This window comes from Mesorhizobium sp. WSM4829 (assembly GCF_055811475.1).
Map to the genome: position 1 here is coordinate 54,261 of NZ_JBVVQJ010000010.1, position 45,565 is coordinate 99,825.

Annotated in this window: 50 protein-coding genes (1 of these 50 running past the window's edge); 27 read left to right on the top strand and 23 right to left on the bottom strand. The window is 63.2% G+C overall.

The window, feature by feature from the left end:
• The 4 genes from fabF to gmk all read left to right on the top strand — a co-directional run.
• A protein-coding gene (fabF, locus tag AC0L17_RS12235; RefSeq protein WP_473516008.1) for a beta-ketoacyl-ACP synthase II crosses the window boundary here: on the top strand, positions 1-810 show its 3' portion. Its footprint begins 453 nt before the window's first position; only the last 810 of its 1,263 coding nucleotides appear in the window; its start codon lies beyond the left edge, outside the window; it ends in the stop codon at positions 808-810.
• A 103-nt stretch (positions 811-913) separates the two neighbouring features.
• Entirely contained in the window at positions 914-2,152 is a 1,239-nt protein-coding gene (mltG, locus tag AC0L17_RS12240) for an endolytic transglycosylase MltG (RefSeq protein ID WP_473516009.1), read from the top strand.
• Positions 2,153-2,331: 179 nt separating this feature from the next.
• Positions 2,332-3,222 (top strand): YicC/YloC family endoribonuclease, encoded by an 891-nt coding sequence (locus tag AC0L17_RS12245; RefSeq protein WP_128185605.1) that lies wholly within the window; start codon positions 2,332-2,334, stop codon positions 3,220-3,222.
• A 23-nt stretch (positions 3,223-3,245) separates the two neighbouring features.
• Positions 3,246-3,902, top strand: a complete 657-nt coding sequence (gmk, locus tag AC0L17_RS12250; protein WP_023800702.1) for a guanylate kinase — start codon at positions 3,246-3,248, stop codon at positions 3,900-3,902.
• Positions 3,903-3,914: 12 nt separating this feature from the next.
• On the opposite strand, the gene rsmA is transcribed toward gmk, so the two are convergent.
• The 7 genes from rsmA to AC0L17_RS12285 all read right to left on the bottom strand — a co-directional run bounded on the left by rsmA (position 3,915) and on the right by AC0L17_RS12285 (position 11,968).
• A complete protein-coding gene (rsmA, locus tag AC0L17_RS12255) occupies positions 3,915-4,754 on the bottom strand; it encodes a 16S rRNA (adenine(1518)-N(6)/adenine(1519)-N(6))-dimethyltransferase RsmA (RefSeq protein ID WP_473516010.1) in 840 nt (279 codons plus the stop codon).
• A 22-nt stretch (positions 4,755-4,776) separates the two neighbouring features.
• Positions 4,777-5,805: a 4-hydroxythreonine-4-phosphate dehydrogenase PdxA gene (gene pdxA / locus AC0L17_RS12260; protein ID WP_023800700.1), complete on the bottom strand. Its 1,029-nt coding sequence runs from the start codon at positions 5,803-5,805 to the stop codon at positions 4,777-4,779.
• Positions 5,802-6,734, bottom strand: coding sequence for a peptidylprolyl isomerase (locus AC0L17_RS12265; protein ID WP_287229949.1), 933 nt, complete (start codon positions 6,732-6,734; stop codon positions 5,802-5,804). Before AC0L17_RS12265 ends, pdxA begins: the two co-directional genes overlap by 4 nt.
• Positions 6,735-6,938: 204 nt before the next feature.
• On the bottom strand, positions 6,939-9,227 hold the full coding sequence (locus tag AC0L17_RS12270) for an LPS-assembly protein LptD (RefSeq protein WP_473516011.1): 2,289 nt from the start codon (positions 9,225-9,227) through the stop codon (positions 6,939-6,941).
• Positions 9,228-9,355: 128 nt separating this feature from the next.
• Entirely contained in the window at positions 9,356-10,438 is a 1,083-nt protein-coding gene (lptG, locus tag AC0L17_RS12275) for an LPS export ABC transporter permease LptG (RefSeq protein ID WP_473516012.1), read from the bottom strand.
• 16 nt (positions 10,439-10,454) lie between these two features.
• Positions 10,455-11,657: an LPS export ABC transporter permease LptF gene (gene lptF, locus AC0L17_RS12280; RefSeq protein ID WP_473516013.1), complete on the bottom strand. Its 1,203-nt coding sequence runs from the start codon at positions 11,655-11,657 to the stop codon at positions 10,455-10,457.
• Positions 11,654-11,968, bottom strand: a complete 315-nt coding sequence (locus AC0L17_RS12285; RefSeq protein WP_287073990.1) for a hypothetical protein — start codon at positions 11,966-11,968, stop codon at positions 11,654-11,656. The genes lptF and AC0L17_RS12285 overlap by 4 nt, the downstream gene beginning before the upstream one ends.
• A 247-nt stretch (positions 11,969-12,215) precedes the next feature.
• Here AC0L17_RS12285 and AC0L17_RS12290 point away from each other — a divergent pair, with 247 nt between their 5' ends.
• Together AC0L17_RS12290 and AC0L17_RS12295 are read left to right on the top strand one after the other, a co-directional pair.
• Positions 12,216-13,727: a leucyl aminopeptidase gene (locus tag AC0L17_RS12290; protein WP_473516014.1), complete on the top strand. Its 1,512-nt coding sequence runs from the start codon at positions 12,216-12,218 to the stop codon at positions 13,725-13,727.
• A 19-nt stretch (positions 13,728-13,746) separates the two neighbouring features.
• Complete coding sequence (locus tag AC0L17_RS12295) at positions 13,747-14,196, top strand: DNA polymerase III subunit chi (protein ID WP_473516015.1); 450 nt, start codon at positions 13,747-13,749, stop codon at positions 14,194-14,196.
• Positions 14,197-14,234: 38 nt separating this feature from the next.
• On the opposite strand, the gene AC0L17_RS12300 is transcribed toward AC0L17_RS12295, so the two are convergent.
• Both AC0L17_RS12300 and AC0L17_RS12305 read right to left on the bottom strand, forming a co-directional pair.
• Positions 14,235-14,957, bottom strand: coding sequence for a haloacid dehalogenase type II (locus AC0L17_RS12300; protein ID WP_473516016.1), 723 nt, complete (start codon positions 14,955-14,957; stop codon positions 14,235-14,237).
• A 149-nt stretch (positions 14,958-15,106) separates the two neighbouring features.
• Positions 15,107-15,595, bottom strand: a complete 489-nt coding sequence (locus AC0L17_RS12305) for a RidA family protein (RefSeq protein ID WP_473516017.1) — start codon at positions 15,593-15,595, stop codon at positions 15,107-15,109.
• Between the two features lie 190 nt (positions 15,596-15,785).
• On the opposite strand from AC0L17_RS12305, the gene AC0L17_RS12310 reads away from it, so the two are divergent.
• The 10 genes from AC0L17_RS12310 to AC0L17_RS12355 all read left to right on the top strand — a co-directional run bounded on the left by AC0L17_RS12310 (position 15,786) and on the right by AC0L17_RS12355 (position 25,147).
• Complete coding sequence (locus AC0L17_RS12310; protein WP_473516018.1) at positions 15,786-16,466, top strand: TetR/AcrR family transcriptional regulator; 681 nt, start codon at positions 15,786-15,788, stop codon at positions 16,464-16,466.
• A 230-nt stretch (positions 16,467-16,696) separates the two neighbouring features.
• Positions 16,697-17,431, top strand: coding sequence for a FadR/GntR family transcriptional regulator (locus AC0L17_RS12315; RefSeq protein WP_473516019.1), 735 nt, complete (start codon positions 16,697-16,699; stop codon positions 17,429-17,431).
• Complete coding sequence (locus AC0L17_RS12320) at positions 17,428-18,603, top strand: PLP-dependent transferase (protein WP_473516020.1); 1,176 nt, start codon at positions 17,428-17,430, stop codon at positions 18,601-18,603. Before AC0L17_RS12315 ends, AC0L17_RS12320 begins: the two co-directional genes overlap by 4 nt.
• A gap of 27 nt (positions 18,604-18,630) precedes the next feature.
• Complete coding sequence (locus AC0L17_RS12325; protein ID WP_473516021.1) at positions 18,631-19,890, top strand: ABC transporter substrate-binding protein; 1,260 nt, start codon at positions 18,631-18,633, stop codon at positions 19,888-19,890.
• Between the two features lie 135 nt (positions 19,891-20,025).
• A complete protein-coding gene (locus tag AC0L17_RS12330; protein WP_473516022.1) occupies positions 20,026-20,961 on the top strand; it encodes a carbohydrate ABC transporter permease in 936 nt (311 codons plus the stop codon).
• 13 nt (positions 20,962-20,974) lie between these two features.
• The gene (locus AC0L17_RS12335; protein ID WP_023800682.1) at positions 20,975-21,808 is read left to right on the top strand and encodes a carbohydrate ABC transporter permease; all 834 of its coding nucleotides are present in this window, start codon (positions 20,975-20,977) and stop codon (positions 21,806-21,808) included.
• Positions 21,809-21,818: 10 nt separating this feature from the next.
• The gene (locus AC0L17_RS12340) at positions 21,819-22,919 is read left to right on the top strand and encodes an ABC transporter ATP-binding protein (protein WP_473516023.1); all 1,101 of its coding nucleotides are present in this window, start codon (positions 21,819-21,821) and stop codon (positions 22,917-22,919) included.
• 183 nt (positions 22,920-23,102) lie between these two features.
• Complete coding sequence (locus AC0L17_RS12345) at positions 23,103-23,714, top strand: hypothetical protein (RefSeq protein WP_473516024.1); 612 nt, start codon at positions 23,103-23,105, stop codon at positions 23,712-23,714.
• A gap of 3 nt (positions 23,715-23,717) precedes the next feature.
• Positions 23,718-24,563, top strand: a complete 846-nt coding sequence (locus tag AC0L17_RS12350) for a 23S rRNA (adenine(2030)-N(6))-methyltransferase RlmJ (RefSeq protein ID WP_473516025.1) — start codon at positions 23,718-23,720, stop codon at positions 24,561-24,563.
• A gap of 131 nt (positions 24,564-24,694) precedes the next feature.
• A complete protein-coding gene (locus AC0L17_RS12355) occupies positions 24,695-25,147 on the top strand; it encodes a hypothetical protein (protein ID WP_287241093.1) in 453 nt (150 codons plus the stop codon).
• On the opposite strand, the gene AC0L17_RS12360 is transcribed toward AC0L17_RS12355, so the two are convergent.
• On the bottom strand, positions 25,117-25,455 hold the full coding sequence (locus AC0L17_RS12360) for a transcriptional regulator (RefSeq protein WP_128247627.1): 339 nt from the start codon (positions 25,453-25,455) through the stop codon (positions 25,117-25,119). The genes AC0L17_RS12355 and AC0L17_RS12360 overlap by 31 nt on opposite strands.
• A 141-nt stretch (positions 25,456-25,596) precedes the next feature.
• Between AC0L17_RS12360 and AC0L17_RS12365 the strand changes: the two genes are divergently transcribed.
• Positions 25,597-25,728, top strand: coding sequence for a hypothetical protein (locus AC0L17_RS12365; RefSeq protein ID WP_473516026.1), 132 nt, complete (start codon positions 25,597-25,599; stop codon positions 25,726-25,728).
• A 149-nt stretch (positions 25,729-25,877) separates the two neighbouring features.
• On the opposite strand, the gene AC0L17_RS12370 is transcribed toward AC0L17_RS12365, so the two are convergent.
• Positions 25,878-26,417 carry a hypothetical protein gene (locus tag AC0L17_RS12370; RefSeq protein ID WP_473516027.1) on the bottom strand — a complete coding sequence of 180 codons (540 nt, stop codon included), beginning with the start codon at positions 26,415-26,417 and terminating at the stop codon, positions 25,878-25,880.
• Positions 26,418-26,876: 459 nt separating this feature from the next.
• On the opposite strand from AC0L17_RS12370, the gene AC0L17_RS12375 reads away from it, so the two are divergent.
• Positions 26,877-27,473: a glutathione S-transferase gene (locus tag AC0L17_RS12375; RefSeq protein WP_473516028.1), complete on the top strand. Its 597-nt coding sequence runs from the start codon at positions 26,877-26,879 to the stop codon at positions 27,471-27,473.
• Positions 27,474-27,547: 74 nt separating this feature from the next.
• Here AC0L17_RS12375 and AC0L17_RS12380 read toward each other — a convergent pair whose 3' ends face one another.
• A complete protein-coding gene (locus tag AC0L17_RS12380) occupies positions 27,548-28,198 on the bottom strand; it encodes an outer membrane protein (RefSeq protein ID WP_091590581.1) in 651 nt (216 codons plus the stop codon).
• Positions 28,199-28,606: 408 nt separating this feature from the next.
• Between AC0L17_RS12380 and AC0L17_RS12385 the strand changes: the two genes are divergently transcribed.
• The 5 genes from AC0L17_RS12385 (at position 28,607) to AC0L17_RS12405 (ending at position 32,910) form a co-directional block, all read left to right on the top strand.
• On the top strand, positions 28,607-29,383 hold the full coding sequence (locus AC0L17_RS12385; RefSeq protein WP_287241100.1) for an SDR family oxidoreductase: 777 nt from the start codon (positions 28,607-28,609) through the stop codon (positions 29,381-29,383).
• The gene (gene uvrC / locus AC0L17_RS12390; RefSeq protein WP_473516029.1) at positions 29,380-31,467 is read left to right on the top strand and encodes an excinuclease ABC subunit UvrC; all 2,088 of its coding nucleotides are present in this window, start codon (positions 29,380-29,382) and stop codon (positions 31,465-31,467) included. Before AC0L17_RS12385 ends, uvrC begins: the two co-directional genes overlap by 4 nt.
• A 97-nt stretch (positions 31,468-31,564) precedes the next feature.
• Positions 31,565-32,161, top strand: coding sequence for a CDP-diacylglycerol--glycerol-3-phosphate 3-phosphatidyltransferase (gene pgsA / locus AC0L17_RS12395; protein ID WP_027152639.1), 597 nt, complete (start codon positions 31,565-31,567; stop codon positions 32,159-32,161).
• Position 32,162: 1 nt separating this feature from the next.
• Positions 32,163-32,420: a molybdopterin converting factor subunit 1 gene (gene moaD, locus AC0L17_RS12400; RefSeq protein WP_023800670.1), complete on the top strand. Its 258-nt coding sequence runs from the start codon at positions 32,163-32,165 to the stop codon at positions 32,418-32,420.
• A 1-nt stretch (position 32,421) separates the two neighbouring features.
• Positions 32,422-32,910, top strand: coding sequence for a molybdenum cofactor biosynthesis protein MoaE (locus AC0L17_RS12405; RefSeq protein WP_473516099.1), 489 nt, complete (start codon positions 32,422-32,424; stop codon positions 32,908-32,910).
• Positions 32,911-32,991: 81 nt separating this feature from the next.
• Here the strand turns inward: AC0L17_RS12405 and AC0L17_RS12410 are convergent, their stop codons facing one another.
• Genes AC0L17_RS12410 through AC0L17_RS12425 form a run of 4 tightly spaced genes read right to left on the bottom strand, consistent with a single transcriptional unit; the run spans position 32,992 to position 35,559 of the window.
• The gene (locus AC0L17_RS12410; RefSeq protein WP_473516030.1) at positions 32,992-33,489 is read right to left on the bottom strand and encodes a DoxX family protein; all 498 of its coding nucleotides are present in this window, start codon (positions 33,487-33,489) and stop codon (positions 32,992-32,994) included.
• A gap of 2 nt (positions 33,490-33,491) precedes the next feature.
• On the bottom strand, positions 33,492-34,292 hold the full coding sequence (locus tag AC0L17_RS12415) for an HvfC/BufC N-terminal domain-containing protein (protein ID WP_473516031.1): 801 nt from the start codon (positions 34,290-34,292) through the stop codon (positions 33,492-33,494).
• Positions 34,279-35,208, bottom strand: coding sequence for an MNIO family bufferin maturase (bufB, locus tag AC0L17_RS12420; protein ID WP_473516032.1), 930 nt, complete (start codon positions 35,206-35,208; stop codon positions 34,279-34,281). The genes AC0L17_RS12415 and bufB overlap by 14 nt, the downstream gene beginning before the upstream one ends.
• A 27-nt stretch (positions 35,209-35,235) precedes the next feature.
• Positions 35,236-35,559 carry a BufA1 family periplasmic bufferin-type metallophore gene (locus tag AC0L17_RS12425; RefSeq protein ID WP_027152634.1) on the bottom strand — a complete coding sequence of 108 codons (324 nt, stop codon included), beginning with the start codon at positions 35,557-35,559 and terminating at the stop codon, positions 35,236-35,238.
• Positions 35,560-35,816: 257 nt separating this feature from the next.
• Here AC0L17_RS12425 and AC0L17_RS12430 point away from each other — a divergent pair, with 257 nt between their 5' ends.
• Positions 35,817-36,584, top strand: coding sequence for a YbaY family lipoprotein (locus tag AC0L17_RS12430; RefSeq protein WP_473516033.1), 768 nt, complete (start codon positions 35,817-35,819; stop codon positions 36,582-36,584).
• Between the two features lie 130 nt (positions 36,585-36,714).
• On the opposite strand, the gene ndk is transcribed toward AC0L17_RS12430, so the two are convergent.
• The 4 genes from ndk to AC0L17_RS12450 form a co-directional block, all read right to left on the bottom strand.
• Positions 36,715-37,137 carry a nucleoside-diphosphate kinase gene (gene ndk, locus AC0L17_RS12435; RefSeq protein ID WP_473516034.1) on the bottom strand — a complete coding sequence of 141 codons (423 nt, stop codon included), beginning with the start codon at positions 37,135-37,137 and terminating at the stop codon, positions 36,715-36,717.
• Between the two features lie 211 nt (positions 37,138-37,348).
• Complete coding sequence (locus tag AC0L17_RS12440; protein WP_473516035.1) at positions 37,349-37,645, bottom strand: DUF1905 domain-containing protein; 297 nt, start codon at positions 37,643-37,645, stop codon at positions 37,349-37,351.
• 133 nt (positions 37,646-37,778) lie between these two features.
• Positions 37,779-38,414, bottom strand: coding sequence for a 5,6-dimethylbenzimidazole synthase (bluB, locus tag AC0L17_RS12445; RefSeq protein ID WP_473516036.1), 636 nt, complete (start codon positions 38,412-38,414; stop codon positions 37,779-37,781).
• Between the two features lie 134 nt (positions 38,415-38,548).
• Positions 38,549-39,241 (bottom strand): glutathione S-transferase family protein, encoded by a 693-nt coding sequence (locus AC0L17_RS12450; protein WP_473516037.1) that lies wholly within the window; start codon positions 39,239-39,241, stop codon positions 38,549-38,551.
• A gap of 88 nt (positions 39,242-39,329) precedes the next feature.
• On the opposite strand from AC0L17_RS12450, the gene AC0L17_RS12455 reads away from it, so the two are divergent.
• Positions 39,330-39,842, top strand: coding sequence for a DinB family protein (locus AC0L17_RS12455; protein ID WP_473510064.1), 513 nt, complete (start codon positions 39,330-39,332; stop codon positions 39,840-39,842).
• 91 nt (positions 39,843-39,933) lie between these two features.
• On the opposite strand, the gene AC0L17_RS12460 is transcribed toward AC0L17_RS12455, so the two are convergent.
• The 3 genes from AC0L17_RS12460 to AC0L17_RS12470 all read right to left on the bottom strand — a co-directional run bounded on the left by AC0L17_RS12460 (position 39,934) and on the right by AC0L17_RS12470 (position 42,733).
• Positions 39,934-40,236 (bottom strand): DUF982 domain-containing protein, encoded by a 303-nt coding sequence (locus AC0L17_RS12460; RefSeq protein ID WP_091590606.1) that lies wholly within the window; start codon positions 40,234-40,236, stop codon positions 39,934-39,936.
• A gap of 159 nt (positions 40,237-40,395) precedes the next feature.
• Positions 40,396-42,477 (bottom strand): ATP-dependent helicase, encoded by a 2,082-nt coding sequence (locus tag AC0L17_RS12465; RefSeq protein WP_473516038.1) that lies wholly within the window; start codon positions 42,475-42,477, stop codon positions 40,396-40,398.
• Positions 42,478-42,562: 85 nt separating this feature from the next.
• A complete protein-coding gene (locus tag AC0L17_RS12470; RefSeq protein WP_077375704.1) occupies positions 42,563-42,733 on the bottom strand; it encodes a hypothetical protein in 171 nt (56 codons plus the stop codon).
• A gap of 149 nt (positions 42,734-42,882) precedes the next feature.
• Between AC0L17_RS12470 and AC0L17_RS12475 the strand changes: the two genes are divergently transcribed.
• Positions 42,883-43,068 carry a hypothetical protein gene (locus AC0L17_RS12475; RefSeq protein ID WP_473516039.1) on the top strand — a complete coding sequence of 62 codons (186 nt, stop codon included), beginning with the start codon at positions 42,883-42,885 and terminating at the stop codon, positions 43,066-43,068.
• A gap of 409 nt (positions 43,069-43,477) precedes the next feature.
• Positions 43,478-45,355, top strand: coding sequence for an ABC-F family ATP-binding cassette domain-containing protein (locus AC0L17_RS12480; RefSeq protein ID WP_473516040.1), 1,878 nt, complete (start codon positions 43,478-43,480; stop codon positions 45,353-45,355).
• The last annotated feature ends 210 nt before the right edge of the window (positions 45,356-45,565 follow it).

Below are 45,565 nucleotides of genomic sequence, written 5' to 3' on the forward strand. Positions count from 1 at the left end.
CAGGTTTCGATCCGGCATGGGCTGAAAGGCCCCAACCACGCCGTCGTCACCGCTTGCTCCACCGGTGCGCATGCCATCGGCGATGCCGCCCGGCTGATCATGTGGGGCGATGCCGACGTGATGGTCGCAGGCGGCACGGAAGCGCCGGTGACGCGGCTGTCGATCGCCGGCTTCGCCGCTTGCCGGGCGCTGTCGACCGACCGCAACGACGCTCCGGAAACGGCCTCGCGTCCCTATGACCGCGACCGCGACGGCTTCGTCATGGGCGAGGGCGCCGGCGTCGTCATTCTGGAGGAACTGGAACACGCCAAGGCGCGCGGCGCCAAGATCTATGCCGAGGTCACCGGTTACGGCTTGACCGGCGATGCCTATCACATCACCGCGCCGGCCGAAGATGGTGACGGCGCCTTCCGTTGCATGGTGGCGGCGCTGAACCGGGCCAAGCTGACGCCCGCAGACGTCGACTACATCAATGCGCACGGCACCTCGACCATGGCCGACACGATCGAGCTGGGCGCCGTCGAGCGGCTTGTCGGCAACGCCGCGTCGAAAATATCGATGTCGTCGACCAAGTCGTCGATAGGCCACCTTCTGGGGGCGGCGGGCGCCGCCGAGGCGATTTTTTCGATCCTCGCCATTCGCGACAACATCGCGCCGGCCACCATCAATCTCGACAACCCGGAGCGCGAATCGGCGATCGACCTGGTGCCGCACAAGCCGCGCGCCCGCCAAATCGATGTGGCGCTGTCCAATTCCTTCGGCTTCGGCGGCACCAACGCCTCGCTGGTCTTCCAGCGCTACAATGGCTGACCGGTCCGCCGACCGGCACGGTCTATGCGTGTCGTCAATTTTGCCATATTCGCCCCTACTGTGCCCAAGGGGATTCGTTGCAAAGATCAAACGGTAGGGCGCCATGAGCACAAATTCGGCGGACAACGGGCAATTCGGGCAACGGTCCGCACCGTCGGGCCCGATCGTGCCGAAAACGGCCAGCGAGGCATTGCGGCCTGAAGCCGGCACGCCGCCGCCCAAGCGCTCGCGCGCCTCGCGCAGCCAGTTCGTGGTGTTCATGAACTTCGTCATCTCCCTGGTGATGCTGATGGTTCTGGCGGCTGGCTTTGCCTTGTATTTCGGCAAGCAGGAATTCAACGAGCCCGGCCCTTCGGCCAATGCCGACACCTTCCTGGTCAAGCCGAACACCGGCGTCCAGGAGATTGCAGAGCAGCTCGAGCGGCGCGGACTGATCAGCGACGCGCGCATCTTCCGCCTTGGCGTGCGCGCTTTTGGCAATGATTCCGCCCTGAAGGCCGGCGAATACGAGATCAAGCCGCAGGCCTCGATGCGCGACATCATGGAGTTGCTGAAGAGCGGCAAGTCGGTGATGTATTCGGTGACCGTCCCCGAGGGGCTGACGGTCCAGCAGGCGCTGCAGCGCATCGCCGATCAGGCAGCGCTCGACGGCGATATGCCGGGGACCACTCCACCCGAGGGCAGCCTTGCTACCGACACGCTGCGTTTCACCCGCGGCGCGACACGCCAGCAGATGGTCGAAAAGCTTTTGGCGGACCAGAAGAAGCTTGTCGAGGAAGTCTGGCAGCGGCGCGCCCCCGATCTGCCTCTGGCCAGTGTCGAAGACTTCGTCACCCTGGCTTCGATCGTCGAGAAAGAGACGGGCAAGGGCGACGAACGCTCGCGGGTCGCGGCCGTCTTCCTCAACCGGTTGGCCAAGGGCATGCGGCTGCAGTCCGATCCGACCATTATCTACGGCCTGTTCGGCGGCAAGGGCAAACCCGCCGACCGCCCGATTTATCAGTCTGACATCAAGAAGCCGACGCCCTACAACACTTATCTGATCAACGGCTTGCCGCCGACGCCGATCGCCAATCCTGGCCGTGCGGCACTGGAAGCCGTCGCCAATCCGTCGAAGACCGACGACCTGTATTTCGTTGCCGACGGCACCGGCGGTCACGTCTTTGCCGCGACGCTGGCCGAGCACAACGAGAACGTCGCCCGCTACCGGGCGCTGCAGAAGGAACTGGCCGATGAAGCCGCCAAGGCCGGTGCTGCCAAGGCCGACGCCGCCAAGGTGGAAGGTCAGACCGACGCGCCGGTTGACGACGGCGATGGCGACGCCGGAGCGGCGGCGCAGTAGCGCCGGACGGTTGTGAAGTCGTCCCTCCGATTCGTCTGACGGCCGGGACGTGCTGATTTTGTCATCAGGAGCGCCCTGCGTCCGATTCGACGCGAACAGGCGCTCCGGATTTTGAAGCCGCGCACGATCTAGCCCGGAACCGCTTCCGGGATCATGCGCCAGGGGGACACAAGGGCATCATGAATTTGCAGAGCATGACCGGTTTTGCACGGGCCGTCGCCGAACATGACGGCACGTCGATCGCCTGGGAGGTCAAGTCGGTCAACGGCAAGAGCGTCGAGGTCAGGCTGCGGCTGCCGCAAGGCCTCGAGCGGCTTGAGCCGGCCGTCAGGCAGACGGTGCAGAAGCGCTTTGCGCGCGGCAATTTCCAGGCAACGCTGACCGTCGGCCGCGCAGCCGGCCAGCAGGCGCAGCCAGTGGTCAACGAGGCCTTCCTGAGAGATCTGGCGGGGCTGGCCAAGCGGCTGCAGGAGATGTTCGGCGCAGCGCCTGCGACAGCCGACGGGCTGCTTTCGCTGCGCGGCGTGCTCGACATCCCCGAAACCGTCGAAACCGAAGAGGCGCGGGCGGCGCTCGACAGCGCGATCCTCTCGGCGCTCGAAGTGGCGCTGGGCGGGCTGGAGCAGGCACGCCAGGGCGAGGGCACCGCCCTGCGCTCGCTGCTGTCCGGTCATATCGACGCTATCGAAGCGCTGACACTGCGCGCCGAGGCCGATCCGTCGCGCGAGCCGGCGGTGATCCGCGAACGGATTACCGAGCAGGTGCGGCTGCTGATGGATGCCTCCGCCAATCTCGACGCCAGCCGGTTGCATATGGAAGCGGCGTTCCTGGCCACCAAGGCCGACATCCGCGAGGAGATCGACCGGCTGAAGACACATGTGGCATCCGGCCGGGTGCTGCTGGCAGGCGGCGGCGCCATCGGCCGCAAGCTCGATTTTCTGGCGCAGGAATTCAACCGCGAATCGAATACGCTGTGTTCGAAGTCGAACGCCGCTGCGATCACCGCCATAGGGCTGGAGCTGAAGGCGGTCGTCGACCAGTTTCGCGAACAGGTCCAGAATCTGGAGTAACCCTGATGGTCGCCAAGGAGCCTATGGTTGCCAGGGATTTGGGTTCCCGCATTCGTCGGCGGGGTTTGATGCTAGTGCTGTCGTCGCCGTCCGGCGCCGGCAAGTCGACGATCGCGCGCAATCTTCTGGAGAGCGATTCCAGTCTCGAACTGTCGGTCTCCGTCACCACGCGGCCGCGCCGCGGCAGCGAGATCGAAGGCGTCCACTATCATTTCCGCACCATGCGTGAGTTCGAGCGGCTGCGCGATTCGGACGAACTGCTTGAATGGGCCGAAGTGCATGGCAATTGCTATGCCACGCCCCGTGAGCCGGCCGAACTGGCGCTGGCACAGGGCCGCGACATGTTGTTCGACATCGACTGGCAGGGCGCCCAGCAGCTCAAGGAGAAGATGCGCGCCGACATCGTCTCGATCTTCATCCTGCCGCCCTCGATGAAAGAGTTGAAGGCGCGGCTGAAGCGCCGCGCCGAGGACCAGGAATCGGTGATCGAGACGCGTCTGAAGAACGCTCGCAACGAGATCGAGCACTGGAAGGAATATGATTTCGTCATCATCAACGACGATCTCGACCGTGCCTTCGCCGAGGTACGCGGCATAGTCATCGCCGAGCGGCTCAGACGCGACCGCCGGCCCGGGCTGTTCGATTTCGTCTCGGGGCTGCTCGACGAGAAGACGGACTAGGGGCCGGCGCAATCACACCGCGTTGGTCAGTCGCACGAATTCCTCGACGCTCAAGGTTTCCGCCCGCCGCGTCGGATCGATGCCGGCGCGGGTGAGCAGGGCTTCGCCGCCGAGGCTCTTGACGCTCTGCCGCAGCATTTTGCGGCGCTGGCCGAAGGCCGCTTCGGTAACGCGGCCGAGCTTCTTGACTTCGGCGGGCAGCGGATTTGCCCGCGGCACCAGATGCACCACCGACGACACCACCTTGGGCGGCGGCGTGAAGGCTTGCGGCGGCACGTCGAAAGCGATTTTTGCCTCCGTCCGCCAGCCTGCCAGCACGCCCAGCCGGCCATAGGCATCGCTGCCGGGGCGGGCGACGATGCGCTCGGCCACCTCGCGCTGGAACATAAGCGTCATCGATGCGTAAAAGGGCGGCCACTCGGCGACGGTCAGCCAGCGTATCAAAAGTTCGGTGCCGATATTGTAGGGCAGGTTGGCGACGATCCTCACAGATCCATTGCCTCCATCTGCGCCTTCGGCAAGCGCTGCAAAATCCGTCTTCAACGCGTCGCCGGCAATGATTTCCAAACGGCCCGGATAGTGATCTGACACCTCCGCAAGCGCTGCCAGGCAGCGCTCGTCGCGCTCGATGGCGATGACCCGAGCCGCGCCGTGGGACAGCAGCGCCCGGGTCAGGCCACCTGGACCCGGACCGACCTCGATTACCGTGGCGTCGGTCAGGTCGCCGGCGGCACGCGCGACCTTGCCGGTAAGGTTGAGGTCGAGCAGGAAATTCTGGCCGAGCGCCTTTTTTGCCTGCAACCCATGGCGTTCGATCACCGCGCGTAACGGCGGCAGCCCGTCGATGCTCATGCGACCGCCCTCATGCAAAGCCTCATGCGGCGGCAGCCTTCGCCCCGATGTCGGCAAGCCTGCGGGCGAGCCTGAGCGCCGCGATCAGGCTGTCGGTCCGGGCTATGCCCTTGCCGGCGATATCGAAAGCGGTGCCGTGATCCGGTGAAGTGCGGATGAAGGGTAGGCCGAGCGTAACGTTGACCGCCTCGTCGAACGCCAGCGCCTTGGCCGGGATCAGCGCCTGATCGTGATACATGCACAGCGCCACATCGTAGCCGGCTCGGGCGCGGGCGTGGAACAGCGTATCGGCCGGCAGCGGCCCGAAAGCGTCGATGCCCTCCGCCCTCAGCCTTTCGATCGCCGGGCGGATGATGCGCTCGTCCTCGGCGCCCATCGCGCCGCCTTCACCGGCATGCGGATTGAGGCCGGCAACGGCAAGCCGCGGCTTGGCAATGCCGAAGCGGTATTCGAGGTCGGCGGCGGTGATGCGGGCGGTCGCGACGATCAATTCCGTCGTCAGCGCTTCCGGCACCTCGCGCAGCGCAATGTGGATGGTGACCGGAACCGTGCGCAACTCGGGACCGGCAAGCATCATCACCGGCATCGCTTGTGCGCCGGTGTGGAGCGTCGCCAGATGCGCCAGATACTCGGTGTGACCGGGAAAACGGAAGCCGGCGTCGTAGAGCGGCTTCTTGGCGATCGGGCACGTAACGACCGCCGCCGCGCGACCGCCAAGGCAGTCGTCAACAGCGCGGTCGATGGCCTCGATGATGCCGGCGGCGTTGGCCGGGTCCGGCCGGCCGGGGTCGTCGACGAAGCGGGCGGCAAGCGGCATGACGGGCAGGGCGCGCTCAAAGACGCGCTCCGCTTCGGCTGGCACTGTCTCCGTGATTGGCACATCGGCGCCGAGCAGGCGCGCCCGTGCGGCAATCAGCGCCGGATCGGCTATAAGGTAGAAGGGCGGCACACCTGCGCTGTCGCGCGCCTGCCAGGCGGCAATGGCGATTTCCGGCCCAACGCCGGATGGATCACCGGCGCTCAGCGCCAGCGCTGCCTCTGGCGGCTTCAGCGCTCGACGATGCGGGCTTTCTTCCGCAACTCCTCGACATATTTCGTGGAGAGTTCGTCGGCGTCCTTGCCACTCGAGCCCTCGCTCTGGAACACCATCTGGGCGGCCCTGTCGTCGGACACTTCGCGCGACGAGCAGATGCCGATGAACTCGACGCCGCGGTCTGTTTCGCGCGTGGGGGTGGCGCCGCCGACCTTGGTGGCCTTGATCTGGTCGGCCCAGTCCGGCGGCAATTGCGGCGCCAGTATCCGGCCGAGATCGCGAACAGTGACGTCGATCAGGCCCTTGGCGAATTCGCGCGAGGTGTTGCAGCCGTTGAAGCGGGCGCGCATCGCGTCGGCCTCGCGCTTGCGCTTGGACAGCGTCGCGCTGCGCTCGGCCGCCGGCACGACGAAAATGACCTGCTGCAGCATGTACTCCATGGCGGTCGGCTTGTTGCCGCCCTTGTCGAGCATGCGCCTGACTGCGTCCTGCTCGCTCACGGAGCCGCCGCTCTCTGAGCGATGGCGCGCGGTCAGCGCCTGGTTCCAGGCCATCTGGGAGCGGATGAACTCCTTGAAATGCTCCTTGCCGACGCCGGACTGCGCCATGACGCCATCGAGTTGCTTGAGCTGCATCTTGTTGGTCGTGGCAAAGCGCTGATAGGCGGCCTCGACCTGGGCGTCGCTGATGCGGATGCCGAGACGCTTGGCTTCGGCGACGCGCAGCGTCTGCTCGATCATTTCCTCGGCGGCATTGCCCTTCTTGCGCTGCAGGCGCAGGAAGGCAGCCCGATGCTGGATGTCGCCAGTGGTGATCGGTACGTTGTTGACGACGTATTTGATCTGGCTGGCGAAAGCCGGCGGCGTCATCATGGTGATCGAGGCTGAGGTCGCCGCCACCAGCAGCGCGAACCCTGCCGAAAAGAGGTATTTCCTCATCGAAAGCATCCCAATCCTATCTCGGTTGCGGCCCAATTTATCGCATTTTGAGGGAACTGGAACCCGTGCCTGCCCTATGCGGCGAAACGATGTCGTTAGCTGCGATGTGCGTCCACTTTGACGCACGACGTATGCTCAAGACACTTTGAATTTTTCGGGCTGGTGCGTTGGCCGGCCGCCCGTTCCGCCTGTCCGTTATTGGCCAGTGGTCTGCTACTGGACAGTGTTGAAGGAGCTTTGCGTCGAGCCGAAATCGCCGAGCGTGCGAAACGACAGATTGAAACCGATATTCTGCGACACTTCCTTGGTGCTCAGGTCGCGGGATTCCGAGAACGTCATCAAGTAGGTGAAGCAATCATCACTATAGGCAAAGCCGACCCCGTCCTTGACCAGGACGCTTTGCTCGAGATCGTAGGTGCCGGTACCGAAGACACGCCAGTTCTCGGCAAGTTGCGCCGAGGCGCCGAGCGTGACCTCGTGACGATCGGTCGTAAAACCATAGAGCGGCTGAGCCTGGATGAAGGCGTATTTGGCGCTGAACGAAATCGGCAGGCCGGAATAGGCTGCCTTCACCTCGGCGCGGCGAATCTCGAAGCTCTGCTCGTCGAAGCGGCCGCTGACCGAGCCGGAAAGCCCGCCGGGGCTGTTGAAGCCGACAAGGCCGACATAATCGGAGCTCGCGGTCTCCAGGCCCGAATCTTCGCCGACGTTGACCAGGTCCGGCGCGTCGAAGGAGTTCTGGCCGTCAAGCTGGTAGGATTGGCCGAATAGCGCGTTGGTGCTCCAGCCATTGTCATAGGCGCCGGAATAGCGCAGCCCGACATTGGCGCGCGTGCCGCCTTCCAAGCGGTCGTAGCCGGAGAACTTGTCGCGCTCGAACAATGTCGTGGCATCAAAGACGAAGCTCTGCGCGTCCTCGTTGGGAACGGCGAGGCCGCCGACATATTGCTCGTTCGGACGCACGAACACCTGCGCCATCGGCTCGAAGATGTGACTGGAACTGGTCGACGAGAACAGCACCGGCCAGCGCATTTCCAGCCCGGCGGTTGCCATGAAGCGGGCGAGCGACGATCGCGTATCGTCGTCGACGCCGAGGTTAGACGCCATCTGATTGATGGCATTGAGCGATCCCGAAGAGGCGTTGACATAGCCGGCATCGCCGCGCAGCGCCAAAAGGGGCGTCAGCAGCAGCCCGCCATCGGTGGTGAAGGTGCGCTTCCATTCCGCTTCGGCAGTGAGACGGCCCGATTGGCCCTCGATGCCGCGTACACTGGTGACGGACGCAGCGTTGTTCGGATCGGCAAGGGCCCTATCCAGCCTGTCGCGGCTGATAGCCTGCGCGTTGACATTGAGCGACAGCTGCCCGCCGCCCACCGCCATGTCGGGGATGTAGGCGTAGTCGAGCGAGGGCAGCACCCAGGGCTGTTTGCCGGCGCGCGCGGTCGGATCGTCAGGGAGTGCCTCTTCCTGGACCACAAAGCGCATGGCGCGCACGTCGAAATAGTTGCGGCCGTTGAGGCCGGTCAGGTAGATCGAGGAGCGATGCACGCTGTCGGCGAAGTCTTCAATGGCGTAGGTGCGTGAGAAGTTCTTGTCGGTCTGCAGCAGGACATCCCAGCCGAAGTCCCAGCGCGGATTGATAGCGAACTGGCCCTTGGTGCCCATCATGCCACGGAACTCGTTCGGGTCGCCGGCCGCACCCGAATCGACATTGCGCCCGTCGTCGTCGATGAACTCGTCGGGATCCTCTTGCCGGATGCCGGCGATCTTCAGACTGTACTGGCCGTTGTTGAAGCGCTGGCGCCACTCGGCTTCGCCGAGAAAGCCCTGCTTGGTATAGCCGCTGCCGGTGACGGTGAGGTCGTAGGTTGGTGAGAGCGCGAAATAATAGGGGACTTTGACGCCGAGGCCGAGGTCGCTCTTGTAAGCGATGCTGGGGATCAGGAAGCCGCTCTTGCGCTTGACGGTCGGGTCGGCAATCTCGAAGGCCGGCAGATAGGCGAGCGGAAAGCCGAAGAACTCGAAATTCGAATTCTCGAAGCGAACCGTCTTCTTTTCGCCGTTCCAGATGATCTTTCTGGCCTTGATGCGCCAGGTCGGCGCTTTGTCCGGCTTGTCCTCGCACGGCTCGCAGGCCGTGTAGACGCCGTTGTGGAACGTCGTCAGCACGCCGCCCATGCGTTCCGCGCTTTCGGCGGCGAAATAGGTCTTGTCGACGGTTTCGACACGCAGCGCGTTGACGAAGCCGTCGGCGAAATCGTCGGTGATGTCGACATGCTGCGAATAGATCTTGGTGCCGTCGCTGTTGATGACCTCGACATTGCCGCTGGCGACGAGCCGCTTGGTGTTGCGATTGTATTCCACCCGCTGGGCGACGAGGCGGTTGCCGCCATAATCGATCTGCACGCCGCCGACGGCCGTTACGGTCTGGTTGTCATTGTCATAGACCAGCGTATCTGCCGCCAGCAGCATTTGCGAACCGGTGGGAACGTCGGCTGCCATGCCGCTGATATCCTGGGCAAAAGCCGGGATACTCGGAACGACGCAAGCGAGCAGGCACGCCAAGGCGCTCGCCCCATAGAGGCGCGCCGAATCGGCATGCCTATGGATGCGCAAAACCGCCCCCCTCACTAGCCGTCTTCCTTGTACAGCAAGAAAGTCACCCCGAAGAACATAGCCACGACAACCGGAACCCATGCAGCGACGACTGTGGGTACGAATCCCGCCACGCCGAATGCCTTGACCAGCACTGTCACGACATAAAGCAGAAACCCGGCCAGGACGCCACCCAGAATCATCGTCGCGGATTGTCCCATCCTCGCAAATCGCATCGACACCGTTGCGGCGATCAAAGTCATGGCGACGAGAAGGAACGGCAGCGCTACCAGTGAATCAAATTGCATGGCAAAGGCATTTGCCTTGAGGCCGAAGGAGCGGGCGACCTCGATCTTCCCGGGCAGATCGTAGAAAGGGATGGTTTCCGGGCGCGCCAGCCGCTCTTGCACGAACTCGGGCTTGAGATCGGTCGGTATGCGGTCGGTTGCCACCGATTGGATGTTGCCGTCCCGGAACACCTTGACGTCCTGCAGTTCCCAGTAACCATCCCGCAAATAGGCGTGCGCCGCGTCCTTCCGTTCGACGATGTCGCCTTGCGGGTTGAGGACGAAGAAGGCGGCGTCGGCCATCTCCAGGCCTTGATTGAGGATGGCGCGCGCGCCGATGACAGTATCGCCGGAACTGGTTTTCTGCCGGATCCAGGGCTCGGCGTCAGCCGAGACGGTGTTCGACTTGCCGGAGCGGAGCTGGGTTTCGATTTTTTCGGACCAGGAAAACGCATACGCGGCGATCGGATTGATGACGCCGACCGACAACACCCCGAACAGCAGCGCCCCGATGCAGCACGGCAGCAGGAATTGCCATGCGGATACGCCGGCGGAACGCGCGATGACCAGTTCATACCTGCGATTAAGCGAGACCAGCGTCGCCATCGCCGAGAACAGGCCGACGAACGGCACCGTCTGCAGCATGATCATCGGCATTCGCAACCCTGAGATGGCAAACGCCGTGCCGTAGGTAAAACCCGGCAAGCCGGTCGTGCGGCCGGAAAGCTCGGTGAAGTCGATCAGGAACACAAGCGCCAGGAGGCCGATGAAGAACCAGATGGTGATCGTCACGTAGCGGAAGAAGAAGTATCTGCCCAGAGTCCAGCCCATTAGCGTGTCCAGCCCATTAGCCGGCCTCTTGGCCAGAAGCGCCGCGCCTGGCGAAGCGGAGCTTCAGGGCGCTCCAGCCGTCACCGAAGCGGCCGGCGAAATTCGTCATCCAGTCGGCCCAGGCGACCGGCAGCTCCATGGTCCGGTTGGAGACGATGAACCATGTCGCGACCGCGGACGCCACAATAGGAACGCCGTAGACCATATAGGCGTATTGCGGAATGTTGTCGGCCTTCCCAGCGGCAAAGAAACCGAGCCAGCGCACGAAAAGGGCAATCGCGATAGACGTGATCAGCGGATGAATGCGCGCCTCGCGATGGGAGCGCGCGTCTCCCGCGACCGCAAGCGCGATCAGCGCGAAAACGAGTGAATAGGACCATTCGGAGAAACGCTGGTGGACCTCGGCCAGATACTTGTTCGGCCTTTTCTGGAACATCTTGTCGTTCGGACTGGGATTGAGCAGGTACTGTGTCGTCCGGTCCTTCGGCAAGAGCAATACCTCCGATGAGGCCGACATGAAAGCCGACAGGTCGAAGGCATAGGAGGTGAACCGGATGACCGAAAGATCGCCGGCCAGCGTTTTGCGATGGATGACGCCGTCGTTCATCATCAGCACCCTCTCGTCGCCGCTTTCGATGATGGCGCCGCTCTTGGCGTAGTAGATGAGGTTGACGCCTTCTTCGCGTGAATCGGCGACAAAAATGCCGCCAAGGCGGTTGTCCGGAAGCCGCTCGCCGATCTGCAGGAACAGGCCGTCGTCGATCTTGTGGAAGGTGCCTTCCTGGATGATGAGCGACAGAAGATCGGCGCGCGACGACGCCACCAGCTCGCGGTTTTTCTGTCGTGCATAGGGGTCGACGCCGTTGTCGACGGCGAACGAAAAAACACTGGCCGCCAGCGCCAGGAGCATGATCGGCCGGACGATGGTCCAGCGCGAAGCGCCTGCGGCGTTCAAGACGGCAAGCTCAGAATCGGAATTCATCGCGCTCAGTGTCTGCGCGACCGCGACCACCAGGGCGAAGGGCACGACGACCGGGACGATCGACGGAATGATCAGCGCAGCGACCTCGAAGAAGGTCAGCGCCGACTGCCCGCTGTCGGTCACGAGATCGATGCGGGCGAGCACCTGCGTCGTCCACACGATCGCCAGCGTCCAGATGAGCGCTGCGAGGAAGACCGCCAACGCACGACGCATGATGTAGCGTTCAACGACCTTCATGAAGGCTTTTCTCGATTTTGCCGAACGGCATCATGCCTCCAGACAAGGTAGTCGCCCGGCGACGCCTGCACAACCGGTCCATTGGCGGTTCGATCTGGTTCCCGTCCCACATCGTTGTTTCCGGTGGCCGGAGTGTCGGCGGCATTGGATAAGAAAGGGCGAACATCAATGGTTAACAACAGGTTGCGGCAGTAAAGCGGGGCCGTGCCGCGACGAATCGCCATCGATTCCATCTGCCATATGGGATCGGATTCCGGCAAAGTCTTGCCAAATGCCGGAAAACGACCAAATGTCGCGCCGGTCACCGACATGGCCGCCGTGGCTGCGACAGGTACAGGCGTGAAAGCAGAAGTGACAGAATTGTGGAGTCAAACCGGCGAGGAATCGATTTTTTCACGGTGCGGTCGTGATCGGCGCCAGCGCAATCTCCCAGCAGATCGCCAGGCAGGGGCGATGATTGAAGTTGGGGGTGGTGCTTCCGGTCGGAAACAGCCAAATATCTAGTTTCGTCAAGGCACTCTCCCGAAAACCCAACGCCTTTCCCGAAAGCAGGACATGATGACTTCGAGACCTTCGATCGCCTTTGCCAGGTTCGCAGTGCCCAAAAAAGGCAGCGTCTTCATGCTGGCGGCCAACGATGCCGGTCTCGGCGACGCGGCAAAGGCTTGCGATCCGGCAAAGACCCTGGAGCGGGCGTTTCCGGTGGCCGACTTTTCCGGCAAGTTCGCCGGCCTGGTCGAAGTGCTGGCGCCGGAGGGCACATCGCTCGACCGGCTGGTGGCGGTCGGCGCCGGCAAGGTCTCGGCGCTCGACGACTATGCCTGGCTCAAGCTTGGCGGCACCATCGCTGCATCCTTGCGCAAGGCGACGGAGGTGGCGGTCATGCTCGATCTGCCGGGTGCTGACGCCGGCGGCAGGCAAGCGGCACAGCTTGCCGCGGGCATTCTTCTGCGCAGCTATGCTTTCGACAAGTACAAGACGAAAAAGGACAATGGCGACGGCCAGCGCGACGGCAACAAGGCCGAGCCCAAAAAGCCGGTTAAGGTGACCATCCACACCGCCGATCCGGCGGCGGCGAAAAAGGCCTTCGCCGACGAGGTGGCGGTGATCGACGGCGTGCTCCTGGCGCGCGATCTGGTCAACGAACCGGCCAATATACTGGGGCCGGTGGAATTCGCCGCCCGCGTCAACGAACTGGAGGCGCTCGGCGTCGCGGTCGAGATCCTGGTCGAGAAGGAGATGAAGAAGCTCGGCATGGGCGCGCTGCTCGGCGTCGCCCAAGGCTCGCCGCGTGGCGCGCGCCTGGCCGTCATGCGATGGAACGGCGGCAAGGCCAAGGACAGCCCGATTGCTTTCGTCGGCAAAGGCGTCACTTTCGACACCGGCGGCAATTCGATAAAGACGGCCTCCGGCATGGAGGACATGAAGGGCGACATGGGCGGCGCGGCCGCGGTGACCGGGCTGATGCACGCGCTGGCCGCGCGCAAGGCCAAGGCCAATGTCGTCGGCATCATCGGGCTGGTGGAAAATGCCGTCGACGGCCATGCGCAGCGCCCCGGCGACATCGTCACTTCGATGTCGGGCCAGACCATCGAGGTGCTCAACACCGACGCCGAAGGCCGCCTCGTTCTGGCCGATGCGCTGTGGTACTGCAGCGATCGCTTCCAGCCGAAATTCATGGTCAATCTGGCGACGCTGACCGGCGCCACCATGGTCGCGCTCGGCCAGCACTATGCCGGGCTGTTCTCCAACAATGACGAATTGGCGAACAGGCTGACGAGCGCCGGGCAGGCGACGCAGGAACGCGTGTGGCGGATGCCGCTCGGCACCGAATACGACAAGCTGATCGATTCGAAAAATGCCGACATGAAGAACATCGGCGGCCGCTATGGCGGCGCCATCATCGCGGCGCAGTTCCTGCAGCGCTTCGTCAGGGATACACCCTGGGCGCATCTCGACATCGCCGGCACCGCGATGGGCGCGCCGTCCAGCGAGATCAACCAGTCATGGGCCTCCGGCTTCGGCGTCAGGCTGCTCGACCGGCTGGTTCGCGACAACTACGAGGAGTGATGCCCTTCAAGGCGCGATCATGGCCGACGTCCTGTTCTACCACCTGACCGAATCGACTCTGGAGGATGCGTTGCCCGGCCTGCTCGAGCGCAGTGTCGATCGCGGTTGGCGCGCCGTGGTACAGACCGGCTCCGAAGAACGGCGCGACGCGCTGGACCAGCATCTTTGGACCTTCAGGGACGATTCCTTCCTGGCGCATGCGACGGACCGCGAATCCTATCTGGCCGAGCAGCCGATCCTTTTGACAACCGGCCATGACAATCCGAACGAGGCGCAGATACGCTTCCTGGTTGACGGCGCGGTGCCGCCGAAGCTTGCCGGTTACGAGCGCGCCGTGTTCCTGTTCGACGGCCACGATGCGGCCCAGGTCGAGGCGGCGCGCACGCACTGGAAGACGATGAAGGAAGCCGGCCACGCAGTCACCTACTGGCAGCAGACCTCAGACCGGCGCTGGGAACGCAAGGCGTAGTAAAGCCTGCCGCCTGGGCGATCCGCAACCTGGGGTTGCTACAACTGAAGTCGTTCAGCCAAGTCAATGAAGTCGCTGGCCACCAGGTCCCAGGCTTGATCAGGGTGCATATCCGTGGTCTGCGCTATCCCGTGCTCGGTCGGACGCGGGACAAAGGCTGTTCGCAATCCGCATGCCCGAGCCGCCGCAAGGTCGCCATTGTGGGCGGCCACAAGACAGATCTCATCCGGCTTCATTGCCAGCACGTCAGCGGTGCGAAGATAGGCTTCCGGCGCAGGCTTGTAGGCTTGCACGACTTCGGCGCCGAGGATCGCATCCCAGGGGATGCGACTGCGCTTCGCCATATTGAGCATGAGGGCGATGTTGCCGTTCGAGAGCGGCGCGATGATATAGCGGGCCCTGAGCCGTGCAAGGCCGGCCACCACGTCCGGCCATGGCTCCAATCGGTGCCATGCCAGGTTCAGTTCGTCCAACTCGGACGCTGGCACCGAAGCCGGGTCGATCCCGAATTCTGGCAATATGGCTTCCAGATTCTCCCGATGCAGCACGTCGAGCCGTGTAAAGGGCCGCCGGCCGCTGCGCACCTCCTCCATCGCTGGGGAGTAACGGCGGCGCCACGCATCCGCGAAAGCGGTAGGAATAGCGGATCCTGCTCCATGCCGCTTCAGGAACGGCTCAGCTTCGCGCGCCACGCCGCTGCGCCAATCGACGACAGTGCCGAACACGTCGAATACCAACGCACGTACGCCATCCAATGCCATCAACATTCGGCTCCTCGATCCGCACACTAAATGACCGCATTCGGGGGCGAGCGCCCCGAGGAAAATTTGCGACAGGCAAACCAGTGACCGGATGGACCGGGTGAACCTATCGCTAACCTCAGGATATGTGCGAAAGGCGAGCGGCACCACTATTCCAGAATGACGACGGCCTCCACCTCGAAGAGCATGGGGTCAATTGCAAGCTTGGGAACGGGAATCAGGGTCTGCGCCGGCAGCGCTTCACCGAACATTTTTTTGACGTTCTTGGTCAACACCTCAAGCTTGGACATATCGTGATCGACCACGAAGACGGTGAGCTTGGCGACCTGATCCGGCTTCGCACCGAGCGCATCGAGGGCGGTGCGCAAATTTGTGTAGGCCTGCTCAACCTGGACAGCGAAGTCGGGCGACAAGGCTCCCGTGCTGTCTTGCCCGCCCTGTCCGGAGATGTAGGCCACCCGGGCTCCGAGCGGCGTGATCACCGCCGTGCTGTAGCCATTCGGCGACGGGTCGTAGAGGTTTTGTGGATTGACGATGGTCAGCATGAGATCCTTCTCATTGGCTGTCGTGGCAGTGGGAACTCCGATGGTCATGATGATTAGCCCTTCGATAAGCAGATGCTTGATTGCGCGTGACATGATTTTCTCTTGGCTATGCGAGCAAGGTACTCTCGCGGCCGGCGTTATTGAACTTTAACCGTATCGCTCATACGATCACTCGTGCGACGTACGAGTCATCGTATGGTACGTCGTACGAGTCAATCGTTCAAGATCGACATTCGTTCGCGTTGCCAGTCAAAATCGACGCTCTGAACAGCGAGGAAGACGGATGGCTGCCAAACGCAGCGGCCGGAGCAAACGAGGGATAAATGAGCGGCTCCAGCCCTTGCAGGAGCCGCACAGTGAACCGCCGCTCTCTCGGGAACGTATCGTGGCGACCGCGGTGGAACTGCTTGACGCTCAAGGAGTCGACGGATTGACGATGCGTCGGCTGGCCGATCGCCTCGGCTCGGGCGTGATGAGCCTATATTGGCACGTCGACAACAAAGAGGATGTCTTTGATCTGGCGCTCGACTCGGTGCTTGAATATCGCGGACCGCCGCAAATAGCTCAAGACTGGCGCGGAGAAGTCGTTCATGTGCTCGAAGACTGGCGCGCCAGCATGCTGCGCCACCCTTGGTCGGCATCGCTGTTGCCGCGCCGGGCGCTCGGCCCGAACATCCTCGGTCGCTTGGAACTGCTGAGCAAGACCTTGTCCAGAGCCGGCGTTGCGGACGCAGATGTGAACGTTGCGATATGGTCGCTCTGGAACTATGTGATGGGCGCCACCATCACCCGGGCGAGCTTCGACCTCTCGGACGACGACAGGGCCGCTGCGCAGCAGCGCCTTACACGTCTCAGCGAACGTTATCCGACAATCGAACGCTCTCGTCTGCTGTTGGACAATGATTGGGACGGCGCTTTCAGGAATGGCCTCGGCCTCCTGCTCGATGGCCTCTCTCCAAAATGAGGCTGAACGGTAGCTTTGGCTGAAAGCGACTGTCGCAAAATCGCCGATTAAAGTCACAGTTTTGCAGCTGATTTTTGCAAGGTCGCAGAAGACGCGGCAACGTCCAGGGTTCCGCAATGGGTGTGAGCCGAAATGCATCCTCTGCATTGCCAAGGCCACTTGACGAAAGGCTGGTGGCGCGCAAAACTGATAGGATGTCAGACCAATTTTGGGCGTAGGTACCCATGCGAATGCGCGGCGAACTGCCCGGGGCACCTGCCACGCGTGTGGCAATCGCCACGCTCCCGCCGTTGGACCGCGGCAAACAAGTCATGGAAGCGCTGGCAGACTATGTCGAGCGCGCTTCGCTGAAGAGCGGTGACCGGCTTCCGACCGAACGCGAATTGATGGCCGCGCTTTCCGTGGGGCGTTCGACGATCCGCGAGGCGATGGGGCGTTTCGAAGCGCTCGGCGTCACCGAGACCCGCAAAGGCAGCGGCACCTATCTGCTCAAGCCGATATCCGCCGGCACGATCCATTTGCCGCTGTCGCTCAATACGGCTGAGCTGCGCGACGGTCTCTTGCACACCCTCGAGGTGCGCCGCGGCATCGAGGCCGAGGCAAGCATGGTTGCGGCACGGCGGCGGACAGTCGACGATCTGCGGACGATCGAGGAAAAACTCATCGAGATGGAGCGCGTCCATCTCGCCACCGGCACGTCGGGGCCGGAAGACCTGGCCTTTCACCTAGCGGTCTACGATGCCACGCACAACCCGCTTTTCCGGCAGCTCCTGGGGCAGATGCGCGAAGCGTTCGAGCGCTTCTGGGACCATCCTTTCGACCGGCAGGATTTCGCGCGGCGATCGTTCCCGTATCACCGTGAGCTGTTCGATGCCATCGTCGCCGGGGACGCGGAGCTGGCGCGCGGAAAAACGCTGAAGATCCTCGAGATTGTGGAAGAGGATATCGAGGAAATGTCGAAATGAATGGCCCGGATTTTTTCGACCAGGCCTCGCTGATCGCCGCCCATGACGAGGGCAACGCCTTCGATGCCGTCGTCCCGCCGATCGTGCAGACCTCGCTCTTCACCTTCTCGAATTATGACGAGATGCTCGAAACATACCGCGGCGAAAAAGTGCGGCCGACCTACACGCGCGGGCTGAACCCGACGGTGCGCATGTTCGAGGAAATGCTGGCGAAGCTGGAGGGCGCCGAGGACGCGATCGGTTTTGCAAGCGGCATGTCCGCCATCTCATCGGCAGTGCTGAGCTTCGTCGAACCGGGCGACCGCATTGTCGCAGTCAGGCATATCTACCCGGACGCGTTCAGACTGTTCGGCACGTTGCTCGCGCGCATGCGCATCGAGGTGACCTATGTCGACGGGCGCGACGAGGCGGCTGTCGCGAGCGCCCTGCCTGGCGCCAGGCTGTTCTATATGGAAAGCCCGACCAGCTGGGTCATGGAAACGCATGACATCGGCGCGCTCGCTGCGCTGGCAAGGTCCCGCGGCATCCCGACCATCATCGATAACAGCTGGGCCAGCCCGGTCTTTCAGCGGCCACTGTCGCTCGGCGTCGACGTTGTGGTCCACTCCGCATCCAAGTACCTGGGCGGCCACAGCGACGTGGTGGCCGGCGTGGTCGCGGGCTCGAAGGAATTGATTGGCCGCATCCGCGGCGAAGCCTATCCATATCTCGGCGGCAAGCTGTCGCCATTCGATGCCTGGCTCTTGATTCGCGGCTTGCGCACACTGCCGATTCGGATGCGCGCTCATCAGGCCTCCGGCCTCGAAATCGCACGGCGCCTGCGGGATCATCCAATCGTTGAGAGGGTCTGCCATCCAGGGTTGGCCAACCTGCTTCCCGCGGGGCTCACCGGCACGTCGGGCCTGTTCTCATTTGTCTTCCGCGACGGCATCGACATCCGCACCTTTGCCGACCGCCTCAAGCTGTTCAAGCTGGGCGTGTCGTGGGGCGGCCACGAAAGCCTCATTGTGCCCGGCGAGGTCGTGCTGCAGCAGAAGGCCCAACCCAATTCCGCGATGGCGTTCGGCGTCCATCCGCGGTCCGTGCGTCTCCATGTCGGCCTCGAGGGAACCGAGGCGCTGTGGAGTGACCTGGAAACGGCGATCGACGCCGCTTCCGAAGAAAAGACCTGAAGCAACCAGACAAGAAGGGAACGGAAAATGAAGAAGCTTCTTATCGCCGCATTCGCCACCGTACTGATGTCGGGTGCTGCACTCGCCGACACGACGCTGAAGCTCGTGGAGGTGATCACCAGCCCCGAGCGTACCGAAACCCTGAAGTCGATCGTCGCCAAATTCGAGGCAGCCAACCCGGGCACCAAGGTCGAGGTGATCTCGGTGCCCTGGGGCGAGGCGTTCCAGAAATTCGCGACCATGGTGTCTGCCGGCGAAATCCCCGACGTCATGGAGATGCCGGACACCTGGCTGTCGCTCTATGCCAACAACGGCCTTCTCGAAAGCCTCGAACCCTATCTTGCCAAATGGGAGCACACCTCGGGCCTCACCGATCGCGCGCTCGAACTCGGCCGCGACGTGAACAACACCGCCTACATGCTGCCCTACGGCTTCTATCTGCGGGCGATGTTCTACAACAAGAAGCTGTTCAAGGAGGCTGGTGTCACCGAGCCGCCCAAGACAATGGACGAGTTCGTGGCGGCATCGGAGAAAGTATCCAAGCTTCCAGGCAAATATGGCTACTGCCTGCGCGGCGGGCCGGGTGGCCTCAACGGCTGGATCATGTTCGGCGCAACCATGGCCGGCTCCAACGAGTTCTTCAATGAGGACGGCACCTCGACCATGAACAGCGAGGGCTGGGTCAAGGGACTGACCTGGGTCGTCGATCTGTACAAGAAGGGATTGGCGCCGAAGGACAGCGTCAACTGGGGTTTTAACGAAATCGTCGCCGGATTCTACACCGGCACCTGCGCAATGCTTGATCAGGATCCAGACGCGCTGATCGCGATAGCCGAGCGGATGAAGCCGGAAGACTACGGCGTCACGACCATGCCGAAGGGGCCGAGCGGCAAGACGTTCCCGACCATCGGCTATGCCGGTTGGTCGATGATGGCGGCCAGCCAGAACAAGGACCTCTCCTGGAAGCTGATCGAAACGCTCGAAGGGCCCGAGGGCAATGTCGAGTGGAACAAGCGCACCGGAGCGCTGCCGGTCCACAAGTCGGCCGAAAAGGATCCCTTCTACGCAAGCGAGCAGTTCAAGGGCTGGTTCGCTGAACTCGAGGACAAGGATGCGGTGCCAACGGTTATGCCGACCTATCTCGAGGAGTTCGCCTTCTTCAAGGACTCGATGGTCATCAAGACCAGTCAGCAGGCACTGCTTGGCGATATCACGCCAGAGGAAATGGCCAACCAGTGGGCCGACTATCTGACCAAGGCGCAGCAGAAATACCTGGCCAAGAAATAAACGGCGGACGCCAGGCATCGGAGCCGCCCATCGCGGGTGGCTCCGATACGTCTCGTCCATGGTCAATTGGAAGGAGGGTCGATTGGAAGGATGGTCGATTGGACGGATGGCCAATTGGAGCGAAAGCGTTAGCTGATGGTCTTTGACGCCACCGCCGGGTTCCCGGAATCGCGCCGCCGGTCGCTGGTCGACCGGATCACGCGCCATGCCGAGCCATATCTTTACACCGCCCCGGCGCTGATTCTGATCGTCACCATCATGCTGGCGCCGCTGGTATTAGGCCTGTCCTACGCCTTCCGCGACGTGCACTTGCTCAACCCCTTCTCCGGCGGGTATGTCGGGCTCGATCATTTTCGCACCCTTTATGACGACGACAACTTCTATCGGGCGCTGCGCAACACGCTGTGGTGGACCGGCGCATCCGTCTTGCTGCAATTCGTGTTCGGCCTGATCCTGGCGCTGTTGCTCGACCGGCCGTTCGGCGGCCGCGCCATAGCGCAGGCGCTGGTGTTCCTGCCCTGGGCGGTACCGACTTTCCTCACCGGGCTCAACTGGGCGTGGCTGTTCAACCCCGTCATCGGACCGCTGCCGCATTGGCTTTATGCGCTCGGCCTCATGAATGAGCCGGCCAACATCCTTTCCAATCCGCAGCTTGCCATGTGGGGACCGATCATAGCCAACGTCTGGTGGGGCATTCCCTTCTTCGCCATCACGCTGCTGGCCGCGCTCCAAGCCATCCCGCGCGACCTCTACGAGGCGGCGGCGATCGACGGCGCCGGGGCATTCAGGCGGTTCACGTCGATCACCTTGCCATTCCTTGCGCCGACCATTGCCATCACCGTGCTGTTGCGCACCGTCTGGATCTCGAACTTCGCCGACCTGATCATCGTCATGACCAGCGGCGGGCCTGCCGACCGCACGCAGATCGTCGCGAGCTACATCTTCACGCAAGCCTTCAGGGCCCTGGATTTCGGCTATGCCTCGGCCATCGCGCTGGTGCTGCTCGTCCTGTTGCTCGCCTATTCGATGCTGATCGTCATGCTGCGGCAAGTCCTGATGGATCGGGCCTGATTGGGATGACCAGATGAACAGCTATTCGACGTTCGGCACCGCGCTGCACCGCCTGGCGATCCTCTGCTACGTCCTCTTTGCACTGTTCCCGCTGTTCTGGCTGTTGAAAGTATCGGTCACGCCGAACGACCTGCTCTATTCCGAGGGCGTGCGCATGTGGCCGTCACGGATGAGCTTTGAACATTTCCGCTTCGTGCTGGCCCACAGCGCATTCCCGGTCTTCTTCAGGAACAGCATGATCGTTGCCGGCGCGACGGCCGTGATCGTGACGCTGCTTGCGTCTCTCTCCGGCTATGCGCTGTCGCGCTTCACCTTCCGCGGCAAATACTGGCTGGTCGCGCTGATGCTGCTCACCCAGATGTTTCCATTGGTGATGCTGGTCGCGCCGATCTTCAAGATGCTCTCGCCGCTCGGGCTGACCAACAGCCTGACCGGGCTGGTGGTCGTCTACACCGCCTTCAACATCCCCTTCGCGACGTTCCTGATGCAGTCGTTTTTCGACGGCATTCCCAAGGAGTTGGAGGAGGCGGCCAAGATCGATGGCGCCACGCAGTTCATGGCGTTTCGCCAGATCGTCCTGCCGCTGACGCTGCCCGGCATTGCGGCGACGCTTGGTTTTGTATTCACCGCCGCATGGAGCGAACTGCTGTTCGCGCTGATGCTGATTTCGGGCAACAGCGCCGCCACGTTTCCGGTCGGTCTGCTCACCTTCGTGTCGAAGTTTTCGGTCGATTTCGGGCAGATGATGGCAGCCGGCGTGCTGGCGCTGGTCCCGGCCTGCCTCTTCTTCCTGTTCATCCAGCGCTATCTGGTCCAGGGCCTGACGGCCGGCGCGGTCAAGGGCTGAGTGAGGTTCAATGGCATCGATCGACATCCGCAACGTCCGCAAGAATTTCGGCGTCGTCTCCGTGCTGCATGGCGTCGACCTGTCGATAGAGAACGGCGAGTTCGTGGTGCTGGTGGGACCGTCGGGCTGCGGCAAGAGCACGCTGCTGCGCATGATCGCCGGGCTCGAGGAGGTGACCGAAGGTGAGATTCGGATCGACGGCATGCGCGTCAATGAGCGGGCGCCCAAGGACCGCGACATCGCCATGGTGTTCCAGTCCTACGCGCTCTATCCGCACATGAATGTCGCTGAGAACATGAGCTACGGCCTGCGCATCCGCAAGGCTGCCCGCGAGAAGATCACGTCCGCCGTCAGCAATGCAGCCAGGAAGCTTGAGCTGCAGCCGCTGCTTGCGCGGCGGCCGAAGGCACTGTCTGGCGGTCAGCGTCAGCGCGTGGCGATGGGCCGCGCGATCGTGCGACAGCCCAAGGCATTCCTGTTCGACGAGCCGCTGTCCAATCTCGATGCGCGCTTGCGTGAGCAGATGCGGGCAGAGATCAAGAAGCTGCACCGCGATCTCGGCGCGACCTCGATCTATGTCACTCACGACCAGATCGAGGCGATGACACTGGCCGACCGGATCGTCGCCATGCATGAGGGCGTGGTGCAGCAAGTCGGTAGCCCGCTGGAGCTTTACGACCGCCCTGCCAACCTGTTCGTGGCCGGCTTCATCGGATCGCCGGCAATGAATTTTCTGTCGGCGCGCTATGAGACCGGCGCAGGCACGGCCGGCGCACGATTGCTTGACGGAACGCTGATTGGGCTTTCGTCAGCCTATCAACTCGAGGAGGGCGCGGCGGTGACACTCGGCATCCGGCCGGAGCATGTCGAGATGTCGCCGGCATCGGAGAGCAGCCTGAGGGCGACGGTCGACTTGATCGAGCCGACCGGCTTCGGCATCATCCTGCATCTCGGCCTGCATGGCCTGCCATTCAACGTCTTCACGCTGGACAGGGCGGCGCTGACGGCTGGCCCGAAGGTGACGGTGGCTTTCCCGCCGCAACATCTGCATTTGTTCGACGAGACTGGAATGCGCGCATTGGAAACGAGCCTCCAGCAGGGGAAAGGCTGATCGTCCTTATCGGCGCTCAGATCATTCGGATTCTGTTCCCACCTTTGGGTCCGATGCTATTGTCTATCTTGGCACCGCCGAATTCGATACGACATTTGATCTCGGCCTCGACATGGCTCCTGGGACGAGATGGAACGCGCCCGCGCGGCGCTAATGCTAATATCCGGCATGGTAGTCGAGCGCATGCGCTTTCTGTTTCTTCTGATCCTGCTCGCCGGCATCGGCATCGGCGTCGTCTATCCCTGGGCGATGACCAATTTCTCCGGCCATGAGATCGGCACCTGGCGGGTCTACGAACAGGGCCGGTTCAAGCCGGCGACGGTGCCGCTGGCCGCTCGCGACGCGCCGGTGCGGGTGCTGGTCGACCTCACCGCGAGAACCGAACGCATCGTCTCGCAACAGCGCACCGTGCTGACGCTGACCGCCGCCACCGGCGGCAGGACGGTGCTCGCCTCAACGCTGCAATTCAACCATTCGGAAAATCCGCGCCAGGTCAGCCCGCAACTGCCGGACAAGATCTTTCGCGACGAAGCCGGCCTGATCGCGAAGGTCAGCCCCGGCCCGTACCTCTTCACCATCGGCCTGGGCGACGCCGAAGGCATCGAGATGCGGGCGGTGGACCTCGTGCTGCGTTCCGGCGTCGGCGAGATCGATCGTCGGGCGCGGCCGGTCGGCTTCTCGCTGATAGCGGCCGGCCTGATCGGGCTGCTGTTGGCGTTGCGTTTCGGCGGCCGCCGGCCGCAAAATCCGAATTCGCAGCCGCCACCGCCACGCTGGGGCAGGGGCTCGAACTAGATCGTGAATTACCGCCACGCCTATCACGCCGGAAACTTTGCCGATGTCGTCAAGCATGTCGTGCTGAGCCGGCTCGTCGAATATCTGAAGCAGAAGGACAAGGCCTTTCGCGTCATCGACACCCATGCCGGCATCGGCCGCTACGACCTGTCGTCGACTGAAGCGCAAAAGACCGGTGAATGGCAAGGCGGTATCGGCCGACTGGTCGATGCCGCGCTTGACGCACCGGCGGCAGCACTGCTGGCGCCTTATCTGGAAGCCATCCGTTCGCTCAATCCTGAAGGCGGCGTGAAAAAATATCCGGGCTCGCCGCTGATCGCGCGTCATCTCATGCGCAAGCAGGATCGGCTGTCGGCGGTCGAATTGCATCGCCAGGACGCCGCGAAGCTGAGGGCGCTATTCGCTGGCGATTTCCAGACCCGGGTGATCGAGCTCGACGGCTGGCTGGCACTCGGCGCGCATCTGCCGCCGAAGGAAAAGCGCGGCCTTGTACTCATCGATCCGCCCTTCGAGGAGGAGGGCGAATTCGACCGCCTCGTCGATGGGCTGCGCAAAGCCCACAAGCGCTGGCCCGGCGGCGTCTATGCGTTATGGTATCCGGTCAAGGACCGCAAGGCGGTCGCCGCATTCCGCAAGGCGCTGGCGCAGTCAGGTGTCCCGAAGCTGCTCGACATCGGCTTCGAGATCAGGCCGCCGTCGGCCGAGCCCAGCCTTGACGGCAGCGGCATGGTGGTGGTCAACCCGCCGTTCACGCTGGAAGGCGAATTGCGCAGGCTGCTGCCGGCTTTGCACAATTTGCTGGTCATTGAAAAACCGGCGCATTGGACACTGGAATGGCTGGTGGCGTAGGGCGGCAGAGCTATCCGCGCGCCTGTCCTGGTTGAAGGCGATTTCGAACTAGGAAACCATTGTCGCTACAACCGCTTGACCGCGCGCAAGCGAATCCGCACAGTGCGCGCAGTCGACCATAAGAGGCTGCCATGACTCGCTTCGCCCAATCCGCCCTTGCCGCACTGATCGCGCTTTGCACGCCGCTCGGCACGTCTCTCGCTGTCACCCAGGCAGCAAAGGCGGCCGACCTTGCCGTCTACACCGAAGAAGACAGCGGCGTTTGCGGTGAGGCCTGGGTGCTGAACAAGATCACCAGCCGCTTCTCCTACCAGGTGCACCACGTGCCGAATCTGCCCGACGTCGAGATTGTCGATTTCCAGGGCATCCACCAGAATCGCTATCTGCCAGCCAACGAAACCTGGCCGATCGGCCGCCGCTATTGCGGCGCCACCGTCAGCCTGTCCGACGGCCACGCCCGCACCATCTGGTATCTGATCGAGGAAGGGCAGGGCTTTGCCTCGATCGGCGATAATGTCGAATTCTGCGTCGCGGGCTTCGACCGCTGGATGGTCTACAACGGCCGCTGCCGCGTCCTGCGCTGAACGCGTTTGCCGGGCTGCTCCGCCTCATCGAGGATGGCGCGAAGGAAAGCGGCGTGACCGCGAAAGGCGCGCCGTCCGATTGACGTCGCCCTGACCCGCGTCTGCGGTCGACGTCCGACAAACAGCTTTTCGACATCGACATAGCCCGCCGTGGCAAGCGTATCGATATGCGAGCCGAGATTGCCGTCGGTCGCATTGACGATGAGCTTCAATCGGGTGAATTCCAGCGCTTCGCGCCGTTCCAGAGAATTCAGCGCCGCCATGATCCTGAGCCGCACGCTCTGGTGGATGATTTCGTCGGCAGCCATTATCGGGCCTGCTGTGGTGTCCGGCGTTCAGTCTCACTGATCTGGGACAGCGCCGCCCGATATTGCGCGAATGACATGCGCTCTTCCAGATGATTCAGAATACTCTGCCAAATAGAGTAATCTGTCAACCGCGGACAAATCATGGCAGCGGAATTGTCGCGCTTTGCTTTTGCAGCTTGTGTAGATCGCCTGCTAGAACAAGAAGATGAGATCGATGAAGCAGCCGCCATGGTGGTGTCGGTCGACGATCAACGAACAAAAAAGGCTTGCTAAGCTTCAGCGCCTTGAAGTGGGATTGGTTCCGGCAATGCGCGCAGAATGTCTGTCGCAAACGGTCGGCAAAGCTCGAAGAGCAGCGCCGGCATTTTGCGAAATCAGCACGAGCGTAGTGTCGCCTGTAACCGAAACTTAAACTTCGGAAATCATGCTGATGCTTCGCTGGCTAGACAAGCGCGAGTCAGATATGCATTACGCGCCGGGTCATTAACGGCCGTCGGCACAACTAAGGGGCATGATATGGCTAAACAGTCATCCAAAGCGCCGGCATCCAAGTCACCGGCAAAGCAGGCACCGGCAAAGAAAGCACCAGTAAAGGCAGTGGCGGCAAAGGCCGCAGCCGCTGTGAAGAAAGCAGCACCTGCTGCCAAACCGAAGGCCGCCGCGGCCAAGGCAAAAGCAGCGCCCGCCAAGAAGCCGGCTGCGAAGGCTGCGGCAAAACCGGCAGTGAAGAAAGCAGCACCGGCCAAGGCTGCGCCCGCCAAGGCAAAAGCAGCGCCGGCCAAGAAGCCGGCTGCAAAGGCCGCGGCCAAGCCCGCAGCGAAGAAAGCTGCGCCTGCCAAGACTGCACCCGCAAAGAAGGCTGCGCCGGCAAAGAAAGCGGCGGCAGCGAAGTCTTCGGTAGCGGTGAAGAAAGCAGCGCCTGCGGCCAAACCAAAGGCGAAGGCCGCGACCGCGAAGGCCAAGAAGTAATCGCGCTTCTTCGCTCGCGGAGGACAGTGCTGAGGACGGTTGAGGGCGGGTGCCGGATAGGCGCCTCGCTCGCAGGGTCAGTGCTCGGGCAGCAACAGAGGCGGAGGGAAGACAGCTTTTCGCAGCTCCCAGGACTTCGCCTTATGGCGAAGTCCGGTGGGGCATTTCTCTGTGCCCGGAGAGAAATTCTTGGTGCAAGACCGAGTTGGCTCGGTTTCGAACCCGTCTGACCTGTTCAGATGCTCTCAGGCTGGCACTGTACCGCTCATCTGCCTGCGATCGTGGAAGAGGACGGTCGTTCGCCGTGGCGCCCGGTTTTTCCGCCTGTGGGCTGTTGATCATGTCGGGATGTCCGGCCAACAGTGTCGCGGAAATGGATCATACGCAAATTCAAAGTGCTACAGCGGCCTTTGCGCATCCATGCTCTGTACTCGGCAAACAGGAACCCGATCATGCCCAGACTGCTCTACGCGTCCACGTCACCCTATAGTTCCAAAGTGCGCATGGCCGCGCTTTATGCCGGCATCGCCGTCGAGCTCGTGCCGATAAAAACCGAAGACAAACCGGCTGAGCTGATCGACGCCAATCCACTCGGCAAGATCCCGGTGCTGGTGCTCGACGACGGCCGCTCGATCCACGATAGCCGCGCCATTACCCAGCACCTCAACCGCATGTCGAAGAACGCGCTGTTTCCGCGCAATCCCGACAAGCGCCTCGAGGCGGAAGTGCTTGAAGCGCTGGCCGACGGCATCTGCGACTGCGCGCTGTCGATGGTCTATGAGCGGCGCACGCGCCCCGAGGATATGGTCTATCAGCCGTGGCTCGACCGCCAGTGGGCGAAGATCACCAGCGCGCTCGATCTGCTCAACGCCAATCCGCCAAAACTGCCAAAGAAGATCACCGCCGGCCAGCTGGCGCTGCGCGCCTGCCTTGGCTATCTCTCACTGCGCTTTGCCGGAAAATGGGAAAAGGGCCGCAATCGGCTGATCCGCTGGGCGGCGCGATTTGACGAGAAGTTTCCGGAGCTGAAACCCTGCGTCCCGGCGTGAGCGGCAGCCAGAGAAGGGGTCATAAAAAAGCCGGGCACGAGGCCCGGCTTTTTCGTGTCGTGGCTTGGACGATTTTAGAACTTCATACCGACGCCGAAGGTGACGCGGTTGTCGGTCGACTTGACCTTGCCGATACCGTCAAAGTCCTTGTCGCCGAAGTCGGTGTAGCGATACTCGACACGGCCGAACACATTGTCGGTGATCTTGATGTCGGTACCGACGCCGGCCGTCCAGCCGAGCATGGTGTTTTCGTCGCTGGCGCCGAGCGCTTCGATCTCCTGGTTCTTGAGCGCGCCACCGGCGGTGCCGTAGAGCAGGATTTCCGGGGTGACGGCGTAGCCAAGGCGGGCGCGCAGCGAGCCTTCGAAGCCGCCCTTGGCCTCGACGCCGCCATCGTCGCCCTCGATGCCGCTATAGCCGATATCGGCTTCAGCACCGTAGACGAAGTTCTCCGCCTGCCACTGATAGCCGCCGAAGACGCCGCCGACAAAACCATCGGTGTCGACGTCAGTGCCGATATCCTCGGCATCGGCGTGACCGCTGAAGCCGTAGCCGACGCTCACACCGGCATAGGGACCGGCCCAGGAAGCGACCGGAAGTTCGGCGATCGGGGCGGGGGCCGGCGGCTCTTCCGCGATGACGTCAGCAGCATAGGCGGTTCCGCCGAGGGCGAAGAGCCCGAACGCCACCGCCAGCGGTCGCGCAAATTTAAGATTGGCTTGCATTGTTCTTTACTCCTTAAGCCACAGGCACAGGCTTGCTTTTCACAAGCGCCCTCAACCCGCCGGGGGGAAAAACGGGTCTGGCGCTCAACGGTTCCGAATGTCGTGTCAAAATACGGCTGAAGCGAACCTGAACTTGGGTCATTACCTGGCACGAATATGGCTGAACTTTGACGTTGCATCTGCGCAACAGATGGTGTCAGGAGGCTTAGCCGTGCCGCGCTGAACGACGCTTGGAGCAAGGGGTCCGTAGTCCTATATTGCGGCTGGCAGGCCGAGTCCCGGCCACAGTCGAAAGACCGATCCGGCCGCTTTGCCACAATGCTGCCCAAGGTCCGAACGGCATTTAACGCTTCGCCGGCCATATTTTGCCGGCTGGCTCAAAATCGAGCCCCATTGAGGATTGACAGGATGAGCAAGGCCGCTGGAACGGCGCTGGTGACGGGCGGGGGCCAGCGGATCGGCAAGGCGATCGTCGAGGATCTCGCCGCGAACGGTTTTGCCGTCGTCATCCATTGCAACCGCTCGCGGGCCGAGGCGGAAGCATTGGCCGCGCGGATCAACGGCGGTCATTTTGGCCAGGGTGGCCGCGCTGCTGTGGTCGCCGCCGACCTGACCGACATTGCCGCGGTCGAGGACCTCGTTGGCCGCGCCGAAGCCGCGCTCGGGCCTGTTACACTGCTGGTCAACAATGCGTCGCTGTTCGTGGATGATACGGTTCAGGACGTCGACTGGCTTGCCTGGGACCGTCACTTTGCCATCCACGTGAAGGCGCCGGCATTTTTGGCGCAACAATTCGCCCGCGCGCTGCCGGAAGGCGAGGAAGGGCTGATCGTCAATATGATCGACCAGCGCGTCTGGCGCCCGACGCCCCGCTATTTCTCCTATGCGCTGTCGAAATCGACATTGTGGACGCAGACGCAGATGATGGCGCAGGCGCTGGCACCCCGCATTCGCGTCAATGCCATCGGTCCCGGCCCGACGCTGAAGAGCGCGCGTCAGCAAGACAGCGACTTTGCCGCGCAGGTCGACGGCCTGATCCTGAAGCGCGGCCCGGAATTGCCTGAATTCGGCGCCACCATCCGCTATCTCTGGAGCGCAAGCTCGGTCACCGGCCAGATGGTCGCGCTCGACGGCGGCCAGCACCTTGCATGGCAGACGCCGGATGTGACAGGCATTGTCGAATGAGTCCCATGGACCAGAAACACAAACGTGTCGGCGCTGCCGAAGACCTGCCCCCCGACGTCGACCTCGAGGACGAGGTGGCGGAGGAGATCGTCGAACCGTCAACGCCCGGTTCCGGTGGCCCTGATGTCGCCTTCACGACCATCGATTGGACGCCGCATGCCGGCGATGCCGACGGCATGGTCGGCGCCGAGGTTATCCAGACGCTGGTCAAACGGCTGCCCAACGCGCCCGGCGTCTACCGCATGATGAATGCCGCAGGTGACGTGCTCTATGTCGGCAAGGCGCGCAGCCTGAAGAAGCGGGTGACCAATTACGCACAAGGCCGCTTCCACACCAGCCGCATCGGCCGCATGGTGCGCGAGACGGCGACGATGGAGTTCGTCGTCACCCGCACCGAGATCGAAGCGCTGCTGCTGGAAGCAAATCTTATCAAGCGCTTGCGGCCGCGTTTCAATGTGCTGATGCGGGACGACAAGTCGTTTCCCTACATCCTTTTGACCGGCGATCATGTCTCGCCCGGCATCTACAAGCATCGCGGCGCGCGCTCGCGCAAGGGCGACTATTTCGGCCCCTTCGCCTCGGCCGGCGCCGTCGGCCGCACCATCAACTCGCTGCAGCGCGCCTTCCTGCTCAGGAGTTGCACCAACTCCTTCTACGAGAACCGCACCCGGCCGTGCCTGCTGTTCCAGATCAAGCGATGCGCCGGCCCGTGCACCGGCGAAATCTCGCATAGTGACTATGCCAGGCTGGTCGCCGAGGCGAAGGACTTCCTGTCCGGCCGCAGCCAGAAGGTGAAGACCGACATCTCCGCCGCCATGCAGCAGGCCGCGGAGAATCTCGATTTCGAGCGCGCCGCAATCTATCGCGACCGGCTGGCGGCATTGTCGCATGTGCAGAGCCATCAGGGCATCAACCCGCAGACCGTCGACGAGGCCGATGTCTTCGCCATCCATCAGGAAGGCGGCCAGGTCTGCATCCAGGTCTTCTTCTTCCGCACCGGCCAGAACTGGGGCAACCGCGCCTATTTCCCCAAGGCCGATCCGGCGATGGAGGCGGCCGAGGTGCTGGGCTCGTTCCTGGCGCAATTCTATGACGACAAGCCGACGCCGCGCGCCATCCTGTTGTCGCATGGCGTCGAGGACCAGGAATTGCTGGCTGAGGCGCTCTCCACCCGCGCGGGTCGCAAGGTGGCGATCTCGGTGCCGCAGCGCGGCGAGAAGAAGGATTTGACCGACAACGCCCTGCAGAATGCCCGTGAGGCGCTCGGCCGCCGGCTGGCCGAGACCTCGACGCAAGGGCGGTTGCTCACCGGTTTCGCCGAGACTTTCGGCCTGGAGAAACCGCCGGTGCGCATCGAGGTCTACGACAACTCCCACATCATGGGCACCAACGCCGTCGGCGCCATGGTGGTCGCCGGGCCGGAAGGCTTCGTGAAGAACCAGTACCGGAAATTCAACATCCGCTCGACCGAGATCACGCCGGGAGACGATTTCGGCATGATGCGCGAGGTGATGGAGCGGCGTTTCTCCCGCCTCCTGAAGGAACATGGCGATGTGCCGCGGAGCGAACAGGCGGCGGACGACATGCTGGCCGAACAGGGCGACGATATCGAGGATGCAGGCGGCTTCCCGGCCTGGCCAGACGTCATCCTCATCGATGGCGGCCAGGGCCAGATGACGGCGGTACGACAAATCCTCGCCGACCTCGGCATCGAGGACCGCGTCCAGGCCATCGGCATCGCCAAGGGCCAGGACCGTGACGCCGGCCGCGAACGCTTCTTCGTCAGGGGCAAGCCACCGTTTTCGCTCCCCGTACGCGACCCCGTGCTCTATTTCGTTCAGCGGCTGCGCGACGAGGTCCACCGTTTCGCCATCGGCTCCCACCGCGCCCGCCGCAAGAAGGAGATGGTCAAGAGCCCGCTTGACGAGATCAGCGGCATCGGTCCCGGTCGCAAGCGCGCGCTGCTCATGCATTTCGGCACCGCCAAGGCGGTCAGCCGCGCCGCGATCGAGGATCTGGTCAAGGTCGATGGCATTTCCGAGCAGGTCGCCAAGCTGGTCTACAACCATTTTCACGAGAGCTGATGATTCGGCTATTTTCGGCTGGTCCATCGACTATCATCTGTTGACCCCCCACATTCGCTTCTGATTTGAGTAGGCAGGTAGAAAGAGTTCCAAAGAAATGGCCCAGCGCGCATTCAACCTGCCCAACATGCTCACTTACGTCCGCATCCTAGCGGTGCCGCTGGTTGTGCTGTGTTTTTTTCTCGAAGGCCATCTGAAGTCGAGCGACTTCGCCCGCTGGTCGGCGTTGGTCATTTTCCTGCTCGCCTCGATCACCGATTATTTCGACGGCTATCTGGCGCGCGCCTGGCAGCAGACCTCGAATATCGGCAAGATGCTCGATCCGATCGCCGACAAGTTGCTGGTCGCCACATGCCTGCTGCTGCTGGCGGCCGATACCGATAGGCATGCCGGCATCGCCGGCTGGTCGCTGTGGGCAGCGATCATCATCTTGTGCCGCGAAATCCTGGTCTCGGGCCTGCGCGAATATCTGGCGGCGCTGAAGGTCTCGGTACCGGTGACGCAACTGGCGAAGTGGAAGACCACCATCCAGATGATCGCCATCGCCTTCCTGCTCGCCGGACCTGCCGGCGACAAGATCTTCCCGCTGACCACGCAGGTCGGGCTGGTGCTGTTGTGGATCGCCGCGCTGGTGACGCTTTACACCGGCTACGACTATTTCCGCGCCGGCCTCAAGCACATCATGGACGAGTAGCATGTCGACGAGGCTCATCTATTTCGCCTGGGTGCGCGAGCGGATCGGCAAGCCGCAAGAGGACGTCGAATTGCCCGCCGGCATCGAGACGGTGGCCGACCTGCTGCGCTGGCTGAAATCGCGCGGCGAGGAGTACGAGCACGCGCTGCAATATCCTGACGTGATCCGCGTCGCCATCAACCAGGAACATGTCGAGCACCGCGAGAAGATATCAGGCGCGCGCGAGATCGCGCTGTTCCCGCCGATGACGGGTGGCTGAAATGCCCGGCGCGGTGGTGCCGACGGTGCGCATCCAGGCGGAGGATTTCGATGTCGCTGCCGAGATCGCCAAGATGACGCAAGGCCGCGCCGACATCGGCGCCGTGGTTACTTTCTCGGGTCTCTGCCGCGACGAGGCAGGCAGGCTCGCGGCACTCGAGCTCGAACATTATCCCGGCATGGCCGAGGCCGAGATCGGCCGCATCGCCACCGAGGCGGTTCACCGCTGGCCGCTGCAGGGGCTCACCGCCATCCATCGCCACGGCAGGATCGCGCCCGGTGAGAACATCGTGCTGGTGGTCGCTGCCTCCGCGCATCGGCAGGCGGCGTTCGAGGCGGCGAACTTCCTGATGGATTATCTCAAATCGCGCGCGCCGTTCTGGAAGAAGGAACATCACACCGACGGCTCGGAAGGCGGCTGGGTCGATGCCAAGGAGGCCGACGACGAGGCCGCCAACCGCTGGAAGCAGGCCGTGCCGAAACGAAATTGATGCTTCGCGTCACCGCTGGAGGGCGAGGTTCACATCAACCCTGATCACCCCTCGGCCTCCCATCAGCCCCCGGGCCTTCCATCAGCCCTTGTCAGTGCCGATCCAGTGATCGAGCGCAATCCGGCCGGGTCCCCACGCCATGATGCCGAGCGCCATCGCCGCCCAGGTGATGTGCAGCGGCCAGCCGTCCGGCACGGTGAGTTGTATGACCAGCGTCATCACGAGCAGGCCGAATGCCGCCAGTCGTGTCGCCAGGCCGAGAACGAGAAGAATTGGCAGCAGGATTTCCGCCGACCCTGAGGCGAAGGCCACCAGCCCAGGTGCAGGAAAATCGTAAGGGCCGCCGGGCAGATGCAGCTTGAGCTCCGAGCTGAAAAGCAGCACGGCGACATCGTTCAACTGAAGAAAACCGTCCCATTTGTTGATGCCGGACCGCCAGAACGGGACAGCGAGGGCGCAGCGCAGGACGAGTTGCGTCAGCGAAGGTGTGGCACTCGTGCGCAGCGCGGCATTCACCCTCTCGACGAGGGTGGCAGCCCCTCGCGGCTCGGTGCTGGCGTTCCGCCCAAGGTTCGTCATGCTCATCCTCCCTGGTCTGCCGCTGTGAAGGCGCCTGCTTGCAGCAGGCCGGCAATGTTGGCGGCAAGGTCGAATTCGGCAGTTTCCGCAAATGCTGCCACGGCCGCCGCGCCGAGCGGCTCGCCCGCCATCAGACGATCCAGAAAAGCTGCGCCGCCGGGCGGCAGGTGGCGAACAAAGACTTCGAGCCCGGGCCGCGTGACCAGCGCATCTTCAGGGCCGTCCGCCTCGATCCGCCCGACAGGGCGGTCGCGCCGGTTCGCCGCAAAGATCGTCACGACCGGATAGCGCGAGCGCATCGCACGCGTTGCCGGGTGTGGCACGAACACGGTATCGGCCAGCCGTTCAGGCGGGATCGAGCCCAGTGCTACGCAAGCCAGCGGTTCCGCGTCGGCGGCATGATAGGCGTCGAGCCAGGTCCGCTCCAGGCGCGCCACGTCAGCCAGCCATGGCATCGGCCGCGCATAGTCGTAGCGTTCGATGAAGTCGGGAAAGTCGTGGCCGTATTCGAACAGAAGCGGCGAAGTGGGTGGCGTTTCGCGGACATGGAAGCGCGCCATCGCCCGAAAGAAGTCCGGGCCGGTGATGCGCAGCGTCGCTGGAAAGCTGGCGGCCAGCGCATCGATCAGGCTGACCGTGACGTTGTTGCGGTAGACGGCGTATCGTTTGACCGCTGCCTTGCCGTTCGGCCCCGAGACAGCGTCAGGCGGGACACGGTCAGGATCGAGCAAACCGGCGGTGAATGCCGCGGCATAGTCGAACCGGTGGCCAAGATCGCCCGACTGGAGTTCATCCTGCGGCATGGGCTTTTCCGAACACTTGGTGGCTGTCGCCGTGATGGTCGAGAATCGCTTGGGCGGCGGCGGCCTCCGCCTTGAGCACCGACCAGTCGGGAATGGCGCTGTCCCACTCGATCAGCGTCGGCAGCGGTCCGCATTGGCCGATGACGATATCGAAGAGCTTCCAGACCGCGTCGGCGACCGGACCGTCATGGCTGTCGATGAGCAGCAGGTCGCCCTCGTCATCCTCCTGCTCGGCGTGCCCGGCCAGATGGATTTCGCCGACATGCGCGAGCGGGAAATCCGCGAGGTAGGAAAGTGCTGAATAGCCGTGATTGGTGGCCGAAACGAAGACATTGTTGACGTCGAGCAGCAGGCCGCAACCGGTGCGCTGCACCAGCGCGCCGATGAAATCCGTCTCGCTCATCGTCGATTCCGCGAAAAGGACGTAGGTCGAGGGGTTTTCGAGCAGGATCGGGCGGCCGATCGTCTCTTGCATTTCATCGATGTGATCCGCCACGCGCGAAACCGTTGCCGGCGTATAGGGCAGGGGAAGCAGGTCGTTGTAATAGGTGGTGTCGTGGGTCGACCAGGCGAGATGCTCGGAAACGAGCGCCGGCTGATAGCGGTCGACGAGCGCCTTGAAACGGCCGAGATGCACTTTGTCGAGCGGCCGCGGTCCGCCGATCGACATGCACACCCCGTGCAGCGAAACGGGATAGTCGCGGCGAATCCTGGCCAGCGCATCGTGCGGCGGACCGCCAGCCCCCATGTAGTTTTCGGCGTGGACCTCGAAGAAGCAGTCCTTTGGGCCGTCGCCAAGGATCGCGTGCAGATGCTCGTGCTTGAAACTGGTGCCGGCAAGGCCGGCGATCGGGTGCGCCGGAAAGCGCGAGGTTTTCGATATGCGGGATGCCGGGGCCAGTCCGTTCATCTTCATCTCCGCTTTCCGGGCAGCTTGCATGGCTTAGGAAGGGATGTCGCGGGTCAGCGCCGTGGGCGAGCCCTTGCGGTCGCCGGGCAGGTCCATCGTCGTACAGGTGCCGCCGTCGACGAACTTCCAGGCGTTGCCCTGGTAATCGACAGTCGAGGTGCCTTGGCAGGTGGTGCCAGGTCCTGCCGCGCAGTCGTTCTGCCCCTTCAGGGCGACGCCAAAGCACTTCTCCTTGCCGGCATCCATCGCCGCCTTCGCCTCTGCCTCGGACAGCGGCGCGGCCGTCGCAAAAGAAGCAAGAGCCGTGGCAACGGCGCCGGCCAGGAAGGCCGCGCTCACGGTTGATCTTGTTGACATGATTTCACCTCCGATTGGGTTGTTGCGCGCGCCATTCCTCAAGCGCGCATTGGTCAGTTCGGTCCGGAGGTTCCCTGCGTTACATCTTTTGGAACACGACTTCGTGATCGCCAGGGGACCACGCCAAGGAGGCCGACCACAGGGCAACGAGCCGCCGGAAGGCACCGCCCTGTGAACAGCCCGTGTGGGGCGCCACGGAACCACCGCAATCCTGCGAGACCTTCCGACCAGTTTGGCGCATTATGGGGAGCAGGATCATGCTGGGCAGGATCGCCGAGTTCTTCATCTTCGGTGTCGTGCCGCTGGTCGTTGGTATACTGGTGGTGCCTGAGTTGTCCGTCGCCGCCGAGAAGACCCTGAAGGGCGAGGTGATGTATCGCGAGCGCATCGCTCTGCCGCCCAACGCCGTGCTTTCCGTGCGGCTTGCCGATGTCTCGCTGGCCGAAGCGACGGCCGCCGTCATCGGCGAGCGCAAGGTGGCGCCGGCCGGCCAGGTGCCGATCAAGTTCGAGATCAGCTTTGATCCCCAAGTGATCCGGCCCCATATGACCTATGCGCTGCGGGCGCGCATCACCGTCGACGACAGGCTGTTGTTCATCTCCGATATGCGCCACCAGGTCGATCCACTGAGCGACGCGCCGCAGACCATCATGCTGAAGATGGTGACGTCGAGCGAGCAGCCGGCGTCGGCCCCGGTGGTCGGGCAGATCTGGCTGATCGAGTATATCGACGGCATCGGTGTGATCGCCGAACCGCAGGCGACGTTCAGGATCGACGAGGCCGGCAAGGCCGGCGGCAACGGGCCTTGCAACGTCTACTTCGCCACCGCCAAAGTCGATGGTTCGACGATTGCCATCAGTGACATCGGTTCGACCTTCAAGGCCTGCGCGCCCGAGACTATGGCCGAGGAAAAGGCGCTGTTCGAGGCGCTGGCCAAGGCGGCATCGTATCACGTCGACGCCGGCAAGCTCATCATCGTCGACAAAGGCGACCGCGTCATCCTGCGCTTCAACGCCGCGAGCTGATAACCGGTTTCGGTTTTGAGCATCATGCGCAGTTGGCGGGTGTCGGCGCCCGGCGTCCGGTGCCGGATCGCCGCAACGAAAAAGGCCGGCATTGCGCCGGCCTTTTGCATATGACGTGGTGACTTATCGCTCAGCCGACGATCTCGGTGTCCGAGAACCAGTATTTGATCTCCTGCGCGGCGGTCTCCGGCGCGTCGGAGCCGTGCACGGAATTCTCGCCGATCGACAGCGCGTGCAGCTTGCGGATGGTGCCTTCGGCGGCGTTGGCCGGGTTGGTGGCGCCCATCACGTCGCGGTTTTTGGCAATGGCGTTCTCACCTTCCAGCACCTGCACGACCGTTGGGCCCGACGACATCGACTCGACCAGTTCGACGAAGAACGGACGATCCTTGTGCACGGCATAAAAACCTTCCGCCTCGCGGCGGCTCATCCACACCCGGCGCGAGGCGACGACGCGCAGGCCGGCTTCTTCGAGCATCTGGGTGATGGCGCCGGTGAGATTGCGCCGGGTTGCGTCCGGCTTGATCATGGAAAAGGTGCGTTCGAGCGCCATGGGGTCGTCCTTGTGATGGAGGGTGGAATTCACGGTGGCGGGCTCTATACAAGCCGCCCGCCGGCTTGCCAAGGGGCTGGCGCTAATGCATCTCGCGCCAAAGTGCGCAGCGGTTTTGCGATAACGACATCCATAAAAACAAGAACTTAAGCGCGTCGCCGACGCGCATTAACCGCCGCAAGCGTGTCGCCGTCAGTCAAAACCAATGTTGTCATAACTGCATCTCGATCGTCAGCTTGGCCGTGTCGCCAGCCCGAAGGCCCTCGCGGACCCGCACCGCCGTCTTGATCGGCAACAGCAGGCTGCCGGATTTCTTGTCGGGAAACAGCGATGTTCGCCATCTCGTCTGGCCGATGACGGCTTCCACGCCAAGCGAGCCCCACGGCCGTGCCATCCCCGCCATTGCCGTCTTGATCCGTGCCCCAAGCTCCGGCGGCAGCGTCACGAAATGCCAGCCGCCCTTGCATGGATAGACCCAGATCTCGGCCTGCACGTCGTAGCGAAACATTTTTGCCCTTCCTCAGATCAAGGCCGTCACGGCTGGCTTTGCCATGGTGCCTTGTTGGCAACGCCGGCGATCGGCGAAATCATCCTAATATCCATTCTTCCCTGCAAATGAGGATGGCAGCGTTGCCGTTGCACTACCGCCTTATCACCATCGAAACGCGCCGGACTTCCCAGCCTTCCCGCTCCAGTTCCGGCACGCTGTGGTTCTCGCAGGGGTAGCCGACGCAGAAGTAGCCGATCAGCGTCCACTCCGGCGGCGCGTCCAGGATCATCGCCATTTCGGCCGGGTCGAGGATCGAGACCCAGCCCATGCCTATTCCTTCGGCGCGCGCCGCCAGCCAAAAAGTATGGATCGCCATCACCGCCGAATATTCGATGGTGGCGGGCATGGTCAGGCGGCCGAGCCCATGTCCCTGTTGCGTCCCGCGGTCGGCAAAGACAGCGAATTGACAAGGCGCCTCGTTCAGGCCGGCAAGCTTCAGGCGCGCATAGAGCGCGGCGCGTTCGCCGCCGAACGATGCGAGCGCCTCCGCATTGCAGCGCTCGAAGCATGCCCTGACGGCGCCGCGGCACGCCGCACTCTCGACCACGACGAAACGCCAAGGCTGGCTCAGCCCGACCGAGGGCGCAAGGCTGGCGAGGTCAAGCAGCCGCTCCAGCGCGCCTTCGGGGAGCGGTGTCGGCCTGAATCGCCTGACATCCCGCCGCCACAGGAAGAGGTTAACCAGATCGGCGCGAAAATCGTCCGGGAATTCCGGGTCTGAGGTCATGGTGTCTCTTTGCTAGGGGAGTAGGGGAGTAGGGGAGTAAGGCAGTAAGCAGTAGGGCAGTAGGTATGCGCGCCGACGCTAACCTCGTTACTCCCTACTAACCTACTCCCTTACTCCCCTACTCCCCTACTCCCCTATGAAGCCGCCGCCACCTTGCGGCCGAGCCCATCATGCAGGTCGAGGCAGCGCTCGAACCACTGCGCCACCACATCGCTGTCGTCGAGCAACCGGTAGGGTGAGGCGATGCGCGCCCATTGCAGCGCGCCGAAGACGATGTAGTCGGCAAACAGCGGTGATTGGCCGCCGATGAACGGCTGATAGGCCAGCATCGAGCGCAATGGCTCCAGCGAGGCACGGAAGGCAGCAAGGCCGGCGTCCCGCGCCGCCACCACCTCTTCCAGTCTCTTGCCAAAGCGCTGCTCGCGGTTTTGGCGAAAATAGGCGGCGTTGGCCTCGTCCTGCATGGCGTGCAGGTCCATGATCGCCGCAGTGGTGACATAGGGGTGGATGGTCAGTTGCGACCAGCGTTCGACGAAGCGCGCCATCGCCTTGCCGCCGTCGCCGCAAAACAATGTCGGTCGCTCTGGATAGGCCTCGTCGAGATAGAGCGCGATGGCGAATGAATCGGCGATCACGTTCTCCCCGTCGCGGATCACCGGAACGAGTTTTGAAACGCCGCCTTCAACGGTGGGCACTTCGAGAAAGCGTGTCGGCACGGTTGAGATATCGAGCCTCTTGTGGGCAAGCGCCATCGTCGCCTTCCAGCAATGCGGGCTGAACGGACGGGCGCCATCGCGTCCGACGAGGTCATAGAGCAGAATGGTCATTGGCGGCAGCTTCCCTGCGGTCTACTAGAGCGACGTTCGGGCCTTGCGGTAAGCACCCGGAACGGGGTCTCGCGGGCCGGAGAAAACGATGAAACAGCACTTCATGATGTTTGCTGCCTACAATCAATGGGCCAATAGCCGCATCTACGATGCCGCCGCCGATCTCGACGAGGAAGATTTTCACCGCAACGTCGGGGTCTTCTTCGGCTCGATGATGGGCACGCTCAACCATGTCCTGACTGCCGATCGCATCTGGATGAGGCGCTTTACCGGCGAGGGCGACGCGCCGGCCAGACTCGACACGATCCTGCACCGCGCCCTGCCGGGCCTGCGGCTGGCGCGCCAGGCCGAAGACAAAAGGATCGTCGACTGGGTTGGGGCGTTAAGCGACAAGGGTTTGTCCGGCCGCTTCTCCTACATGACCGTCTCCGACATGCGTACCGTCTCACAGCGATTGGCGCCGGCGCTTGATCATTTCTTCAATCACCAGACCCATCATCGCGGCCAGGCGCACGCGATCCTGACCATTCTCGGCCGGCCTTCGGTGCCGCTCGACCTGACGCTGTTCCAGCGCAGCGAAGAGGGCCGCGCCTACGCCTGATTTCGGATTATCCGGATCGAATTGACAGGAAAACCCGTCGAAGACGAACAGCATCTTCGGCGGGCCACAGTCGCAAAAGAGGCCTGGCCAGTCAGGCGGCGTATCCGCCCTGGTCGCGGGAGATCGGCTTGACCGAGACTGCCGGCTGCGCAGAGGGCCAGAGAATGCCTGCCGAAACTGCGAAGGTGATCAGGGCGTCGCACGCCGCTTCGGGCGAGATCTCGCCGGCGCGTGCCGCCTCGCAGGCCTTCACCGCCGCGCCATAGCTCAGGCGTCGCCGCGATGGTGGAAACTCGGTCAGGAACTCATGCATGTCGAACAGCGAAGCGATCATGCGCTTATGGCCGGCGCCGACGGTTACGGCGACCGGGGTGAAAAATGTCTTATCGTGCATTCTGGCCTCTCGAATTGGGCGGAGGTGACGGGCGGACGCCGCTCTCCGACCGGGGGTAGGACGCCCAGAAACGCGGATTGCGGCATCAGGTTCCATGTTGCCGAAATTTGATTTTTCGCCACCAGGCTCCGTGGCATGAGCGTCGTGCCGAAGAGCGGCCTATTTCCACATGTCGCGCATGCGGGCGCCAAGGTCGACGCGCACTTGCGGCTGGCGGCGCGGATCATCCCTGGCCTGGACGCTCGCCCACGATGTCTGCTCGAAGGCGCCGAGGATCGAGGCCGGGATGAAGCGGGTGCGCGAGGCGTAAACATGGCGATCGCCGCGCGCCGCCTGGCCGTGGACGAAAAAGCGCTGCGGCATGACCAGGTGCAGGCCGTCCTTGGCCCGCGTCATCGCCACGTAGAGCAGGCGGCGCTCCTCGTCGATATCCTCCTTCGAGCCGACGGCGAGATCGATCGGGATGCAGCCGTCGACGGTGTTGAGCACGAAGACGTTCTTCCATTCCTGGCCCTTGGCCGAATGGATGGTCGACAGGATCAGATAGTCCTCGTCGCGATGCGGCGGCCCGGCCTCGTCGCTGGTTGCATCCGGCGGATCGAGGGTCAGCTCGGTGAGGAAACGCTCGCGCGAGGCATAACCCGAGGCGATCTGTTCGAGCTGCAGAATATCGGCTCGGCGCGTCGTCGCGTCCTCGTGGATGCGGTCGAGATGCGGCTCATACCAGAGCCTGACCTGTTCGAGGTCAACAGGCCATTTTCCCGACCCGGCGCGAAGCTGCGAGAACAGCGCGACGAAGCCCGGCCAGTCGTCGGCGGCGCGTTGCGGCGGCCGGTAGCGCGCCAGCCCCATCGCTTCGTCGAGCGACGTCGCCATGGTGTCGACGATCTGCGAAGCCGCCGAAGGGCCGATGCCGGGCAAAAGCTGCAGCACGCGAAAACCTGCGACGCGGTCGCGCGGGTTCTCGGCGAAGCGCAGCACCGCCAGCACGTCCTTGACATGGGCGGCGTCGAGGAACTTCAGCCCGCCGAACTTGACGAACGGGATGTTGCGGCGCGTCAGCTCGATCTCCAGCGGCCCGCTGTGGTGCGAAGCGCGAAACAGCACGGCCTGCGCCTTCAGCGCCGTGCCGGCCTCGCGCTCGGTCAGGATCGCCTGACAGACGTAACTCGCCTGCTCGGCCTCGTCGCGGACGCTGACCAGCTTCGGCTTTTCGGTCGATTTGCGCTCCGACCAGAGGTTTTTGGTAAAGCGCTCCGAGGCCTCGCCGATCACCGCATTGGCGGCGGCCAGGATGGTCTCGGTCGAGCGGTAGTTGCGCTCCAGCATGACGATCTCGGCCGGCCGGGCGAACTGTTTTGGAAAGTCGAGGATGTTGCGCACTTCGGCGGCGCGAAACGAATAGATCGACTGCGCATCGTCGCCGACCACCGTCAGCCCGGATCCGTCCGGCTTGAGCGCCGCGAGGATCGAGGCCTGCAGCCGGTTGGTGTCCTGGTATTCGTCGACCAGCACATGGTCGAAACGCCCACCCAGATGCGCCGATATCTCCGGCTCGCCGGCCATCTGCGCCCAGTAGAGCAGCAGGTCGTCGTAATCGAGCACGTTCTGCGCCTGCTTGGCCTCGACATATCGGGCGAACAGCGCCTTGAGCTGTTCTGCCCACCCCGCGCACCAGGGGAACACCGAACCCAATACTTCGCCGAGCGGCGCCTGCGCGTTGACGGCACGCGAATAGATCGCCAGGCAGGTGCCCTTGGTCGGAAAACGGCCTTCGGTTTTCGAGAAGCCGAGTTCGTGTCGGGCGAGGTTCATCAGGTCGGCCGAATCCTCGCGGTCGTGGATGGTGAAGGCCGGATCGAGGCCGATCTCCAGCGCATAGTCGCGCAGCAGCCTGGCGCCGATGCCGTGAAACGTGCCGGCCCAGGTGAGTGCATCGGTGATGACGGATGCATCGCGGCCGAGCACCTCGCCGGCGATGCGCTCGACGCGCTTGGCCAATTCCGATGCGGCGCGACGCGAAAACGTCATCAAAAGGATGCGCCGCGGGTCGGCGCCCCTGACGATCAGATGCGCGACGCGATGCGCCAGCGTGCTGGTCTTGCCGGAGCCGGCCCCGGCGATCACCAGCAGCGGCCCGGCGACCTTGCCGTCGCCATGCTCGACGGCAACGCACTGCTCGGCATTCAGCTTTGCGAGATAGGCAGGCCGGAAGGTCGAATCACGGGCAGCGAGGTTCATTGCCCATCAAGCATCGTTTCTGCTTTGTTCGCAACGCTTTCGTACGTGCGTCCGATCCTGCTGGCGCCCGACCGACGAACCGAAACTAGCGCTGCGGCTCGACGCCCATCGCCGCAGACTGCCGCGGCAGCGACTTGTCGTCATCGGGAGGCGGCAGCAACAGCGGATCGAAGTCGTCGGGCACCTCGTCGACGATTTCCCTGACGATGCGGTAGGCCACATAGACGGCGGCCCCGGCTATGAGCAGACGGATCATGATTTTCTCCATTGGTGTGGACCAACCGAGGAGCCGGCGTTTTGTTCCCCTCTCTCGTTTTGTTCCCGGGGTTCCGAAACGGCCCAAGTTCTGCCCGAGCGTGCAACCAAATCGGCACCGTCTCGTTTGCCCGGTGACAGGAGGTAGCGATGAACAAGCCCTCTACTTTGCTGGCCCCGACCTGGCTCGTCTTGGCCGCAGCGCTGGCTGTCGCGGCCTGCGACAACAACATTCCACCGACAAAGGCTCCCGGCGTCGATCAAAACCCGCAGGTCGGCCCTGCGCCCAACGAGACGCCAGGCGATGATCAACCCGCCGCGCCGCCGGCGCAGTGAAAGCTGTAGGAAAGATGGCCGGCGTCGCTTGGGAGGGGAGCGATGACGCCGGCCAGGCGGGTATCAGGTCCGCCGCACACCTAGACATAGCTGAGTCTTGCCCTCGCGTCATGACGCGATAGCCGAAGACGACCGCCTTGCACCGGCAATTACCTGACAAATGCGCAGTTTTCGGCTGCGAGAAGCCGATGCTCGCCAGGCGCCACGCCATCGCAGCCGGTTCCCGGCCCAGCCCGGAGTCGTTTGATCGGCGAGGCCGGCGATCGGATCAAACGTCTTCTTTCTCCCGTCTTCTTTCTCCGCCCGCGGCACCGGGCAACCCGCCGCTGGCGGCCATTTTCATGCGTTATGCGGCCAACCGGCGCTCGAGGTCTTGCGAAGCGCTGACGTCCCGTGCAAAAGCGCGGCCATGCTGATCATCAACGACCTTTCGCTCCGCATGGCCGGACGCCTGCTTCTTGACCATGCCTCTCTGACCTTGCCGGCCGGCAGCAAGGCAGGGCTTGTCGGCCGCAACGGCACCGGCAAGACCACTTTGTTCAAGGCGATCACCGGCGACCTCGCCTCCGAGACCGGCTCGATCGGCCTGCCGAAGAACACGCGCATCGGCCAGGTGGCGCAGGAGGCTCCCGGCACCGAGGAGCCGCTGATCGAGATCGTGCTCAAGGCCGACCTCGAACGCTCCGCATTGCTCGATGAGGAAACGACGGCGACCGATCCGCACCGCATCGCCGACATCCACATGCGGCTGGCCGATATCGACGCCCATTCGGCCGAGTCTCGTGCCGCCACCATCCTCGCCGGCCTCGGCTTCGACGACGCCGCCCAGCGGCGGCCGGCCTCGTCGTTCTCCGGCGGCTGGCGCATGCGCGTCGCACTCGCCGCGGTGCTGTTTGCCGAGCCCGATCTGCTGCTGCTCGACGAGCCGACCAACTATCTCGACCTCGAAGGCACGCTGTGGCTGGAAAACTACGTGTCGAAATATCCGCACACGGTGCTGCTGATCTCGCATGACCGCGACCTGCTCAACCGCGCCGTCAACTCGATCGTCCATCTCGACCAGAAGAAGCTGACCTTTTGGCGCGGCGGCTACGACCAGTTCGAGCGCCAATTCACCGAGCAGCGCGAATTGCAGGAGAAGGGAAGGGTCAAGCAGGAAGCCGCGCGCAAGCACATGGAGTCCTTCGTCGAGCGCTTCCGCGCCAAGGCTTCCAAGGCGAGACAGGCGCAGTCGCGCATCAAGGCGCTGGAGAAGATGAAGCCGATCGCCGCGATTGTGAACGACAACGTGCGGCCGTTCTCCTTTCCCGAGCCGGTGAAGACGGTGGCCTCGCCCATCATTGCGCTCAACAACGTCAATGTCGGCTATGTCGAGGGTGAGCCGATCCTGAAGAAGATGACGCTGCGCATCGATGCCGACGACCGTATCGCACTGCTCGGCGCCAACGGCAACGGCAAGTCGACCTTCGCCAAATTGCTGTCCGGCCGCCTGCAGCAGGAGACCGGCACCATGACGGTGGCGCCCGGCCTGAAGGTGGCGATCTTTGCCCAGCATCAACTCGACGATCTCCGACCGAGTGAAAACGCCTATGAGCATGTCCGCCGGCTGATGCCGGAAGCACCGGAATCGAAGGTGCGCGGCCGTGTCGCCCAGTTCGGACTGACCACCGAAAAGATGAACACCGCCGCCAAGGACCTGTCGGGCGGCGAGAAGGCGCGGCTGTTGATGGGCCTGTCGGCGTTCGAGGGGCCAAACCTGTTCATTCTCGACGAACCGACCAACCATCTCGATATCGACAGCCGTGAATCGTTGATCCATGCGCTGAACGAGTTTCCCGGCGCCGTCATCCTGATCTCGCACGACCGCCATCTGCTCGAGGCAACGGCCGACCGGCTGTGGCTGGTCAAGGACGGGACGGTCAATCCTTTTGACGGGGACCTCAATGACTACAAGACGCTGGTCACCGGCGTGGCCGGCGACCGCCGCGGCAAGCGCGAGGCCGAAAAGGCCTCGAAGGCCGACCGCCGCCGTGACGCGGCAGCGCGCCGCGCCGCCTTCGAGCCGCTGGCCAAGGAGATCCGCGCCACCGAAGCGCTGATGGACCGCATTCGCAAGCGCATCGACTTGATCGAGGACGAACTCGCCAATCCGGCGGTCTACGAAAAGGACCCGTCGACGGCGACACGGCTGGCCAAGGAGCGCTCGCAACTGGCCCAGACACTGGCCGGCCATGAGGAAAAATGGCTGTCGATGTCGGCAGAGTACGAGGAAGGTACGGCGGAGTAGCGCGTGATCTCCCCCCTTGAGGGGGAGATGCCCGGCAGGGCAGAGGGGGTCGTCTCGCGTAGTTCGCCAGCGTCTTCGTCGCGAAAGATGTCGGCGCTCCACGCGCCGCGGGCGCCAAACAAAGCAACCGCGCCCAAAAACCCCCAAACCCGGGCATATCGCCAGTCACCACACACAGTGAAAAACACCGAAACGCCCCCCCCGGAAGAA

Excerpts from the sequence above, each read along its gene's own strand:
- AC0L17_RS12285 (WP_287073990.1), bottom strand. The coding sequence starts at position 11,968 with ATGTCGGTGACCGGCGCGACATTTGGTCGTTTTCCGGCATTTGGCAAG.
- AC0L17_RS12375 (WP_473516028.1), top strand. The coding sequence starts at position 26,877 with ATGCCCAGACTGCTCTACGCGTCCACGTCACCCTATAGTTCCAAAGTG.
- AC0L17_RS12325 (WP_473516021.1), top strand. The coding sequence starts at position 18,631 with ATGAAGAAGCTTCTTATCGCCGCATTCGCCACCGTACTGATGTCGGGT.
- uvrC (WP_473516029.1), top strand. The coding sequence starts at position 29,380 with ATGAGTCCCATGGACCAGAAACACAAACGTGTCGGCGCTGCCGAAGAC.
- AC0L17_RS12385 (WP_287241100.1), top strand. The coding sequence starts at position 28,607 with ATGAGCAAGGCCGCTGGAACGGCGCTGGTGACGGGCGGGGGCCAGCGG.
- AC0L17_RS12305 (WP_473516017.1), bottom strand. The coding sequence starts at position 15,595 with ATGTCACGCGCAATCAAGCATCTGCTTATCGAAGGGCTAATCATCATG.
- AC0L17_RS12365 (WP_473516026.1), top strand. The coding sequence starts at position 25,597 with ATGGCAGCGGAATTGTCGCGCTTTGCTTTTGCAGCTTGTGTAGATCGC.
- AC0L17_RS12340 (WP_473516023.1), top strand. The coding sequence starts at position 21,819 with ATGGCATCGATCGACATCCGCAACGTCCGCAAGAATTTCGGCGTCGTC.
- ndk (WP_473516034.1), bottom strand. The coding sequence starts at position 37,137 with ATGGCGCTCGAACGCACCTTTTCCATGATCAAGCCGGACGCAACCCGG.
- AC0L17_RS12480 (WP_473516040.1), top strand. The coding sequence starts at position 43,478 with ATGCTGATCATCAACGACCTTTCGCTCCGCATGGCCGGACGCCTGCTT.
- AC0L17_RS12245 (WP_128185605.1), top strand. The coding sequence starts at position 2,332 with ATGAATTTGCAGAGCATGACCGGTTTTGCACGGGCCGTCGCCGAACAT.
- moaD (WP_023800670.1), top strand. The coding sequence starts at position 32,163 with ATGTCGACGAGGCTCATCTATTTCGCCTGGGTGCGCGAGCGGATCGGC.
- AC0L17_RS12345 (WP_473516024.1), top strand. The coding sequence starts at position 23,103 with ATGCGCTTTCTGTTTCTTCTGATCCTGCTCGCCGGCATCGGCATCGGC.
- AC0L17_RS12300 (WP_473516016.1), bottom strand. The coding sequence starts at position 14,957 with ATGGCATTGGATGGCGTACGTGCGTTGGTATTCGACGTGTTCGGCACT.
- AC0L17_RS12440 (WP_473516035.1), bottom strand. The coding sequence starts at position 37,645 with ATGTTTCGCTACGACGTGCAGGCCGAGATCTGGGTCTATCCATGCAAG.
- AC0L17_RS12360 (WP_128247627.1), bottom strand. The coding sequence starts at position 25,455 with ATGGCTGCCGACGAAATCATCCACCAGAGCGTGCGGCTCAGGATCATG.
- AC0L17_RS12425 (WP_027152634.1), bottom strand. The coding sequence starts at position 35,559 with ATGTCAACAAGATCAACCGTGAGCGCGGCCTTCCTGGCCGGCGCCGTT.
- pgsA (WP_027152639.1), top strand. The coding sequence starts at position 31,565 with ATGGCCCAGCGCGCATTCAACCTGCCCAACATGCTCACTTACGTCCGC.
- AC0L17_RS12470 (WP_077375704.1), bottom strand. The coding sequence starts at position 42,733 with ATGATCCGTCTGCTCATAGCCGGGGCCGCCGTCTATGTGGCCTACCGC.
- AC0L17_RS12380 (WP_091590581.1), bottom strand. The coding sequence starts at position 28,198 with ATGCAAGCCAATCTTAAATTTGCGCGACCGCTGGCGGTGGCGTTCGGG.
- AC0L17_RS12455 (WP_473510064.1), top strand. The coding sequence starts at position 39,330 with ATGAAACAGCACTTCATGATGTTTGCTGCCTACAATCAATGGGCCAAT.
- rsmA (WP_473516010.1), bottom strand. The coding sequence starts at position 4,754 with ATGAGCATCGACGGGCTGCCGCCGTTACGCGCGGTGATCGAACGCCAT.
- AC0L17_RS12450 (WP_473516037.1), bottom strand. The coding sequence starts at position 39,241 with ATGACCATTCTGCTCTATGACCTCGTCGGACGCGATGGCGCCCGTCCG.
- AC0L17_RS12405 (WP_473516099.1), top strand. The coding sequence starts at position 32,422 with ATGCCCGGCGCGGTGGTGCCGACGGTGCGCATCCAGGCGGAGGATTTC.
- AC0L17_RS12310 (WP_473516018.1), top strand. The coding sequence starts at position 15,786 with ATGGCTGCCAAACGCAGCGGCCGGAGCAAACGAGGGATAAATGAGCGG.
- bluB (WP_473516036.1), bottom strand. The coding sequence starts at position 38,414 with ATGACCTCAGACCCGGAATTCCCGGACGATTTTCGCGCCGATCTGGTT.
- AC0L17_RS12265 (WP_287229949.1), bottom strand. The coding sequence starts at position 6,734 with ATGCTTTCGATGAGGAAATACCTCTTTTCGGCAGGGTTCGCGCTGCTG.
- AC0L17_RS12315 (WP_473516019.1), top strand. The coding sequence starts at position 16,697 with ATGCGCGGCGAACTGCCCGGGGCACCTGCCACGCGTGTGGCAATCGCC.
- AC0L17_RS12410 (WP_473516030.1), bottom strand. The coding sequence starts at position 33,489 with ATGACGAACCTTGGGCGGAACGCCAGCACCGAGCCGCGAGGGGCTGCC.
- AC0L17_RS12475 (WP_473516039.1), top strand. The coding sequence starts at position 42,883 with ATGAACAAGCCCTCTACTTTGCTGGCCCCGACCTGGCTCGTCTTGGCC.
- AC0L17_RS12430 (WP_473516033.1), top strand. The coding sequence starts at position 35,817 with ATGCTGGGCAGGATCGCCGAGTTCTTCATCTTCGGTGTCGTGCCGCTG.
- AC0L17_RS12460 (WP_091590606.1), bottom strand. The coding sequence starts at position 40,236 with ATGCACGATAAGACATTTTTCACCCCGGTCGCCGTAACCGTCGGCGCC.
- AC0L17_RS12320 (WP_473516020.1), top strand. The coding sequence starts at position 17,428 with ATGAATGGCCCGGATTTTTTCGACCAGGCCTCGCTGATCGCCGCCCAT.
- lptF (WP_473516013.1), bottom strand. The coding sequence starts at position 11,657 with ATGAAGGTCGTTGAACGCTACATCATGCGTCGTGCGTTGGCGGTCTTC.
- AC0L17_RS12270 (WP_473516011.1), bottom strand. The coding sequence starts at position 9,227 with ATGGCAGCCGACGTTCCCACCGGTTCGCAAATGCTGCTGGCGGCAGAT.
- AC0L17_RS12335 (WP_023800682.1), top strand. The coding sequence starts at position 20,975 with ATGAACAGCTATTCGACGTTCGGCACCGCGCTGCACCGCCTGGCGATC.
- AC0L17_RS12355 (WP_287241093.1), top strand. The coding sequence starts at position 24,695 with ATGACTCGCTTCGCCCAATCCGCCCTTGCCGCACTGATCGCGCTTTGC.
- bufB (WP_473516032.1), bottom strand. The coding sequence starts at position 35,208 with ATGAAGATGAACGGACTGGCCCCGGCATCCCGCATATCGAAAACCTCG.
- mltG (WP_473516009.1), top strand. The coding sequence starts at position 914 with ATGAGCACAAATTCGGCGGACAACGGGCAATTCGGGCAACGGTCCGCA.
- gmk (WP_023800702.1), top strand. The coding sequence starts at position 3,246 with ATGGTTGCCAGGGATTTGGGTTCCCGCATTCGTCGGCGGGGTTTGATG.
- AC0L17_RS12330 (WP_473516022.1), top strand. The coding sequence starts at position 20,026 with ATGGTCTTTGACGCCACCGCCGGGTTCCCGGAATCGCGCCGCCGGTCG.
- AC0L17_RS12295 (WP_473516015.1), top strand. The coding sequence starts at position 13,747 with ATGGCCGACGTCCTGTTCTACCACCTGACCGAATCGACTCTGGAGGAT.
- lptG (WP_473516012.1), bottom strand. The coding sequence starts at position 10,438 with ATGGGCTGGACTCTGGGCAGATACTTCTTCTTCCGCTACGTGACGATC.
- AC0L17_RS12465 (WP_473516038.1), bottom strand. The coding sequence starts at position 42,477 with ATGAACCTCGCTGCCCGTGATTCGACCTTCCGGCCTGCCTATCTCGCA.
- AC0L17_RS12415 (WP_473516031.1), bottom strand. The coding sequence starts at position 34,292 with ATGCCGCAGGATGAACTCCAGTCGGGCGATCTTGGCCACCGGTTCGAC.
- AC0L17_RS12290 (WP_473516014.1), top strand. The coding sequence starts at position 12,216 with ATGACTTCGAGACCTTCGATCGCCTTTGCCAGGTTCGCAGTGCCCAAA.